Source organism: Citrobacter sp. RHBSTW-00524 (assembly GCF_013747755.1).
Lineage (GTDB): Bacteria > Pseudomonadota > Gammaproteobacteria > Enterobacterales > Enterobacteriaceae > Citrobacter > Citrobacter braakii.
The window spans coordinates 3,967,546-4,024,514 of sequence record NZ_CP056421.1 but is presented as its reverse complement, the minus strand read 5'-3'; the positions used below and the strand labels follow the sequence as shown (position 1 = coordinate 4,024,514).

Annotated in this window: 56 protein-coding genes (2 of these 56 only partly in view); 30 read left to right on the top strand and 26 right to left on the bottom strand. The window is 53.3% G+C overall.

Annotated elements, in window-relative coordinates; all coding sequences use genetic code 11:
* Positions 1 to 308, top strand: partial view of a bifunctional 2-methylcitrate dehydratase/aconitate hydratase gene (locus tag HV229_RS19425; protein WP_181546176.1) — the 3' end only. It extends 1,144 nt beyond the left edge of the window; only the last 308 of its 1,452 coding nucleotides appear in the window; its start codon lies beyond the left edge, outside the window; the stop codon is at positions 306 to 308.
* A 39-nt stretch (positions 309 to 347) separates the two neighbouring features.
* Positions 348 to 2,234: a propionate--CoA ligase gene (gene prpE, locus HV229_RS19420; RefSeq protein WP_065554251.1), complete on the top strand. Its 1,887-nt coding sequence runs from the start codon at positions 348 to 350 to the stop codon at positions 2,232 to 2,234.
* Positions 2,235 to 2,278: 44 nt separating this feature from the next.
* Here prpE and HV229_RS19415 read toward each other — a convergent pair whose 3' ends face one another.
* The 4 genes from HV229_RS19415 to HV229_RS19400 all read right to left on the bottom strand — a co-directional run bounded on the left by HV229_RS19415 (position 2,279) and on the right by HV229_RS19400 (position 8,300).
* Positions 2,279 to 2,551 carry a YceK/YidQ family lipoprotein gene (locus tag HV229_RS19415; protein ID WP_131347827.1) on the bottom strand — a complete coding sequence of 91 codons (273 nt, stop codon included), beginning with the start codon at positions 2,549 to 2,551 and terminating at the stop codon, positions 2,279 to 2,281.
* A gap of 155 nt (positions 2,552 to 2,706) precedes the next feature.
* Positions 2,707 to 3,960 carry an MFS transporter gene (locus HV229_RS19410; RefSeq protein WP_181546174.1) on the bottom strand — a complete coding sequence of 418 codons (1,254 nt, stop codon included), beginning with the start codon at positions 3,958 to 3,960 and terminating at the stop codon, positions 2,707 to 2,709.
* Between the two features lie 52 nt (positions 3,961 to 4,012).
* Positions 4,013 to 7,096: a beta-galactosidase gene (locus tag HV229_RS19405; RefSeq protein ID WP_181546172.1), complete on the bottom strand. Its 3,084-nt coding sequence runs from the start codon at positions 7,094 to 7,096 to the stop codon at positions 4,013 to 4,015.
* Positions 7,097 to 7,217: 121 nt separating this feature from the next.
* Positions 7,218 to 8,300, bottom strand: coding sequence for a LacI family DNA-binding transcriptional regulator (locus HV229_RS19400; RefSeq protein ID WP_016151953.1), 1,083 nt, complete (start codon positions 8,298 to 8,300; stop codon positions 7,218 to 7,220).
* Between the two features lie 164 nt (positions 8,301 to 8,464).
* Between HV229_RS19400 and HV229_RS19395 the strand changes: the two genes are divergently transcribed.
* Complete coding sequence (locus tag HV229_RS19395) at positions 8,465 to 9,073, top strand: class I SAM-dependent methyltransferase (protein ID WP_049269868.1); 609 nt, start codon at positions 8,465 to 8,467, stop codon at positions 9,071 to 9,073.
* Here HV229_RS19395 and HV229_RS19390 read toward each other — a convergent pair.
* Positions 9,070 to 10,020: a helix-turn-helix domain-containing protein gene (locus HV229_RS19390; protein ID WP_181546170.1), complete on the bottom strand. Its 951-nt coding sequence runs from the start codon at positions 10,018 to 10,020 to the stop codon at positions 9,070 to 9,072. The two genes, HV229_RS19395 and HV229_RS19390, sit on opposite strands and share 4 nt — an antisense overlap.
* 18 nt (positions 10,021 to 10,038) lie before the next feature.
* Entirely contained in the window at positions 10,039 to 10,815 is a 777-nt protein-coding gene (locus HV229_RS19385; RefSeq protein ID WP_080860317.1) for an MBL fold metallo-hydrolase, read from the bottom strand.
* Positions 10,816 to 11,193: 378 nt separating this feature from the next.
* Between HV229_RS19385 and HV229_RS19380 the strand changes: the two genes are divergently transcribed.
* From HV229_RS19380 to HV229_RS19370, 3 genes are all read left to right on the top strand, one after another.
* Positions 11,194 to 11,439, top strand: a complete 246-nt coding sequence (locus HV229_RS19380) for a DUF2543 family protein (protein ID WP_019076120.1) — start codon at positions 11,194 to 11,196, stop codon at positions 11,437 to 11,439.
* Between the two features lie 86 nt (positions 11,440 to 11,525).
* Entirely contained in the window at positions 11,526 to 12,002 is a 477-nt protein-coding gene (locus tag HV229_RS19375) for a cold shock domain-containing protein (RefSeq protein ID WP_016151966.1), read from the top strand.
* Between the two features lie 295 nt (positions 12,003 to 12,297).
* Entirely contained in the window at positions 12,298 to 12,672 is a 375-nt protein-coding gene (locus HV229_RS19370) for a hypothetical protein (RefSeq protein ID WP_202633421.1), read from the top strand.
* A 146-nt stretch (positions 12,673 to 12,818) separates the two neighbouring features.
* Here HV229_RS19370 and HV229_RS26365 read toward each other — a convergent pair whose 3' ends face one another.
* The 4 genes from HV229_RS26365 to HV229_RS19355 all read right to left on the bottom strand — a co-directional run bounded on the left by HV229_RS26365 (position 12,819) and on the right by HV229_RS19355 (position 14,612).
* Positions 12,819 to 13,154 (bottom strand): hypothetical protein, encoded by a 336-nt coding sequence (locus HV229_RS26365; RefSeq protein WP_249417769.1) that lies wholly within the window; start codon positions 13,152 to 13,154, stop codon positions 12,819 to 12,821.
* Positions 13,151 to 13,339, bottom strand: coding sequence for a hypothetical protein (locus HV229_RS26360; RefSeq protein ID WP_249417768.1), 189 nt, complete (start codon positions 13,337 to 13,339; stop codon positions 13,151 to 13,153). The genes HV229_RS26365 and HV229_RS26360 overlap by 4 nt, the downstream gene beginning before the upstream one ends.
* Positions 13,340 to 13,358: 19 nt before the next feature.
* Positions 13,359 to 13,664 (bottom strand): putative quinol monooxygenase, encoded by a 306-nt coding sequence (locus HV229_RS19360; RefSeq protein WP_101700596.1) that lies wholly within the window; start codon positions 13,662 to 13,664, stop codon positions 13,359 to 13,361.
* A gap of 135 nt (positions 13,665 to 13,799) precedes the next feature.
* Positions 13,800 to 14,612 (bottom strand): DNA-binding transcriptional regulator, encoded by an 813-nt coding sequence (locus tag HV229_RS19355; protein WP_080860313.1) that lies wholly within the window; start codon positions 14,610 to 14,612, stop codon positions 13,800 to 13,802.
* A 192-nt stretch (positions 14,613 to 14,804) separates the two neighbouring features.
* Here HV229_RS19355 and HV229_RS19350 point away from each other — a divergent pair, with 192 nt between their 5' ends.
* From HV229_RS19350 to mmuM, 9 genes are all read left to right on the top strand, one after another.
* On the top strand, positions 14,805 to 16,469 hold the full coding sequence (locus HV229_RS19350; protein ID WP_181546168.1) for a bifunctional 3-(3-hydroxy-phenyl)propionate/3-hydroxycinnamic acid hydroxylase: 1,665 nt from the start codon (positions 14,805 to 14,807) through the stop codon (positions 16,467 to 16,469).
* 1 nt (position 16,470) lies between these two features.
* Positions 16,471 to 17,415, top strand: a complete 945-nt coding sequence (mhpB, locus tag HV229_RS19345) for a 2,3-dihydroxyphenylpropionate/2,3-dihydroxicinnamic acid 1,2-dioxygenase (RefSeq protein WP_046275617.1) — start codon at positions 16,471 to 16,473, stop codon at positions 17,413 to 17,415.
* Positions 17,416 to 17,443: 28 nt separating this feature from the next.
* Positions 17,444 to 18,310 (top strand): 2-hydroxy-6-oxonona-2,4-dienedioate hydrolase, encoded by an 867-nt coding sequence (gene mhpC, locus HV229_RS19340; protein ID WP_016151973.1) that lies wholly within the window; start codon positions 17,444 to 17,446, stop codon positions 18,308 to 18,310.
* Positions 18,311 to 18,319: 9 nt separating this feature from the next.
* Positions 18,320 to 19,129, top strand: coding sequence for a 2-keto-4-pentenoate hydratase (gene mhpD, locus HV229_RS19335; protein WP_016151974.1), 810 nt, complete (start codon positions 18,320 to 18,322; stop codon positions 19,127 to 19,129).
* Positions 19,126 to 20,076, top strand: coding sequence for an acetaldehyde dehydrogenase (mhpF, locus tag HV229_RS19330; RefSeq protein ID WP_046275615.1), 951 nt, complete (start codon positions 19,126 to 19,128; stop codon positions 20,074 to 20,076). Before mhpD ends, mhpF begins: the two co-directional genes overlap by 4 nt.
* Positions 20,073 to 21,086: a 4-hydroxy-2-oxovalerate aldolase gene (mhpE, locus tag HV229_RS19325; RefSeq protein ID WP_016151976.1), complete on the top strand. Its 1,014-nt coding sequence runs from the start codon at positions 20,073 to 20,075 to the stop codon at positions 21,084 to 21,086. Before mhpF ends, mhpE begins: the two co-directional genes overlap by 4 nt.
* A gap of 68 nt (positions 21,087 to 21,154) precedes the next feature.
* A complete protein-coding gene (mhpT, locus tag HV229_RS19320; RefSeq protein ID WP_016155816.1) occupies positions 21,155 to 22,366 on the top strand; it encodes a 3-(3-hydroxy-phenyl)propionate transporter MhpT in 1,212 nt (403 codons plus the stop codon).
* Between the two features lie 274 nt (positions 22,367 to 22,640).
* A complete protein-coding gene (gene mmuP, locus HV229_RS19315) occupies positions 22,641 to 24,044 on the top strand; it encodes an S-methylmethionine permease (RefSeq protein WP_032946968.1) in 1,404 nt (467 codons plus the stop codon).
* Entirely contained in the window at positions 24,031 to 24,972 is a 942-nt protein-coding gene (gene mmuM, locus HV229_RS19310) for a homocysteine S-methyltransferase (RefSeq protein WP_094761417.1), read from the top strand. The genes mmuP and mmuM overlap by 14 nt, the downstream gene beginning before the upstream one ends.
* A 70-nt stretch (positions 24,973 to 25,042) precedes the next feature.
* Here mmuM and fbpC read toward each other — a convergent pair whose 3' ends face one another.
* The 11 genes from fbpC to hemB form a co-directional block, all read right to left on the bottom strand.
* Positions 25,043 to 26,089 (bottom strand): ferric ABC transporter ATP-binding protein, encoded by a 1,047-nt coding sequence (fbpC, locus tag HV229_RS19305; protein WP_049270222.1) that lies wholly within the window; start codon positions 26,087 to 26,089, stop codon positions 25,043 to 25,045.
* Positions 26,090 to 26,100: 11 nt separating this feature from the next.
* Complete coding sequence (locus HV229_RS19300; protein ID WP_047357661.1) at positions 26,101 to 28,179, bottom strand: iron ABC transporter permease; 2,079 nt, start codon at positions 28,177 to 28,179, stop codon at positions 26,101 to 26,103.
* 69 nt (positions 28,180 to 28,248) lie between these two features.
* Entirely contained in the window at positions 28,249 to 29,280 is a 1,032-nt protein-coding gene (locus tag HV229_RS19295) for an ABC transporter substrate-binding protein (protein ID WP_049042253.1), read from the bottom strand.
* A complete protein-coding gene (gene uhpC / locus HV229_RS19290) occupies positions 29,277 to 30,581 on the bottom strand; it encodes an MFS transporter family glucose-6-phosphate receptor UhpC (RefSeq protein WP_095715148.1) in 1,305 nt (434 codons plus the stop codon). The genes HV229_RS19295 and uhpC overlap by 4 nt, the downstream gene beginning before the upstream one ends.
* A gap of 85 nt (positions 30,582 to 30,666) precedes the next feature.
* Positions 30,667 to 32,208 (bottom strand): MASE1 domain-containing protein, encoded by a 1,542-nt coding sequence (locus HV229_RS19285; protein ID WP_046275611.1) that lies wholly within the window; start codon positions 32,206 to 32,208, stop codon positions 30,667 to 30,669.
* A complete protein-coding gene (locus HV229_RS19280; RefSeq protein WP_029139427.1) occupies positions 32,208 to 32,837 on the bottom strand; it encodes a response regulator transcription factor in 630 nt (209 codons plus the stop codon). Before HV229_RS19280 ends, HV229_RS19285 begins: the two co-directional genes overlap by 1 nt.
* Before the next feature lie 229 nt (positions 32,838 to 33,066).
* Entirely contained in the window at positions 33,067 to 33,849 is a 783-nt protein-coding gene (locus HV229_RS19275; RefSeq protein ID WP_242672447.1) for a YaiO family outer membrane beta-barrel protein, read from the bottom strand.
* The gene (locus HV229_RS19270) at positions 33,846 to 34,475 is read right to left on the bottom strand and encodes an acetyltransferase (protein ID WP_047357665.1); all 630 of its coding nucleotides are present in this window, start codon (positions 34,473 to 34,475) and stop codon (positions 33,846 to 33,848) included. Before HV229_RS19270 ends, HV229_RS19275 begins: the two co-directional genes overlap by 4 nt.
* The gene (locus tag HV229_RS19265; RefSeq protein WP_151222906.1) at positions 34,414 to 35,610 is read right to left on the bottom strand and encodes a glycosyltransferase family 2 protein; all 1,197 of its coding nucleotides are present in this window, start codon (positions 35,608 to 35,610) and stop codon (positions 34,414 to 34,416) included. Before HV229_RS19265 ends, HV229_RS19270 begins: the two co-directional genes overlap by 62 nt.
* 4 nt (positions 35,611 to 35,614) lie before the next feature.
* Positions 35,615 to 36,256: a PIG-L deacetylase family protein gene (locus HV229_RS19260; protein ID WP_047357667.1), complete on the bottom strand. Its 642-nt coding sequence runs from the start codon at positions 36,254 to 36,256 to the stop codon at positions 35,615 to 35,617.
* 638 nt (positions 36,257 to 36,894) lie between these two features.
* Positions 36,895 to 37,869, bottom strand: a complete 975-nt coding sequence (gene hemB / locus HV229_RS19255; RefSeq protein ID WP_016151991.1) for a porphobilinogen synthase — start codon at positions 37,867 to 37,869, stop codon at positions 36,895 to 36,897.
* A 511-nt stretch (positions 37,870 to 38,380) separates the two neighbouring features.
* Between hemB and ehaB the strand changes: the two genes are divergently transcribed.
* On the top strand, positions 38,381 to 41,305 hold the full coding sequence (gene ehaB / locus HV229_RS19250) for an autotransporter adhesin EhaB (protein ID WP_047357669.1): 2,925 nt from the start codon (positions 38,381 to 38,383) through the stop codon (positions 41,303 to 41,305).
* Between the two features lie 90 nt (positions 41,306 to 41,395).
* A complete protein-coding gene (iprA, locus tag HV229_RS19245; protein WP_142417645.1) occupies positions 41,396 to 42,019 on the top strand; it encodes a hydrogen peroxide resistance inhibitor IprA in 624 nt (207 codons plus the stop codon).
* Position 42,020: 1 nt separating this feature from the next.
* Here the strand turns inward: iprA and ampH are convergent, their stop codons facing one another.
* Positions 42,021 to 43,178 carry a D-alanyl-D-alanine-carboxypeptidase/endopeptidase AmpH gene (gene ampH, locus HV229_RS19240; RefSeq protein ID WP_115190907.1) on the bottom strand — a complete coding sequence of 386 codons (1,158 nt, stop codon included), beginning with the start codon at positions 43,176 to 43,178 and terminating at the stop codon, positions 42,021 to 42,023.
* Between the two features lie 383 nt (positions 43,179 to 43,561).
* On the opposite strand from ampH, the gene sbmA reads away from it, so the two are divergent.
* Positions 43,562 to 44,782, top strand: coding sequence for a peptide antibiotic transporter SbmA (gene sbmA, locus HV229_RS19235; protein WP_016155831.1), 1,221 nt, complete (start codon positions 43,562 to 43,564; stop codon positions 44,780 to 44,782).
* 16 nt (positions 44,783 to 44,798) lie between these two features.
* Positions 44,799 to 45,902, top strand: a complete 1,104-nt coding sequence (locus HV229_RS19230; RefSeq protein ID WP_019076139.1) for a DUF1615 domain-containing protein — start codon at positions 44,799 to 44,801, stop codon at positions 45,900 to 45,902.
* Here the strand turns inward: HV229_RS19230 and HV229_RS19225 are convergent.
* Positions 45,887 to 46,210 (bottom strand): DUF2755 family protein, encoded by a 324-nt coding sequence (locus tag HV229_RS19225; RefSeq protein WP_016151998.1) that lies wholly within the window; start codon positions 46,208 to 46,210, stop codon positions 45,887 to 45,889. The two genes, HV229_RS19230 and HV229_RS19225, sit on opposite strands and share 16 nt — an antisense overlap.
* Positions 46,211 to 46,474: 264 nt before the next feature.
* Between HV229_RS19225 and HV229_RS19220 the strand changes: the two genes are divergently transcribed.
* Positions 46,475 to 46,696: a DUF2754 domain-containing protein gene (locus HV229_RS19220; protein ID WP_019076140.1), complete on the top strand. Its 222-nt coding sequence runs from the start codon at positions 46,475 to 46,477 to the stop codon at positions 46,694 to 46,696.
* Positions 46,697 to 46,721: 25 nt separating this feature from the next.
* On the opposite strand, the gene ddlA is transcribed toward HV229_RS19220, so the two are convergent.
* A complete protein-coding gene (ddlA, locus tag HV229_RS19215; protein ID WP_101700605.1) occupies positions 46,722 to 47,816 on the bottom strand; it encodes a D-alanine--D-alanine ligase in 1,095 nt (364 codons plus the stop codon).
* A 301-nt stretch (positions 47,817 to 48,117) separates the two neighbouring features.
* On the opposite strand from ddlA, the gene HV229_RS19210 reads away from it, so the two are divergent.
* The 5 genes from HV229_RS19210 to adrA all read left to right on the top strand — a co-directional run bounded on the left by HV229_RS19210 (position 48,118) and on the right by adrA (position 52,951).
* Entirely contained in the window at positions 48,118 to 49,314 is a 1,197-nt protein-coding gene (locus HV229_RS19210; protein WP_047416930.1) for a multidrug efflux MFS transporter, read from the top strand.
* 249 nt (positions 49,315 to 49,563) lie between these two features.
* Positions 49,564 to 49,806: a sigma-S stabilization anti-adapter protein IraP gene (locus HV229_RS19205; RefSeq protein WP_249417767.1), complete on the top strand. Its 243-nt coding sequence runs from the start codon at positions 49,564 to 49,566 to the stop codon at positions 49,804 to 49,806.
* Between the two features lie 104 nt (positions 49,807 to 49,910).
* The gene (phoA, locus tag HV229_RS19200; protein WP_019076143.1) at positions 49,911 to 51,326 is read left to right on the top strand and encodes an alkaline phosphatase; all 1,416 of its coding nucleotides are present in this window, start codon (positions 49,911 to 49,913) and stop codon (positions 51,324 to 51,326) included.
* 97 nt (positions 51,327 to 51,423) lie between these two features.
* The gene (gene psiF / locus HV229_RS19195) at positions 51,424 to 51,744 is read left to right on the top strand and encodes a phosphate starvation-inducible protein PsiF (RefSeq protein ID WP_003830956.1); all 321 of its coding nucleotides are present in this window, start codon (positions 51,424 to 51,426) and stop codon (positions 51,742 to 51,744) included.
* Between the two features lie 91 nt (positions 51,745 to 51,835).
* Positions 51,836 to 52,951 carry a diguanylate cyclase AdrA gene (gene adrA, locus HV229_RS19190; RefSeq protein ID WP_088583121.1) on the top strand — a complete coding sequence of 372 codons (1,116 nt, stop codon included), beginning with the start codon at positions 51,836 to 51,838 and terminating at the stop codon, positions 52,949 to 52,951.
* A gap of 17 nt (positions 52,952 to 52,968) precedes the next feature.
* Here adrA and proC read toward each other — a convergent pair whose 3' ends face one another.
* Entirely contained in the window at positions 52,969 to 53,778 is an 810-nt protein-coding gene (proC, locus tag HV229_RS19185) for a pyrroline-5-carboxylate reductase (protein ID WP_016152005.1), read from the bottom strand.
* Positions 53,779 to 53,926: 148 nt separating this feature from the next.
* Between proC and HV229_RS19180 the strand changes: the two genes are divergently transcribed.
* The 5 genes from HV229_RS19180 (at position 53,927) to ppnP (ending at position 56,612) form a co-directional block, all read left to right on the top strand.
* Positions 53,927 to 54,382 (top strand): YaiI/YqxD family protein, encoded by a 456-nt coding sequence (locus HV229_RS19180; RefSeq protein ID WP_016155837.1) that lies wholly within the window; start codon positions 53,927 to 53,929, stop codon positions 54,380 to 54,382.
* 185 nt (positions 54,383 to 54,567) lie between these two features.
* On the top strand, positions 54,568 to 55,113 hold the full coding sequence (aroL, locus tag HV229_RS19175) for a shikimate kinase AroL (RefSeq protein ID WP_049270204.1): 546 nt from the start codon (positions 54,568 to 54,570) through the stop codon (positions 55,111 to 55,113).
* A gap of 26 nt (positions 55,114 to 55,139) precedes the next feature.
* Positions 55,140 to 55,331 carry a protein YaiA gene (yaiA, locus tag HV229_RS19170; protein ID WP_016155839.1) on the top strand — a complete coding sequence of 64 codons (192 nt, stop codon included), beginning with the start codon at positions 55,140 to 55,142 and terminating at the stop codon, positions 55,329 to 55,331.
* A 247-nt stretch (positions 55,332 to 55,578) separates the two neighbouring features.
* On the top strand, positions 55,579 to 56,256 hold the full coding sequence (locus HV229_RS19165) for an AroM family protein (protein WP_016155840.1): 678 nt from the start codon (positions 55,579 to 55,581) through the stop codon (positions 56,254 to 56,256).
* Positions 56,257 to 56,327: 71 nt separating this feature from the next.
* Positions 56,328 to 56,612, top strand: a complete 285-nt coding sequence (ppnP, locus tag HV229_RS19160; protein ID WP_016152010.1) for a pyrimidine/purine nucleoside phosphorylase — start codon at positions 56,328 to 56,330, stop codon at positions 56,610 to 56,612.
* Between the two features lie 50 nt (positions 56,613 to 56,662).
* Here the strand turns inward: ppnP and rdgC are convergent, their stop codons facing one another.
* Positions 56,663 to 56,969: the 3' portion of a recombination-associated protein RdgC gene (gene rdgC / locus HV229_RS19155; RefSeq protein ID WP_003021479.1), read on the bottom strand. It continues 605 nt past the right edge of the window; only the last 307 of its 912 coding nucleotides appear in the window; its start codon lies off the right edge, out of view — the gene reads right to left on this strand; its stop codon occupies positions 56,663 to 56,665.

Below are 56,969 nucleotides of genomic sequence, written 5' to 3'. Positions count from 1 at the left end.
AGATCAACTGCTTTGAAGATCCGGCTTTTACAGCCGATTACCACGATCCTGAAAAACGCGCCATCGCGAATGCCATCACCCTGGAATTCACCGATGGCTCACGTTTTGAAGAAGTGGTGGTGGAGTACCCAATCGGCCACGCGCGCCGTCGTAACGACGGGATGCCGAAGCTGGTCGAGAAGTTCAAAATCAACCTGGCGCGTCAGTTCCCGACCCGTCAGCAGCAGCGCATTCTGGATGTCTCCCTGGACAGAACTCGCCTGGAGCAGATGCCGGTCAATGAGTATATGGATTTGTTTGTTATCTGAAACCCGACTCATCAGGCGTAAGTTCAACAGGAGAGCATTATGTCTTATAGCGAGTTTTATCAACGTTCTATTACGCAGCCGGAGTCGTTCTGGGCCGAGCAGGCCCAGCGTATTGACTGGCAGCAGCCGTATACGCAGATACTGGACCACAGCAATCCGCCGTTTGCCCGCTGGTTTTGCGGCGGGACGACCAATCTGTGCCATAACGCCATCGACCGCTGGCTGGAGAAACAGCCCGAGGCGCTGGCGCTGATTGCTGTGTCATCAGAAACTGAAGAAGAACGCACGTTTACCTTTCGTCAGTTGTATGACGAAGTGAATATTGTGGCAGCGATGCTGTTGTCGCTCGGCGTACAGCGCGGGGATCGGGTACTGGTTTATATGCCGATGATCGCCGAAGCGCACATTACGCTGCTGGCCTGCGCGCGCATTGGGGCGATCCATTCGGTGGTGTTCGGTGGTTTTGCTTCGCACAGCGTGGCGGCGCGCATCGATGACGCCCGACCGGTGGTTATCGTTTCGGCGGATGCCGGGGCGCGCGGCGGCAAGATCCTGCCCTATAAAAAGCTACTCGATGATGCGATCGATCAGGCTCAGCATCAGCCGCGTCATGTGGTGCTGGTCGACCGCGGTCTGGCGAAAATGGCGCGGGTGGAGGGGCGTGACCTCGACTTTGCCGCGCTACGCCAACAGCATCTCGGCGCACGGGTGCCGGTTGTCTGGCTGGAATCGAATGAAACGTCCTGCATTCTCTACACCTCCGGGACAACCGGTAAACCGAAAGGCGTTCAGCGCGACGTTGGTGGTTACGCGGTCGCGCTGGCGACCTCGATGGACACCATTTTCGGCGGCAAAGCGGGCGGCGTGTTCTTCTGCGCGTCGGATATCGGCTGGGTGGTTGGGCATTCCTATATCGTGTATGCCCCGCTGCTGGCGGGGATGGCGACGGTGGTTTACGAAGGGCTGCCAACGTATCCGGACTGCGGCGTATGGTGGAAAATTGTTGAGAAGTATCAGGTCAGCCGGATGTTCTCGGCCCCGACCGCCATCCGCGTGCTGAAAAAATTCCCAACCGCGCAAATCCGCAATCACGATCTCTCCTCGCTGGAGGTGCTGTATCTGGCGGGTGAGCCGCTGGACGAACCGACCGCCAGTTGGGTAACGGAAACGCTGGGCGTCCCGGTTATCGACAACTACTGGCAGACTGAATCCGGCTGGCCGATTATGGCTATCGCCCGCGGGCTGGACGACCGACCGTCGCGGCTGGGCAGTCCTGGCGTGCCGATGTACGGCTATAACGTGCAGTTGCTCAATGAGGTGACCGGTGAACCTTGTGCGGCGAACGAGAAGGGGATGCTGGTGATTGAAGGGCCGCTGCCGCCGGGCTGTATTCAGACTATCTGGGGGGATGACGCGCGGTTTGTGAATACCTACTGGTCGCTGTTTTCCCGCCAGGTGTACGCCACCTTTGACTGGGGCATTCGCGATGCCGATGGCTATTACTTCATTCTGGGCCGTACGGATGACGTGATCAACGTGGCCGGACACCGGCTGGGGACGCGCGAGATAGAGGAGAGTATTTCCAGCTATCCAAACGTCGCCGAAGTGGCGGTGGTCGGTGTGAAGGATGCGCTGAAAGGGCAGGTGGCGGTCGCGTTCGTTATTCCAAAACAGAGCGACAGTCTGGAAGACAGCGACATTGCCCATTCGGAAGAGAAGGCGATTATGGCGCTGGTGGACAGTCAAATTGGTAATTTTGGTCGTCCGGCTCACGTCTGGTTTGTGTCGCAGCTGCCGAAAACACGCTCCGGCAAAATGCTCAGACGGACGATTCAGGCGATCTGCGAAGGCCGTGATCCTGGCGATCTGACGACCATTGACGATCCCGCATCGTTGCAGCAAATCCGTCAGGCGATCGAGGAGTAACGTCGTGTGATGCCCGGTGGCGCAATGCTTACCGGGCCTACGTTCTAATCAACTTTCTTATACGGCCCGTGATAGTAATCAAACGGCGCATAAACCGTATCGGCCACGAACGATAACGGCACATCAACAAATAACAGCGCTAAATCGAAATAGTTATAATCGTAAGCGCCCGGGTTTTTTAGTTTATCAATATCATGGCGCATACCCACGTAATACGTATCTGAATCCTCGCCTGCCGTGCGCGCATCAATGCTGCCACATCCTGTAAGTAATACGCTGATAAAGAGCGTTGTTACCGCAACCGCCTTTTTGCTCATGCTATGACCTGGCTTCTCGCCCCGTTTTATCATAACGATAAAAAAGCGGCGTGTTGTCCTCGGAACTTAAACCACCAGGTCAGGACTCATCGTGTGAGGATGGCACATCGTAGGCCGGATAAACCACGTGAGTGGTGTATCCGGCAAAGAGGCTTTTACAGCGTGACGCTTTCGCGACGACGCAGCAGAGAAAACGGCCCCGGTCCACTTAGGGTAAATACGGAAATCAACGTGAAGCTTAGCGCAATTATCCCCAGCACCAGATACGCCCCCTGGAAACCAATACTCTCATACATTTTTCCGGCCAGAACTGACATGAAGATCATTGCTAACTGTTTGAAGAAACAGAAGCACACCAGGTAAATTGTGGCCGAGAAGCGCACTTCAAACTGACTGGTGATGTATTTGAAGCAACCGACGATCAGGAACGGTATTTCAAACATATGCAGCGTTTTGAGAATGACGACCTCCAGCGCAGAGGTGGCGAAGGAGGAGCCGATGATCCGCACCGACATTATCGTACCGGCCAGCAGTAGGGCGTTCTTTCCGCCAATGCGGTTCACAATCAGCGGCGCAAAGAACATGATAGAGGCATTGAGTAATTCCCCCATGGTCGTGACGTAGCCAAACACACGGGTACCCTGATCGCCGGTGGCAAAGAACGAGGTAAAGAAGTTGGCGAACTGCTGGTCAAACACTTCATACGTACAGGAAACGCCGACCACGTACAGGGAGAGGAACCAGAGTTTCGGTTGTTTAAATAACTCCAGCGCTAGCTTCAGACTGAATGCTGAGTTGTTGGCGCCTACCGCATCCGCAACTTTTGCAGAAGAGGGGACATCTGTTTTTGAAAAGAGCAGCAGCAATGCCAGAATGACCGCACAGCCGGAACCTAACCAGAAGACAAACTGGTTATTGATGGTGAACATAATCCCGGCAATCGAGGCGCACAGCGCCCAGCCTACGCAGCCAAACATGCGCGCGCGACCAAATTCAAAATTGCTTCGGCGGCTGGCTTTTTCAATATAGGCTTCAATCGCCGGAGCGCCGGCATTGTAGATAAAGCCAAGGTAAATCCCGCCGACAATCGAACCCAGTAAAATATTAACCTGTAATAACGGGCCAAAGACGTAAATAAAGAACGGGGCAAACATTACCAGCATTCCGGTAATTACCCACAGCAGGTGTTTACGCAGGCCAAGCTTATCGGAAAGCAGTCCGAAAACAGGCTGGAATAATAACGAAAATAGTGAAATACAGGCGAAAATGATCCCGGTGTCACCTTTACTGATATGGTTTACATCGTGTAACCAGATAGGGAAGAAGGGGAAATAGGCACCCATAATGAAAAAGTAAAAGAAAAAGAAGAAGCCGAACATCCAAAAGTTAGTGTTTTTCAAATAATACATAATGGACTTCCTTACGATGAATGCGGGCAGGGGGGAACCTGCCCGATTATTATTATTTTTGACCCCAGACCAGCTGGTAGTGGTAGCGTCCGGCACTCAGCAGGAACTCTGGTGAAACGGAAGGACTCCAGGAGTCGTCACCGCCCACGCCCATATGGAAGCCATCAATATTGACCCAGGTACCAGCCTCCGGTTGCAGCAGATGGCGGTGGCTGGTTTCCATCAGTTGCTTCTGGCTAAAGCGGCTGATGTTGAACAGGAAGTCCCCTCGCCATTGATGCGCGCCGTAGCGTAGCTCACGCGTGTTGCAGCGCAGACCGTTTTCGCCAGGGAAAACATATGGGGTGTACATCTCATCAAGCGACAAATCCCAACGATCAAAACAGGCGGCGCTCAAGCGATCCGGGTAGTTCTCATGTGGGCCGAGACCTAACCAGTTCACGCGCTCAGCGATCTGCGCCAGTTGGCAGCTCAGGCCGATGCGGGCCGGATGTGGCGTGCCGCTGGCGACGTCGACATCCACCGTTATCTGCATTTCACCATTGCCGTCAATACGGTAGCTTTTTCGGCTGACGAACAGCGTTTCGCCCTGATACTGCCACGCATGTTCGGTGGCGATCAGTACCGCATGGCTTAGCGTGTCGGCAGCACAGTGCAGTAACGTTGCTTCGACCAGATAATGACCGGCGGCTTTCCAGCGTTCGACCCAGGCGTTAGGGTCGATGCGGGTTGACTCGCTCACGCCGATGTCGTTGTCCAGCGGCGCGCGGGTGAACTGGTCAGTAAGCGGGGTTAACAGCTGAGCTGCGTCGCCAATCCAGTACTGTGTCAGCAGGCCAGACTGACGGTCGAATTGCCAGCGCTTGTCGTTGATCTCAACAGTAAAGGTGTTTTCGCTCACGTTCAGCTGTGGTGCGGTACGGGCAGTTGGCCGTGGCGCCAGGCTGAGTTTCTCTTCCAGCTTCCATTGCTGCCAGGCGCTAATGTGCCCGGCGTCTGACCATGCGGTGGCCTGAGGTTGCTCTACGCGTACCGTTAGCCATAACTGGCCGGCGGTTTCCGGTAGCGGGACATCTGGCAGGGTAATCACCTGGCGACTCTGTGGGGCGATATCCAACACGATTTCTCCGGCGGCCAGCGGGTTGCCATCCTGGGCAATCGACCAGTGCAGAACCTCGTTATCGCTGTGGCGGAACAGATATTCGCTGGTTACTTCAATCTGGCGTTTGGGTCCCGGCAGCAGCGTAAACTGGAAAAACTGCTGCACATGTTTGGCCTCGTATAATGCCGGATGCGGGGTGCGATCGGCGAACACCAGGCCGTTCATGCAAAACTGACGATCGTTAGGCGTGTCGCCAAAATCACCACCGTAGGCAGACCATGCCTTGCCGTTCTCATCATATTTAATCAGCGACTGATCTACCCAGTCCCAGACAAACCCGCCCTGTAGGCGCGGAAATTGACGGAACGCTTGCCAGTATTTGGCGAAGCCGCCAAAACTGTTGCCCATGGCGTGGGCGTATTCGCAGAGGATCAGCGGACGCTGCTCGCCGGGCATCGACAGCCACTTTTTAATCGACCATTTGGGTACCGCGGGGAAGGGCTGATCCTGATCGACGCGGGCGTACATCGGGCAAATAATGTCGGTCGCCGTGGTATTTGCGCCGCCGCCTTCATACTGTACCGGGCGGGACGGATCTTCTGATTTTATCCAGCGGTAGAGCGCGTCATGGTTGGCGCCATGCCCGGATTCATTGCCCAGTGACCAGATGATGATGCTCGGGTGGTTGCGATCGCGTTGCACCATGCGCGTGACGCGCTGGCTCATGGCTGGCAGCCATGCGGGATCGTCGGTGAGGCGATTCATCGGCACCATGCCATGGGTTTCAATGTTGGCTTCGTCGACCACATACAGGCCGTAGCGATCGCACAGGGTGTACCACAATGGATGGTTCGGGTAATGGGAGCAGCGCACGGCGTTAAAGTTGTTCTGCTTCATCAGCAGAATATCCTGCACCATCGTCGCCTCGTCCATCACCTGACCGTTGACCGGATGGTGCTCATGACGGTTGGTGCCGCGAATCAACAGCGGCTTACCGTTGAGTAACAGCAGGCCGTTTTCAATACGAACCTGACGAAAGCCGACATCACAGGCTTCCGCTTCAATCAGCACTCCGTCAGCGGTACGTAACTGGACCACAGTGCGGTACAGATTAGGCGTTTCGGCACTCCACAGCGCCGGGTTTTCGACGTTCAGACGCAGGGTAACCCGATCATGATAAGCGCCGCGTTCATCAATAATTTCGCTGCCGAGCGGGGAAGTCGTTTCGTGAGTGAGCGTTTCACCGTCCCACAATTGCAGGGTGACGCGTAAATCTTCGCTCTCGTTGTCCGCCACTCTGACTTCTGTTTCCAGCGTGGCGCGGCTGAAATCGTCGTTAAAATGGGTGTTAATGCGCAGGTCGCGGATTTGCGTAGCGGGCTTATGCAGCAAAGATACATCGCGAAAGATCCCGCTCATGCGCCACATGTCCTGGTCTTCCAGATAACTGCCGTCGCTCCAGCGCAGCACCATCACTGCCAGGCGGTTTTCGCCTTGCAGCAGATAATCGCTAAGATCGAATTCAGACGGCAGGCGGCTGTCCTGACCGTAGCCAACCCAGCGACCATTGCACCACAAATGAAACGCGGAATTCACCCCGTCAAAAATAATGCGCGTCTGACCTTCATCTAACCACGCGTCTTCGATACTGAATGTGAGCGAGTAACATCCTGTCGGATTCTGCGCTGGAACGTACGGGGGGTTAACCGGGATCGGGTAGGTGACGTTGGTATAAATTGGCGCGTCGTAACCATCCATCTGCCAGTTAGAGGGGACGTTGACAGTATCAGCCTGTGGCAGATCGCTCGTCAGCCAGCTTTCCGGCACGGCCTCAGGCGCGGAAAACCAGGCGAACTGCCACTTGCCATTTAGCGAGCGTAACTGAGTTGATCGCTGATTGGTGCGCGCATCATCCGCTGAGCGCCAGCTACAAAACGGCGGGTGCGCCTCCAGGCGGTTGAGCTGCGTGACGCCGGGATTTTCCCAGTCACGGCGGGCCAGTACAGCGGAGAGTGAATCTGTGTTCAGGTTCATAACGGTATCCTGTTTGAATTTGTTATTCGCTCACAATTTCAATCAAAATACGAATAAGCGATCCCCACTGTAAAGGATGGGGCGCTCAATGAGTGAACTGACTCACACAATTGTTATGCGTTCACAATTTGGGTGTGAGCTGCGAAACTTGCCGCGCTAGCTGGATCAGTGAGTCGGCCAGCACCTGGGGTGAGAGGGTTTGCGTATCGGGAGGCAGAACCGTATTGCGCTTAACCAGGGTTACGGGCAGCAGTTGGTTGCCCACGCTTGAGGTCCCACGGGGAAGTTGCAGCAGTCTGTCGACGCTGGTTTCACCCAGTAACGGAAAATCCTGCCTGATGGTGGTCAGTGGTGGGATGTAGCAGGCGCTGTCTTCGGTGTCATCGTAGCCGATCACCGAGATATCAACCGCCACCCGCAGACCGAACTCGCTGATTGCCCGCATCGCGCCCAGCGCCATTTGATCGTTAGCGACCAGCATGGCCGTGGGGAGATTACCACCATTAAGCATATGCAGCGTTTGCTGAAAACCTGACATCGCGCTCCAGTCGCCTTCCAGCTCCGCGGTGGGTTGCAGCTGGTAGTGCGCCAGATATTTATGCCACCCCGCATGGCGAAGCCTTGCCGAAACCGAAGTGTGTGGCCCGCTCAGCAGGGCGATACGCTGATGCCCATGCTGCACCAGATGTTCAACGCCGAGACGTGCGCCGTCGTCATGGGAGAAAATCACGCTGTTAATTGGCGTCTGATCAGAGACATCAAGAAACAGTACCGGCACCGTACCGCAGGCGGTAGCCACGGCAATGGCGTCTTCTTCATCCAGCGGGTAGTTGATGATAAGCCCGGTTACGCGTTGAGAAAGCAGGTTGTGGACTGCGGCTTTACATGCCTCAACGCCGCTACGTTCGACCATGGCGATCACCACGCTGGCCCCGGACTGGTCGGCGCGGGATTTTATGGCGGCAACGATTTGCGAGGGGGCGTGCAGGGCAAGGTTCGCCGTCACGACGCCAATCAGCGGCGTCTGTTTGCCCGCCAGCTGCTGTGCGACACGGTTGGGGATGTAATTGAGCTCCGCCATCGCGGCCTCAACTTTCTGTCGGGTTTTTGCGGAAACGTGGCTGGCCTGATTCACGACGCGCGAGACGGTCTGGTAAGAGACTCCTGCATGGTCTGCCACATCGTATAGCGTTACCGGTTTCACGTTTATCACCCCTGTCATGACGTTATCTGCGCGCTATGATGCCACAGCGGGACGGTTTTGGGGTATTTGCGCATTGGTTCTGCGAGGCGCATTCCAGGGTTGCAAATCGTGTCCTGGAGGATTTATCGTCGTGATGCTTAACAGAATAAAAAAGTGAGGACATCGTGAGCGACTCTGCGGCAAACAACATTCTGTCCATCTACCAACGTCATGCGGAGGCCTTTGCCAGCCAGCGTTCACGCGCACTGTTCGAGAAAAGCTGGCTGGATAAGTTCATCACCGTGATGGGCGGGCAGGGCAGCATTGTGGATATTGGCTGCGGCAACGGTCAGCCGATTGCTGGTTATTTTATTCAGCAAGGCTTTCCGCTTACGGGAATTGATGGTTCTGCGGCGATGCTGGCGCGGGCCCGGCACACTTTTCCCGCACAGCGCTGGCTGGAGCAGGATATGCGCGAGCTGGGACTTAACGAGACTTTCGATGGTCTGATCGCCTGGGACAGCTTTTTCCATTTAACTCAGCAGGATCAGCAAAAGATGTTCCCGATTTTTGACCGACTCAGCCGTCCCGGCAGCGCGCTGATGTTTACCAGCGGGACGGAAAACGGTATCGCGATGGGGCAATTTGAGGGCGAACCGCTGTTTCACGCCAGCCTCGCGCCGGATGAATACCGCGCATTGCTGTCAGCGCACGGTTTTGTGGTGGTAGAGATGGTGATGGAAGATCCGCACTGCGCCGGGCATACCATCTGGCTGGCGCAAAAACGTGGCTAATCGCCGCGAAAGGTTTTACGCCATTCAGCCGGGCTAACGCCAAAGTGGGATTTAAAATGCTGCCGCCAGGTGATGGGCGACTGGAAACCAACCTGTTCGGCGATGCGTTCAACGGGTAACTGGCTGGACTCCAGCAGTATCTGACTACGGCGCAGACGCTCGGCAATCAACCATTCGGCCACGCTTGACCCGGTGGCCTTCATAAAATGACGGGTTAAAGTGCGACGGCTCATCATCACCCGCTGCGCCAGCTCGTCGAGATTATGCGGTTCGTGGAGATGCTGGCGCAAATAGTCGAGCAGGACGTTGATGCGCTGATCCTGGGTGTTTTTCGCCACGGGTTGCTCGATAAACTGTGACTGGCCGCCCTCACGATGCGGCGGCACAATCATCCGTCGGGCAATCTGATTCGCCGCCGTGCTGCCAAAACGCTGACGGATGACGTACAGACAGCAATCCAGCGCGGCGGCGGTGCCTGCCGAGGTAATTATGCCGTCGTCATCCACGTACAGCGCGTTAATATCCAGACGGGCTGCCGGAAAGCGCGCCTGAAAATCTTGCTCGAACTCCCAATGCGTAGCCGCCCGTTTGCCATCGAGCAGACCGGCATAGCCGAGGACAAATGCCCCCAGACATAGCCCGACAATCTGTGCGCCGTTTTGTCGCGCATGGTTGAGCGCATCAAGCAGGCTTTGTGGTGGACGATGTGCCGTGGTGCCCCAGTAGGGGAGCACCACGATGTCGGCGGCCTCCACCGCTTCATAGCCGTGAGCTGCGGTAATGGAAAAGCCATCCTGCGAGGAAACGATACCTGGCTGTTCGGCGCAAAGTTGCACCTCGAAGCGTTTCTTCGCCGCTACTTTGTCACTGAAAATGATGCACGGCACCGAGAAGTGAAACGGGCTGAAATCTTCCACGGCAACAATGGCGACGTTAAGCGGTTGCATACGATTCCTTTGTGGATATTAAAACGTCAGGGTTTCGCCATCTTCCGGTACGTTAACAAATTGCGCAATCTGGTTATCGTGGGCGTACTCTTTTAGAGCCGCGCGAGTCAGAAGACAGTGGTTAATTGCCTCCATGTGGGTCGCCACAATTTGTGCTTCGGGCAGCGTGAAGTGGGTTTTTAGCACATCTTCTGCGCCCATGATGATTGGGCCAAACCCGATAACGTGGGCAAAACCTGCGTTCAAAATAACCACGCCAGGCAGGAACGTCCGCATGTTGGTTTCCACCTCGTCGCGCCAGAGAGTGTCCCCGATCAGATACAGCGTTTTTTCCGCCGGATGCTGGAAGATAACCCCGCAGGCATCACCCAGACGCTCCGCCATTTGCGGGATGGCGTAAGCGCGATCCGAACCGTGCTGGCCGCCGGTTTTACGCAGGGTGATGTCGCCGAGCGTGGTGCTGTGTGCCAGTACGGTCAGTTGCGTGAAACCCTGCTTTCGCAGCACCTGCTTATCCTGCTCATTTTGTACATAGATCGGTTTGTCTTTCGGTACGATACGAGCAGCAGCCTCATCCCAATGATCTTCATGCAGATGGGTCACGATCAGCGCATCGACGTTGAGCAGGGTGTCGACATCAACGGGCAGTTCCACAGTCGGGTTGCGGATCTCGGCGCGTGCCGTTCCGGTAAAGCCCGGATAAGTCCCTTTTGCCGCCAGCATTGGATCGATCAGAAAGGTTTTACCGCCAAAGGTGATGCGCTGTGTGGCGTTACGGATTTGCGTGATGTTCATGGTGTTTGCTCCACATGTTGGGTCAGTGGTGTCATCGTAGAGTGTTGCCCAGAAGATGAATGTGGGCAAATGGGCGACTAGCGATGAGATTGGGCCAATAGCAGATGGCAGAGATCGATAATGTAATTAGAATTAAAGTAATTGAATATTCCCTTTGCGACTCTTTATTTAATTCGCAGCCATTATTTCGTACTGAAAAAAACGTCATTTAAATAAGAGTAGATTTATTAAATACGAAGCGGCTCCAGAAAATAGTGTTGATATATGCAACGTATTACAGCCAATAAAACAGATCGCGAACCATGAAATAAGAATGCTATCATTCACACCAGACGCGGCAGGCAACTGCTGGCACACGCATTTACCCCGGAGCACCCGATGAACAACGACATTCCGCTAAAATTTTATGATATCGCCGACGAATACGCGACTGAAGCTGCAAAGCCGGTGAGCGATACAGAACGCGACGCACTGGCACTCTACTTCCAGCAGTTGATCACTCGTTTGATGAACAATGAAGAGATCAGCGAAGAAGCGCAGCAGGAGATGGCAACCGAGGCTGGAGTCGACGCACAGCGTATCGATGATATCGCGGAGTTCCTCAATCGTTGGGGTAACGAGTAGCCAAAGACATGGCCTGTGTTTTACACTGCGCGCAAATTGAGTAGGTATACTCTACAAGTAATAGGTTTAATCAGGCGGAAACAGCAATGAACGGAACAATCACAACGTGGTTTAAAGATAAAGGCTTTGGATTTATCAAAGATGAAAACGGCGACAACCGCTATTTTCATGTGATTAAGGTTGCTAATCCTGAGCTGATCAAGAAAGACGCGGCGGTGACCTTTGAGCCTACCACCAACAACAAAGGCTTATCTGCCTACGCGGTAAAAGTCATACCCGACAGCAAATACATCTATATCGCGGGCGAGCGTCTGAAGCTCACGGCGATCAAGTCTTACCTGGTCTACAGCGAAGAAGTCCCTGCTGAGACTCGTATCGACAAAGAAAATGCGGTGCTGTCCGTTGGTGTGCTGATGAACAGCATCCGACCGAAATCAGACGTGAAGCCTGGTGAAATGCGCACGCTGAAAAAGCTGGCCATCACCACCTTCCAGGGCACGACGCTGATCTTCTCGGAAGATGAAATCGACATCGACGAGACGGTGAAACTGCTTAAGGTCTGAAGCCCTTCAGAGTGAATGAAAACCGAAATCCTGCTCTTTTCAGAAGCGGGGTTTCGGTTTAGTACTGTGTGAATGGGGTGAATTGAGAATAGCTTTCTTTGACAACTCGAATCCCACTTGCAGCAGTATAAGAATTCTTTTGATTATATTGAATTGTTTTGTAAGTATTCCAGATGATACAGTTATCCCTACAGTGACAAAGCCGAGGTCTGATGCTTACCTCATTATGAGGACATAAATAACTGTCGGAGTTGGTCACTTCGTAATTAGTTTATATGAATTTTTCGGGCGAAAGATGAAAATATATAAAATAGCGATCATTGTAGCAGGTTTGTTTATTTTGCAGGGTTGTGATAGTCAGGAAACGAAAGTTAAAAAGTTACTAAAGTGTGGTTTGGCAGTTAATGAGGTAGGTAATTCCCTGGCACAAGAAAATTACAAAAAAAACGGTGTCACTGCTATATTTGGACGCTCACCACCACATATTAGCTCTTATGACATGATGAGAATAGGTCAGGATGCCAGAGATGAGTTATGGATGAATGGCCGAAACCGTAGAGGAGAGGCCCAAAAAATAATTGAAGAGTATGAAGAGAGCTACTGTGTTGACATACACCAGGTTCCGGATGATGAAAATATTAAAAAATTAAAATTGATGTTGCGCATATGAAAAGAAGAAGGAGCGACTGTTGACGCTCCTCTTTATTGATATGACTCTGGCTTCGTAATTAGGGATAAGAACTCTTGTTCGCTGACCATAGTTCTATTATTGAGAATATCCTGGCCTCTTTACAAGAGACCAGGGTCAGCATCTGGCTACTTAAGCTTGCCTCTCAATCCTTCATAGACATCAAGTGCTTTCTGTACATTTGCCTCATTCATCGATATCTCAGAGAAGTCGATAAACCAGGTACCGGAGCTGTGTTTGTTAATGACAAAGATTTTTTTGCCCTGAACAAAACGATACTCAACGTCGTATTCCTTGTTAAACGTTGAGCCAGCATCTGGGATGGTGAACGTTGTTGTTACACTCGAATTTTGTGGATCCCATTTTAAGAAGTTTGAATAAAGTGCAATCCAGTTATCAAGATTGCTTTTCGTGACATAGCCGAACTGATTAACAACATTCCCGCCGTTATAGATAACTATCATCGCATAATCGCCATCGTCGTCGAGGCGTAAAGTCCCATGGAAAGCATCATTATATTAGGGGCTTTCGGCAACTGGATATCGATGCCCGTTTTGTACTGCGTCCAGGGGTAGTAAAAGGCTGGTTTGCCTGGTGTGGAGCATCCTGTTAAAAACATAATTAATAGTAATCCAAGTACTTTCTTCATTATCTATCCTGTTTCTTAATTATGATGAGACCGTCGGATTTACCACGTCATCCATCAGTATGTAACGTGCTTCCTGGCGCGTGTATTGATCGATTAACGGCACAAGTCGCCGGAAATGCTCACTGGCACAATGTTCATCGAGAGCCGCGTGGTTTGGCCATTCTTCGATAAAAATAAAATGCCCCGGATCTTTTTCATCAATATAGAGGTCATAAGCAATGCATTGCGGCTCTTTCTTCGTCGCCGATATTAGCTCACGGTACCAAGGGAGAACGGTTTCAATATACTCAGGTTTGATGAAATCTTCGGCAATGACCTTTAACATGCAGCCTCCTGGCAGAAAACGAATGCACACTATGTGATGAAGATATATTTAGGGCAAGACGCCACTGTGTTATATCGGTCGGTGAGTGAGTTATCTCAGCTATTAATCCGATGATCCGCTTAACTGTGATCCATCTCACCTCCCGGCAACCAAAATCTCCTGCGACTCAACGCCGTCCTCTATCTGTTTCGCCACCTTTTGTAAGGCCGGAAGATGTTTTTCCGCGGCCTGTTCGATGGTCATGGCGCTGGCCATATACACCAGATTCAGGCAGCCGATCACCCGCTGTTCACTGCGAATGGGGACGGCGATGGAGGCGATTTTCTCCTCCTGATCCCAACCGCGAAAGTTCTGGCCAAAACCGTCTTTTCGCGCACGGCTCAAAATGGCGTCGAGCTTCAGCGGTTCGCGCGCCAACTGGAACTCATCTCCCGGTCGTGAAGCCAGCATTTCAATCAGTTCCTGACGTTCATTCTCCGGGCTAAATGCCAGCCAAGTCAGGCCGGATGCGGTTTTCAGCAGCGGCAAACGACGCCCGACCATCGCCCGATGAAACGACAGGCGGCTGAAGCGATGGGTGGTTTCACGCACCACCATCGCGTCCACATCCAGCGTGGAAACGTCGGTCGGCCAGATGACCTCGCGCAGCAAATCCCCCAACAGCGGGGCGGCGAGCGCAGAAATCCACTGCTCGTCACGAAATCCCTCACTGAGCTGACGGACCTTAATGGTTAAGCGAAAGCTGTCATCGGACAGACTGCGCCGGACGTAACCCTCATCCTGCAGGGTTTCCAGTAGTCGCCTGACCGTGGTGCGGTGCAGGCCGCTCAGCTCTGCCAGCAGGCCAACGCTGGCCCCGCCGTCGAGACGATTTAACATATTTAATAACATTAGTCCGCGCGTTAACCCGCGCACGGTTTTGTATTCGGTACTGTCGTCACTTTTCATATTTATTGACAAATCTACAGTTAAAACAACGTTGTGCACTTAGTGCACATCCAGGCATATTTTGATTGTAGCGCAAAAACTCACTTCTATACTGACCGCACAATAAAAAATTATTCACATTCTTTTAACAAAAAACAATTGCGCCTCACCAGGGTCTGCAATTGCATTTTGTCCGAGTAGTGAGGTTCTGAAATGACAACAATAAATCCAGATATCCAACCCGCTGTGCAGCACACCGTGCAGGTAGCGATTGCCGGAGCCGGTCCGGTAGGGCTGATGATGGCGAACTATCTTGGCCAGATGGGCATTGAGGTGTTGGTGGTGGAGAAGCTCGATACCCTTATCGACTATCCTCGCGCCATCGGCATTGACGATGAAGCGCTGCGCACCATGCAGTCCGTCGGTCTGGTCGAAAATGTTCTGCCGCACACCACGCCGTGGCATGCGATGCGCTTTCTCACCCCGAAAGGGCGCTGTTTTGCTGATATCCAGCCGATGACCGACGAATTTGGCTGGTCGCGCCGCAACGCGTTTATTCAGCCGCAGGTAGACGCGGTGATGCTGGAAGGGCTGTCGCGTTTTCCCAACGTGCGCTGCCTGTTCTCCCGCGAACTGGAAGCCTTCAGCCAGCAAAATGGTGAAGTGACGTTGAACCTGAAAGCGCCGGATGGCCAGCGTGAAACGGTGAAAGCTCAGTGGCTGGTGGCCTGCGACGGTGGGGCCAGCAACGTCAGACGTTCGCTGAATGTGCCATTTGAAGGCAAAACCGCGCCGAATCAGTGGATTGTGGTGGATATCGCTAACGATCCGCTCAGCACGCCGCATGTGTATCTGTGCTGCGATCCGGTGCGCCCGTATGTCTCCGCCGCGCTGCCGCACGCGGTGCGCCGCTTTGAATTTATGGTAATGCCAGGGGAAACCGAAGCGCAGCTCAGCGAACCGCAGAATATGCGCCAGCTTTTGAGCAAAGTGCTGCCGAACCCGGACAACGTCGAGCTGATCCGCCAGCGCGTATATACCCATAACGCACGTCTGGCCGAACGTTTTCGCATTGACCGCGTGCTGCTGGCGGGCGATGCGGCGCACATTATGCCGGTCTGGCAGGGGCAGGGGTACAACAGCGGCATGCGCGATGCCTTCAATCTGGCGTGGAAACTGGCGCTGGTGATTGAGGGCAAAGCCGGTGATGCGCTGTTGGATACCTACCAGCAGGAGCGCCGTGACCACGCCAAAGCGATGATCGATCTCTCGGTGACCGCAGGCAACGTACTTGCGCCGCCGAAACGCTGGCACGGCGCGGTGCGCGACGGGGTTTCCTGGCTGCTGAACTACATTCCGCCGGTCAAACGCTACTTCCTTGAAATGCGCTTTAAGCCGATGCCGCAGTACCACGCCGGGGCGCTGGTGCGTGAAGGCGACGCGAAAACCTCCCCCGTTGGCAAGATGTTTATCCAGCCGAAGGTAACGCTGGAATCAGGTGAAGTGACGCTGCTCGACAACGTCATCGGACCGAATTTCGCGGTGATCGGTTGGGGCTGTAACCCGCTGTGGGGCATGAGCGAGGCGCAGATCCAACAGTGGCAGGCGCTGGGGACGCAGTTTATCCAGGTGGTGCCGGATACACAGATACAAACCGATCAGGATAACCACGACGGCGTTACCCGCATTGGCGATACGCAAAACCGCCTGCGCACGTGGTTTGCCCAGCACAACGCCGCGCTGGTGGTGATACGCCCGGACCGCTTTGTCGCTGCCATCGCCATTCCGCAAACCCTGGGCAGTACCCTGAATAAACTGGCGTCGGTGATGACGCTCACCCGCGTTAATGCCCACATTCCCGCTGAAAAGGTGGCCTGATATGCACGCTTATCTTCACTGTCTTTCCCACTCGCCGCTGGTGGGTTACGTCGACCCGGCGCAGGCCGTGCTCGACGAGGTTAACGGTGTGATCGCCAGCGCCCGGGCACGTATTGCGGCGTTCGACCCTGAATTGGTGGTGCTGTTTGCCCCCGATCACTACAACGGATTTTTCTACGACGTGATGCCGCCGTTCTGTTTAGGCGTAGGCGCTACGGCGATCGGCGATTTCGGTAGCGCGGCGGGGGAACTGCCGGTGCCGACAGATCTCGCTGAAGCCTGCGCCCACGCGGTAATGAAAAGCGGCATCGATCTCGCCGTGTCCTACAACATGCAGGTCGATCACGGCTTCGCGCAGCCGCTGGAGTTTTTGCTCGGCGGTCTGGATAACGTGCCGGTGCTGCCAGTGTTTATTAACGGCGTCGCCACGCCGCTGCCGGGCTTTCAGCGTACCCGCATGCTCGGTGAAGCGATTGGCCGATTCGCCAGCTCGCTGAATCAGCGTGTGCTGTTTTTAGGCTCCGGCGGCCTGTCGCATCAGCCGCCGGTCCCGGAGCTGGCGAAGGCTGATGCCCATATGCGCGACCGCCTGCTCGGCAGCGGCAAACAACTGCCTGAAAACGAGCGCGAGCTGCGCCAGCAGCGGGTGATCAGCGCCGCCGAGAAGTTTGTGGCCGATCAACACACGCTGCATCCGCTTAATCCTGTCTGGGATAACCGCTTTATGACACTGCTTGAACAGGGGCGTTTGCAGGAGCTGGACGCGGTCAGTAACGAAGAACTGTCCGCGATGGCGGGCAAATCAACGCACGAAGTTAAAACCTGGGTTGCTGCCTTCGCCGCTATTTCTGCCTTTGGCAACTGGCGCAGCGAAGGCCGTTATTACCGCCCGATCCCAGAGTGGATCGCTGGATTCGGCTCCCTGAGCGCCACCACACAGAACTGAAACAGAACAGAATATGCAGGAGAACATCATGACTTACCAACCGCAAACCGAAGCCGCAACCAGTCGTTTTCTGCAGGTGCAGGAAGCAGGCGAAACGCTGCGCGTGCATTTCAATGACTGTGGGCAGGGCGAAGAGACTGTCGTGCTGTTGCATGGATCTGGTCCGGGTGCGACGGGCTGGGCGAACTTCAGCCGCAATATCGATCCGCTGGTGGAGGCTGGATACCGGGTGATCCTGCTGGATTGTCCTGGCTGGGGCAAAAGCGATGGCATCGTTAACCGCGGTTCGCGATCCGATCTTAATGCTCGCATCCTGAAAAGCGTGGTCGATCAGTTGGATATTCAGAAAATCCACCTGCTGGGCAACTCGATGGGGGGCCACAGTGCCGTGGCGTTCACCCTGAGCTGGCCGGAGCGTGTGGGCAAGCTGGTGCTGATGGGCGGCGGGACGGGGGGTATGAGCCTGTTTACCCCGATGCCGACCGAAGGCATCAAGCGCCTGAATCAGCTGTACCGCGAACCGACCATCGAGAACCTGAAGCTGATGATGGAGATCTTTGTCTTCGACACCAGCGACCTGACCGAGGCGCTGTTTGAGGCTCGTCTGAATAACATGCTGTCGCGTCGCGATCACCTGGAAAACTTTGTCCACAGCCTTGAAGCCAACCCGAAACAGTTTCCGGATTTCAGCCCGCGCCTGGGGGAAATCAAAGCCCAGACCCTGATTGTCTGGGGACGCAACGACCGCTTCGTGCCGATGGACGCCGGCCTGCGCCTGCTCTCCGGGATTGCCGGGTCTGAGCTGCACATCTACCGCGACTGCGGGCACTGGGCACAGTGGGAACATGCGGATGCTTTTAACCAGCTGGTGCTGAACTTCCTCGCACGCCCTTAAGGAACGGACATGACGAATCTTAATCTTGAGCAGTTAGCCGCCGATTTACGTCAGGCTGAGGAAAAAGGGGACGCTATCGCCCCGCTGCGTGAACTGATCGGCGTGGATAACGCCGAAGCGGCCTACGCCATTCAGCGTATCAATGTGCAGTATGACGTGGCGCGAGGGCGTCGCGTCGTCGGGCGCAAAGTGGGGCTGACACATCCGAAAGTGCAACAGCAGCTGGGCGTCGATCAGCCGGACTTCGGCACGCTGTTCGCCGACATGTGCTACGGCGACAACGACACCATTGCGTTTGCCCGCGTGCTACAACCGCGTATTGAAGCGGAGATTGCGCTGGTGCTGAACCGCGATCTGCCCAATGCCGATACCACCTTTGACGAGCTGTACAACGCCATCGAGTGGGTGCTACCCGCGCTGGAAGTGGTCGGCAGCCGTATTCGCGACTGGTCGATCAAGTTTGTTGATACCGTGGCGGATAACGCCTCCTGTGGCGTGTATGTGGTCGGCGGCCCGGCACAACGTCCGGCAGGATTAGATCTGAAAAACTGCGCGATGAAAATGACGCGCAATAACGAAGAGGTTTCCAGCGGGCGCGGTAGCGAATGTCTGGGACATCCGATCAACGCCGCCGTGTGGCTGGCGCGCAAAATGGCCAGCCTCGGCGAGCCGCTGCGTGCCGGGGACATTATTCTCACCGGGGCGTTAGGCCCGATGGTGGCGGTGAATGCGGGCGATCGTTTTGAAGCCCATATCGACGGTATTGGTTCAGTTGCCGCCACCTTTTCAGCGGCGGTTACAAAAGGAAGTCAGTCATGAGTAAGCGTAAAGTCGCCATTATCGGCTCTGGCAACATCGGCACCGATTTGATGATTAAAATTCTGCGTCACGGCGTACGTCTGGAGATGGCGGTGATGGTGGGGATTGATCCGCAATCCGACGGTCTGGCACGCGCCCGGCGTATGGGCGTTGCCACCACCCATGAAGGGGTGACGGGGCTTCTTGCGATGCCAGAATTCGCTGACATTGACATCGTGTTTGATGCCACCAGCGCGGGCGCGCACGTGAAAAATGACGCCGCGCTGCGCGCCGTAAAACCGGGGATCCGTCTGATCGACCTGACGCCCGCAGCGATCGGCCCGTACTGCGTCCCGGTGGTGAATCTGGAGGCCAACGTTAACCAGCAGAACGTCAATATGGTGACCTGCGGCGGGCAGGCGACCATCCCGATGGTGGCGGCGGTTTCTCGCGTGGCAAAAGTCCATTACGCCGAAATTATCGCCTCGATCGCCAGTAAATCTGCGGGACCGGGCACCCGCGCCAATATCGACGAGTTTACCGAAACCACCTCGAAGGCGATTGAAGTGGTGGGGGGCGCGGCTAAAGGCAAAGCCATTATCGTACTTAACCCGGCTGAGCCGCCGCTGATGATGCGCGACACGGTGTATGTGTTGAGCGAAGCGGCCTCCCAGCTTGAAGTTGAAGCGTCGATTAATGACATGGCGGCGGCGGTGCAGGCGTATGTGCCGGGCTATCGCCTGAAACAGCGCGTCCAGTTTGAAGTCATCCCGCAGGATAAACCGGTGAATCTGCCGGGTATTGGTCAGTTTTCCGGGCTGAAAACCGCGGTGTATCTGGAAGTGGAAGGTGCGGCGCACTATTTACCCGCCTATGCGGGCAACCTCGACATTATGACCTCCAGCGCGCTGGCGACCGCTGAGCAGATGGCGCAGTCACTCACCCGTCAGGCAGGAGAAGCAGCATGAACGGTAAAAAACTCTATATCTCTGACGTGACCCTGCGCGACGGTATGCATGCGATTCGTCACCAGTATTCGCTGGAAAACGTACGCCAGATTGCCAAAGCGCTGGACGACGCGCGGGTTGATTCCATTGAGGTGGCCCACGGCGACGGTTTACAAGGTTCCAGCTTTAACTACGGCTTTGGCGCGCACAGCGATCTCGAGTGGATTGAAGCGGCAGCAGACGTGGTCAAACACGCAAAGATCGCCACGCTGTTGCTGCCGGGCATCGGCACTCTTCATGACCTGAAAAACGCGTATCAGGCCGGCGCGCGAGTGGTGCGCGTGGCGACCCACTGCACCGAAGCGGACGTGTCGGCCCAGCATATTCAGTACGCGCGTGAGCTTGGCATGGATACCGTCGGCTTTCTGATGATGAGCCATATGACCACGCCGGAGAATCTGGCGCAGCAGGCGAAGCTGATGGAAAACTACGGCGCGACGTGTATCTACGTGGTCGATTCCGGCGGGGCAATGAATATGAGCGATATTCGCGCCCGCTTCCGCGCCCTGAAAGCGGTGCTGAAGCCGGAGACAGAAACCGGAATGCATGCGCATCACAACCTGAGTCTCGGCGTGGCGAACTCGATTGCCGCGGTGGAAGAGGGCTGCGACCGTATCGACGCCAGCCTGGCGGGTATGGGCGCTGGCGCGGGCAACGCGCCGCTGGAAGTGTTTATCGCCGCTGCGGATAAGCTCGGCTGGCAGCACGGCACCGATCTGTATGCGCTGATGGACGCCGCCGACGATCTGGTGCGTCCACTGCAGGACCGTCCGGTGCGGGTGGATCGCGAAACGCTGGCACTGGGCTATGCCGGGGTGTACTCCAGCTTCTTGCGTCACTGCGAAGTGGCGGCGGCGCGTTATGGCCTGAGCGCGGTCGATATTCTGGTTGAATTGGGCAAACGCCGAATGGTGGGCGGCCAGGAAGATATGATCGTCGACGTGGCGCTGGATCTGCGCAATAGCAAATAAAAATGATTACGCGGCTGGCAACGTATCAGCCGCGACTCACCTGCATCGTGACCTCAGAGGTACATCTTATGACTACCCGTACCCCCACATCTTACCGCCTGACGTTAACCGTCGGGCTTTGCTTTTTAGTTGCCCTGATGGAAGGGCTGGATCTACAGGCCGCCGGGATCGCTGCCGTCGGTATCGCCCAGGCGTTTGCGCTGGATAAAATGCAGATGGGCTGGATCTTCAGTGCGGGCATTCTCGGACTGCTGCCCGGCGCGCTGGTGGGCGGCATGCTGGCCGATCGCTATGGCCGCAAGCGTATTCTTATTGCCTCCGTGGCGCTGTTCGGCCTGTTCTCGCTGGCGACGGCGATTTCCTGGGATTTCTCGTCGCTGGTGTTTGCCCGTCTGATGACCGGCGTCGGGTTGGGCGCGGCGTTGCCGAATCTGATCGCGCTGACCTCCGAAGCGGCGGGCCCGCGTTTTCGCGGTACGGCGGTGAGTCTGATGTACTGCGGCGTGCCGATTGGCGCGGCGTTAGCGGCGGCGCTCGGGTTTAGCGGTCTGGCCGCCGCCTGGCAAACGGTGTTCTGGGTTGGCGGAGTGATCCCGCTGCTGCTGGTGCCGTTGTTGATGCGCTGGCTGCCAGAATCACAGGTTTATGCCCAGCAAACACAGGTGGCCGCCGCGCCGTTGCGCGCCCTGTTCGCACCTGCTACCGCCACAGCCACGCTGCTGCTGTGGTTGTGCTATTTCTTCACCCTGCTGGTGGTGTATATGCTGATCAACTGGCTGCCGATGCTGCTGGTGGAGCAGGGCTTTCAGCCCTCGCAGGCGGCAGGCGTGATGTTTGCTCTGCAAATCGGCGCGGCCAGCGGCACGTTAATTCTCGGGGCGTTAATGGACAAACTGCGCCCGGTGGTCATGTCGCTTCTGATCTATACCGGGATGTTGGCTTCGTTGCTGGCGCTGGGGACGGTGTCGTCATTGAGCGGTATGCTGATGGCCGGATTTGTGGCGGGGATGTTTGCCACTGGAGGACAAAGCGTGCTGTATGCGCTGGCTCCGCTGTTTTACAGTACGCAGATCCGCGCGACAGGCGTGGGCACCGCCGTCGCCGTTGGGCGTCTGGGGGCGATGAGCGGCCCGCTGCTGGCAGGAAAAATGTTAGCGCTCGGCACTGGAACGGTAGGCGTGATGGCAGCTTCTGCGCCGGGCATTTTACTGGCAGGGCTGGCGGTATTTTTCCTGATGAGCCGTAAATCGCAGATGCCGATCCCGACCAGTGGCTCATAAGCAATCGTTCGGTTGTATGAGTGGGGAGATACGGTTCCCACTTCCGTGTGAACGCCAGCCGGCGATGACGTTGCCAGAGTTTATGTAAAGCCTGGCAACGGAGGCGTTATGAGCTGGCGGCCCTTTTTATATTTGATAATTAACCCCCACCCGGTATTAAGCGCCCGGCGCGGTCATCTGCGTCTGGTGCAGGGTTGATTTTGCATTGTGTTAACAAACGCGGTATAACACACCTTCTTTGGATGTTTAGATGTCCATACGTTTGGAAGGTTATATGCAAACAACACAACAAAATGCGCCACTGAAGCGCACGATGAAAACGCGTCACCTGATTATGCTCTCCTTAGGCGGCGTGATTGGCACAGGGTTATTCTTCAATACCGGCTACATCATCTCCACTACCGGGGCCGCGGGAACGCTGCTGGCCTATCTGATTGGCGCGCTGGTGGTCTGGCTGGTTATGCAGTGTCTGGGCGAGCTGTCGGTCGCGATGCCGGAGACCGGGGCGTTTCACGTCTATGCCGCGCGCTATCTCGGCCCGGCGACGGGGTATACCGTGGCCTGGCTCTACTGGCTGACCTGGACCGTGGCGCTTGGTTCGAGTTTTACCGCTGCCGGATTCTGTATGCAGTACTGGTTTCCGTTGGTGCCAGTATGGGTCTGGTGCGTGGTGTTCTGTGTGATTATTTTTGGCCTGAATGTTATCTCCACGCGCTTTTTTGCCGAAGGGGAGTTCTGGTTCTCGTTGGTGAAAGTGGTCACTATCATCGCCTTTATTATCCTCGGCGGGGCGGCGATTTTTGGCTTTATCCCGATGCAGGATGGCTCGCCCGCGCCGGGGCTGAGTAATATCACGGCGGAAGGTTGGTTCCCGCATGGCGGCTTACCGATCCTGATGACTATGGTGGCGGTGAACTTTGCTTTTTCGGGAACCGAGCTTATCGGTATTGCCGCCGGTGAAACGGAAAATCCGCGCAAGGTGATCCCGGTGGCGATTCGTACCACCATCGCGCGACTGATTATTTTCTTTATCGGCACCGTGTTTGTGCTGGCGGCGCTGATCCCGATGCAGCAGGCGGGCGTGGAGAAAAGCCCGTTTGTGCTGGTGTTTGAGAAGGTAGGGATTCCGTACGCCGCCGATATTTTTAACTTCGTGATCCTGACTGCCATTCTTTCTGCGGCGAACTCCGGACTGTATGCCTCCGGGCGCATGCTCTGGTCGCTGTCGAATGAACGTACGCTGCCAGCCTGTTTTGCGCGAGTAACGAAAAACGGCGTGCCGCTGACGGCGCTGTCGGTCAGTATGCTCGGCGGCGTACTGGCGTTGTTTTCCAGCGTGGTGGCCCCGGACACGGTATTTGTCGCGCTGTCGGCAATCTCCGGATTTGCGGTGGTGGCGGTGTGGCTGAGCATCTGCGCCTCGCACTTTGTTTTTCGCCGCCGTCATCTGCAACAGGGTAAGGCATTGAGTGCATTACATTATCGTGCGCCGTGGTATCCGCTGGTGCCGGTATTAGGATTTGTGTTGTGCCTGGTGGCCTGTGTGGGGCTGGCATTCGATCCAGCGCAGAGAATTGCGTTGTGGTGCGGGTTACCGTTTGTTGCGTTGTGCTATGGTGCATATTTCCTTACTCAACCCCGTAACGCAAAACAGGAGCCAGAACATGTCGCAGAATAATCCGTTACGCGCTCTCCTTGAGAAACAGGATGTCCTGTTACTGGATGGCGCGATGGCGACGGAGCTGGAAGCGCGAGGGTGTAACTTAGCCGACAGCCTGTGGTCAGCCAAAGTGCTGGTAGAAAACCCGGAGCTTATCCGCGAAGTGCATCTTGATTATTACCGGGCGGGGGCGCAATGCGCGATCACCGCCAGCTATCAGGCGACACCGGCGGGCTTTGCCGCGCGTGGTTTGGATGAAGCGCAGTCGAAAGCGCTGATTGGCAAAAGCGTGGAGCTGGCGCGTAAAGCGCGTGAAGCGTATCTGGCAGAGAACCCGCAAGCGGGCACGCTGTTGGTGGCGGGATCTGTCGGACCTTACGGCGCGTATCTGGCGGACGGCTCTGAATACCGTGGCGATTACCAGCGCAGCGCCGAGGCGTTCCAGGCGTTTCATCGCCCGCGCGTGGAAGCATTGCTGGATGCCGGGGCCGATCTGCTGGCCTGCGAAACCCTGCCGAATTTTGTCGAGATTGGCGCACTGGCTGAGCTGTTGACCGCGTACCCGCGTGCGCGTGCCTGGTTCTCATTTACTCTGCGTGACAGCGAGCACCTGAGCGACGGTACGCCGCTGCGTGACGTGGTCGCGTTGCTGGCGGATTATCCGCAGGTGGTGGCGTTAGGTATTAACTGCATTGCGCTGGAAAACACCACCGCTGCGTTGCAGCATTTACACGGCTTAACGGCGCTGCCGCTGGTGGTGTATCCGAATTCGGGCGAGCAGTACGATGCCGCGAGCAAAACCTGGCATCATCACGGTGAGTCTTGTGCGCAACTGGCGGATTATCTGCCACAGTGGCAGGCCGCTGGCGCACGATTGATTGGCGGGTGCTGTCGCACCACGCCCGCGGATATTGCCGCGTTAAAGGTTCAAGTTCAGGCCCGATAAGACGTAAGCCGCCATCGAGCATTTTTTGCCAGATGGCGATACGGTATGAACCGGAAACATGGGTAACACTTTATGCCGCATCCGCCAGCACAAACATGCCGTACGGATGGATTTCGAGATAATACTGCTCGCCGACGTCCGGCTGCAGACGCGTAGCGTTGACCTGCAATAAAATCTCCTGTCCGTGCCACTCCACCGTGACCTCATATTGGGGGCCCATATACGCGACGTGGCTGATCACGCAGCGTTGGCTCTCTTCGCCGCGGTCGCTGAGGGTGATCGCTTCCGGGCGCACGCCTACCATGCCCTCGCCTTGATCGCTAAAGTGCAGTGGGCGCGGCAGATGATAGCCGTAGATATCAACGTATCTGTCGCTGAAAGTGGCCGGGAACAGGTTGGCATCGCCCATAAAGCTCGCCATAAAGCGGGAGGCGGGCTGGCGATAGAGATCCTGCGGCGAGCCGATCTGCATGATGTGTCCCTTGTTCATCACCAGTACGGTATCGGAAACCGCAAAGGCTTCGCTTTGATCGTGGGTGACGTACAGCGAGGTGATATCAAACTGCTTTTGCAGCTCGCGGATCTTGTCGCGCATGCTGCGACGCAGGTTGGCGTCCAGGTTACTTAACGGTTCATCAAACAGAAGCACTTTCGGTTTGAGGATCAACGCACGGGCCAGCGCCACGCGCTGCTGCTGACCGCCGGAGATCTGATCGACAAAGCGGTCTTCAAATCCTTCCAGATCCACCATCGCCAGCGCCTCTTTGACGCGGGTTTTCACCTCCGCGCGCGACACGCCGAGCATCTTCAGGCCATAACCGACGTTCTCCCCTAACGACATATGCGGGAACAGGGCATATGACTGAAATACCATACAGATATCGCGCTGCTGAATAGAACGATGGGTAACGTCTTCGCCATCAATGAAAATTTGTCCTTCGCTCGGTTTTTCCAGCCCGGCAACCAGACGCAAGATGGTGGTTTTACCGCAGCCGGACGGGCCGAGCAGCGTTACCATTTGCCCCTGCGGAATGGTGAGATTGATATTGTCGATAACCGTGTTGCTGCCAAATCGTTTAGTGACGTTGCGCAGTTCAACGAAATTTTTCTGAGTCATAGTGCGCTCCATTACGCCTGGTTTTTGGCTTTTGAACGGGAGGTACGTGATTCACCGATCAGCCAGTCAAAGATGAAAATAATCGCCAGCATCACCACGATTAAAATGGAACCGTAGGCAATCGCCACGCCGTATTCGCCGTCTTCTACGCGGTTCAGGATGTAGGCCGTGGCCACGCGGGTATCCGGCGTGACGAGGAACACAATGGCGCTGACGGTGGTAATGGCGCGCACAAAGCTGTAGATCAGCGCTGAGAGGATCGCCGGGCGCAGCAGCGGCAACAGGATATGCGTAATGGTGCGCAGGGAACCGGCGCGCAGACTGAGCGAGGCTTCATCCAGCGATTTATCGATTTGGCCTAAGCCCGCAATGCCCGCCCGGATACCGACCGGGACGTTACGCATCACCATTGAGATAATCACGATGGCGGCGGTGCCGGTGAGGTATACCGGGGCGCTGTTAAAGGCCAGAATGTACGACACGCCCGCTACGGTGCCCGGAACGGCAAAGCACAGCATAGTGGTGAACTCGATGGTCTTTTTGCCTTTAAACTGCTGACGCACCACAACCCATGCGATCAGCAGGCCGAAGATGGCGGTGATCGGCGCGGCAATCCCGGCGTAGAGCAGGGTGTCGAGCAGTGAAGGCCACGCGCCGTCGCTCATTCCCTGACCGAACAGTTTGGTAAAGTTCGCCAGCGTCAGGGTGTAGTCCACGCCCCAGTTTACGGTGAAACTGCCGTAGAAAATGCTGCCGTAGAGCAGGGCGTTAAAGGCAATCCACACCGCCAGCAGCGCGACCACGCTCCATACCAGCGTTACCGGCAGCGGCTGCACGTCGCCCCGATAGGATTTACCAGAAACGGTGACGTACGAGCGTTTACCAATCCACATGTACTGCACGCAGAACACCAGCAGCGAGAACAGCAACAGGAAGGCACCCAGCGTACTGGCGGCCTGGTAGTCGAGCTGGGAACCGGTGATGTAGAAGTAGATTTGCGTTGCCAGCACATCGAAGTTACCGCCAAGCACCAGCGGGTTACTGAAGTCGGCCAGCGACTGCACCACCACAATTAAAAAGGCGTTTGCCAGTGCCGGTTTTAGCAACGGGACAAACACGCCGTTAAAGGTTTGCCAGCGGCTGGCGCGCAGGGTGTATGACGCCTCCTCCAGCGACGGATGAATGGTTTTGATCGCCCCGTCGAGGATCATAAACGCCATCGGAGTGAAGGCCAGCACCTGCGCCAGCCAGATGCCGGTAAAACCGTACAGCCAGTTGGTGTTGGTCAAACCAAACCATTCGACCATAAATTCGGTGATGTAACCGGAGCGTCCCATCATCAGCGTTACACCTAAACCCACAACAAACGGCGGGGTGACGATCGGCAGAATCGAGAAAATACGTCCGATAATGGCGCTGCGTTTCGCAATACGGGTGGTGTAGATAGCCAGCACCAGGCCAAAGAAAGTACAGCCGACACCGACGGCAATCGACAGCATAATCGAGTTGAGGATCACCTGAATGATATGCGCCTGCGACAGCACATTCATAAACGCCAGCGGAGCAAATTCTCCGGCGTCGTTGGTGAACATCGGAATGAAAATAGCGATACTTGGCCAGACGATAAAAATACCGATCAGCGCGACAATCGCGGTGAGCGAGCCGATGACGAAACGGTCGCCGCCCAGCCATTCCAGACGGGTGAGCGCCAGGGTCATGATCGCGCCAAGTGCCACAAACAGCACGATGGTGGCATAGCCTAAGCCGCGCCCCTCAAGAGTCGCGCTGGCGACGATAAAGGCCATACAGAAAAACGCCCAGCCCGCGTCAAAATAATGGCGGCTGCGCTGTTCGCGTCTGGCTTCATGGAACGGGCGCACCAGCAGCAGGCTTGGCAGCAGATACCAGAGCCAACTGATATTGAACTGTGACCAGCCGTAGGCGGCGAGAATTTCTTCACGCGTCGATTCCAGCAGACCGTAGTCCAGGCTCCAGCTCGGCAGCAGGGCAAACGCCAGCCAGCCGAGTAAAATCCAAAGAAATATCGCATCCCGTTTTTTCACGGGATGGAGTGCAAGTGTGTGTGACATAGCGGTTCCGGTATTTCAGGCCGGATATGGCGTTGAGGCCGTATCCGGCAAATGAACGCAAATCTGGGGTTATTTACCCATCTTCACTTCGCTGACCCACTTATTGATCAGGGCTTTACGCACGTCGGTCGAGCCGTACTTATCCATGTCGTAATTGATAAGCTTCAGGTCGTCGAGCTTCAGCGAGTTAGGGGACGTCTCGGCGGTGGTGTTGGTCAGGATCTGATAGGATTTACCTTTCTTCCACGCCAGCTCCTGCGCGTCTTTCGACAGTACCCAGTCAACGAACAGTTTGGCGTTATCGAGGTTACGCGCGCCTTTCAGGATGCTGACACCGCCGATTTCATAACCGGTACCTTCGCACGGTGAGACAAGTTCCAGCGGTGCGCCCTGTTCTTTTTCCAGCGAGTAGTCGTGCAAGAAACCGATGCCGATAGCCGTTTCGCCACGGGCGGCGTTACGCGCCGGGGCAATGCCGGATTTGGTGTACTGGGAGACGTTGGCGTTGAGCTGTTTCAGGTAGTCAAAGGCCTGATCTTCCCCCCACAGTTGGGCAAAGGTCGCCAGTGCGGTATAGGCGGTACCGGAGCTTTGCGGATCAGCAATCTGGATTTCGCCTTTGTATTCCGGTTTGGTCAGATCCTTCCAGCATTTTGGCACCGGTAGGTTTTTCTCTTTCAGGCGCTGGGTATTGACGCCAAAGCCCAGAATGCCGACATAAACCGCCGAGGAGAGGTTGCCTTTCACTTTTGCCGGATCGCGAAACTTCTCCATGATTTGTTCGAGGTTTGGTGATTTATACGGCTGCAGCAAGCCCATTTCACCGGCCTGGGACTGTGGATCCAGCGTACCGCCGTACCAGACATCCGCTTGCGGGTTTTTCTTCTCGGCATCCACTTTCGCCAGCGTACTGCCTGAGCCGTTGCGAATGAATGAAGTCTTCACATCATATTTTTCACCGAAGGCTTTGGTTTCGGTTTCGCACATTTCGTTGGTGGCGCTGCAATACACCACCAGACGACCCTGCGCCTGAGCTACACTGCTGAAGGCTGCCAGCGTCAGAGCGGAGGCAATTAGGGTAGATGTAAGCGTCAGTTTCATTGTTTTATCCTTTGACTGAGAGAAGGGGGAATGCCCGCAATGAGCAATGGCATCAGCAATAAACCCATAAAGACAGCGGCAACCGAGAGCAAACTGAACATTCCCGACCAGCCGTAGTGTTCTATGACCAGCGACAGCGGCCAACCCGCCAGCGCGGCCCCCAGATAGGCGAACAGCCCGAGAAAACCAGTAATTGAACCTGCCGCCGCCTTATGTCCGCATTCCACGGCCGCGAGGCCAATTAGCATCTGTGGGCCAAACACAAAAAAGCCCACGGTAAAGAAACACACTGCCAGTAGCGCGTAGTGGTGCACCGGCGCCAGCCACAGCGCGGCGACGGAGACCATCAGCCCCAGTGTGAACAGCAAAATCATTGGCGCACGCTGACCGCTGAACAGCAGATCCGATCCCCATCCGGCAAACAGCGCCCCCAGCAAGCCGCCGACTTCAAACAGCATTACCGTGGCATTGGCGCTGAGCAGGTTCACACCGTGGCTTTCCGTCAGCCAGATGTTGCCCCAGTCGTTGAGCGCAATGCGGATCAAATAGACCAACACATATGACACGCCGAGTAGCCAGATCATCGGGTTCTTCAGCATGGTGGTGCGTAACATTTGCCACAGCCCCATCGGCGGGCTTTGCTGCTCCTGACGCAACTCCAGCGGGTCTTGCCGCCATTCCCCAACCGTGGGTAAGCCTTCTTCCCGGGGCGTGCCTTTCAGTTGCAGGGTGAGCCAGACTCCTAACGCCATGCTGATTATTCCTGGAGCCAGCATGGCTGCCTGCCAACCCCACCAGTGGGCGGCAAAGGCGCTAATCAGCGGAATGATGGCCCCACCGATGTTGATCGACATATTCCAGCAGCCCCACCAGAAGCCGCGTTCGTTGCGCGAGTACCAGTGGGTCAATAGTCGGGCGCAGGGCGGCCAGCCCCAGCCCTGAAAAAATCCGTTCAGCGTCCAGACCACCAGGAGCAGCGTCAGCGATTCACCAAAGGCGAACAGCACGTTTAAAACGCCGGTGGCAAACAGGCCAATGCCCATAAACGCGCGCTGTCCGTGGCTGTCGTGCCATAGCCCGGCGGTGAATTTCGACAGGCCATAGGTCAGATAAAACAGCGATCCCAGCAGGCCGATATCGCCTTTATCCAGACCCAGATCCGTTTGCAGCGCCGGGAGGACGTAGTTAACGCTTTTGCGCGTCAGATAAAACGCGGCGTACCCAATCACCATACACATCAGCAGCCGGGGGCGTAGCACCCGGTATTGTTGGTCTGTTTCGCGTGATGCACGTGCATGCATGGCAGCCTCCGTTTGTGCTGACTATAGGAAAGTGAAAGCAAAATGGGATGAGATAAAGTCCGCAGTGACTAAGACTTTTTCCTGGTTAACGGCTGATTTGTTGCAAATTTGTGGGCAGGTTAACAATTACCCGCGTGCCGTTGTTCGATTCGAGCGTCAGTTCGCCGCCAAGGGCGCTGACCCGCTCACGCATCCCCTGGATACCGAACCCGGGGATTTTCTCTGCGAGAATACCTACACCGTTGTCAGCGACGTGCAGAAACACGCGGTGTTCCTGCTGGCGCAGCGTAATCGATACTTCGCTGGCATCGGCATGTTTACAGACGTTATTGAGCAACTCCTGCAGCAGGCGATACAGTGTGAAACGCACCGTTTCATTTTCTGGCGTATTTTCAAGCTGATAGTCAAACCAACAGCGAATGCCGCGTTCGGCAAAGGCAAATTCATTCACCAGATGATGCAGTGCATCTTTAAAGGCCAGTTCATCGAGCGCGGGCGGTCGCAGCTGGCGCAACAGTTGGCGGGTGGAGTGGTGAATGCGCCGGGCAAGGTCGTTGATCTGATTTGCCGCTTCAAGCGTTTGCTCGCGACCCGGCGCGCGCTTGACCAGTTGCGACTGAATTTGAATGGCGGTGATGTTCTGACCAATTTCGTCGTGTAGCTCCCGCGCCAGGCTTTTGCGCGTATTTTCCTCGGTGCGGATCAGTTGTTCGGTCAGCGCGCGTCGCGCTGCCAGTTCGGCTTCCAGACGCTGGCGATAATGGTGCAGGTTTTGCGCCAGATGCTGCTGGCGGCTGATAGCGATCCCGAGCCCTATGCCCAGCAGCGCCTGGGTGGCGAGGAAAATCTCCAACTCCAGTAAATTGCTGAACCCGACGCCGATTTGCCGGGCGATGGTGATCATCATACTGCCGAGCAGTCCGGACAACACGCCGCCCTGCCAGCCAAATTTCCACGCCATCACCACGTTTGGTAAGAACACTACGATTAGCAGCAGGCGCTCGATCTCTGGTGACAGCACCATCTGGGTACCTATGCCAATAATGAAGAACAGACTGCACCAGATGATAAGCGAGGTACGCAGGGGGGGATTGGTGGTATCCAGTCCGAGCAAATGATAACGGTGCTGCTGGCGCAGAAATTCATAGATCAGATAGACAAACGGCGTCAGCAGCACGCCGCCGGTAAACGATGCCAGGCCAATTAACGTTGCCGGGCTTTGGATAAACGGTGAAAGCAGGAGGGTATTGAGCAATGACGTGATCGTCACCGCGGCCAGCAGCAGCGTTAAGCGCTGCCAGTAAAGGGGGAAGCGGTGCCAGTATGACTGGCCGATACTCGCCGGGATCAGGCTAATCAACGGCGCAACCAGCAGGATATAGCCATTCACTAATTGCTCGCTGTGCAACCAGAACAGCATCAGCACCGGCGGCAGTACCAGCGCGGGCCAGTAACGGCGAGAAAGCAGGATTAGCAGGGCGAGATAGACGCCGTGCGGCAGGAATAGCGCTGCCTGCTGGCCGTTGTGGGTTAGGTAAAACCCCAGCGTCCACAGCATCAGCCAGCCCGATCCCCAGGCCAGCAGAATAAACAGAGAAATAACCCAATGACGAAGGCTGCGTGACATTAATGCCCCGTCAGCAACTGGTGGTCGAGTGCAAAATGCACCAGATCGATGGTGCTGTGGCATTGCAGTTTGCCCAGCACGTTCGCACGATGAACGTGCACCGTTTTATGGCTGAGGTCGAGCTTGAAAGCGATCTCTTTTACGCTGTCGCCTTTGACCAGAAGATCAAACACTTCGCGCTCGCGCGGGGTCAGTACCTCCAGTACCTGCGCGGGCTGTTCGCCGCCGCGTAGCGCCCGCAGCGCGTCGGCGCACAGGTAATGCCCGCCCATACCAACCGATCGTACCGCCTGCACCAGTTCCTCTGGCCCGCAGCGTTTGGTCAGATAACCGCTGGCACCGGCATCCAGTGCGCTTTGCACAAACGTGGGTGAGTCATAGATGCTGAGAATAATGGCGCGAAAACCGGGCTTCTGCGCCCGCAGTCGTTTTAACAGGCTCAGGCCATTTTCATCTGGCATGGCGATATCCATCACCGCAACGTTGACGTCATCATGCAGTAATGCAGGCCACGCCTGGGCCGCGCTGCTGTACTGGCCAGCAACGTTGAGATCGTCTTCGAGACTGAGTAATTGCGCAAAGCCGGAACGCACCACCACATGGTCATCCACCAGCACAACATGAATCATGATCTTGCTCTCTTGCCTGACAATGGCATCTATGATGCCTGCCAGCGCCGCGCTGGCAATCCCCGTGGCGCTGATATGTAACGAATGTAACAAAATCGCAATAATTTGCCGGGTGTTGTAGGACGGATAAGCGTTGCGTATCCGGCATTGATTAATGGATGGCGGCGTGAGGGCTGAGAGAATGGCTATTTCATTGGTGGTTGATTCTCCCCTATCGAGGGGGAGAGATTTAAAACTGCCAGGTGAGATCGGCGAGAATTTGCTGGCTGTGATAGCTCTCAACCGGCGTGTCATACCATTGTTTGCCGAGGGCAAGACCGAGAGTTAATTGATCGGTCAGCGGCTGATTGCGACGCAGGCTGATGCTTTTTAACGTTCCTTTTTTGGTGTCCGGTGACCAGTCATAGGTATAGGCTCCCGTTCCGCGGCTTACCCAGAGCTGCGTATTGCCTTTACCGTTCAGGTCGTTCAGGCGCAGTGAAACGATGTGGCTATAGCTTCCCCCAGCATCTTCAGTATCGTAATGCGTATAACGCCATGAGGTGATAAACGGTCCGGTATACAGAGATATTCCGCCTGAAAAAGCATTGACGTCCGTATCGTCAAAGTAGTTGGCATAGCGATAACCAAAGGTAAATACGGTTTTAGGCAGAACTTTTACGCTGATATCCTGCTGAGCATCGCGTCTGGCAAAAACGGGGGTGTTTTCGGCAATTGCCAGACCCGTTTTTGTTGATAACCACTGATTCCAGTTATACCAAACGGTCGCGCGGCCACGTAACGCGTTCCATGATTCACCGTTGTCGTAATCGCGTCTGCCTTCGGAAATATTGAAAACCGCGGTACCATCGTCAATCTGCGTCTTTAATTCGCTGAACATGACGTTACGGGTGCCATGCCTTGCCGAATAATCAGTAAAGTCGTATCCGGCAGTCAGCTTCAGGTCGGTTGCTTCAGCCGGGAGAGAAGCCGTGCTGAGTATCAACGATACAAATAAAGTCCTTTTCATTATTCTTCACCTACGAGACAGGAGATCTCTTGTTTGAGGATATATTTACCTTTTGGCAGGTTTTGCTCGATGGTTATCCGTGGGCCAATTGTGCTTTCAGCTGCGATATATCGGCCTGGTAAAATAATGACCTGAACACCAAGCCGCGCACCGGGACCGATATAACACCCTAATTTTTCGCAGCCTGTATCAATGTCTTCATCGTCCAGCCTGACATGCACGGTTTTACCATCAAGGCGATGATTGCTGGTTCTTACCTGCGCGCCCAGGTAAGCGCCTTTGCCAATAACCGAGTCAGAAATAAAGCATTGGGGACCGATGGTGGTCGTCGATTCCAATACTGCGTTTTTGATTTCGGTGCCATAGCCAATACGTACTTGATTGCCAATTAAGCAACCCGGTCGAATAAAGGCGTAATTACCAATAATGCAATCGGCCCCAATTACGACAGGCCCCTGAATAACTGCACCATGACAAATTTTACTGCCAGCACCGATCGTCACCGCTCCCGCGCTTTCATCAATAACAACGCCAGGTGCAATGGATACTGACTTATTATTCTGTTCGCTAAGCTTTAGATAGTTCTTCACCACCGCGGGTAGCTGGGGGGGCGTTATTGTTTGGCGCATCCACCACCGCGGTATAGCGTGTGGGTTTGTCACGTAGGGGTTCTCGTCCAGTAAAAAAGGCAATAAGTCCATATACAATCCAAATTAAATAAGCCAGAAGTACGTAAAAAACAGAAAAAGGCGCAAGGAAAATAAGTTTCCAGCATCGGTGATACCAGGCACTAAATGCTCCAATTGAGCAAACCACTCCAACCCAAATAATGGGAAACAAGGAAAGCACAATCGCATGTGGGCCGATAGTGAGCGTGATGTGTTGCCATGTAATGAGATAGATTGCTACGCCATACAACACGACCAGCACCATTGGGAGTATGCTGAAAATGCCGAATCTGCTGAGGATGAGTGATTTATGCAGACGCATGCAAACGGCATAGCCCACGATCCATCGCCGCCATCGTTTCCATTCATCGCCCAAGGTATTGCACTCCTGAGGATAAACAATGCAGCGGTTTGCCTGACGGATACAATAACCATTCGCGACCAGGGTCCAGGTTAAATCGAGATCCTCCACCTTGGTACGATCGGAAAAACCAAATTTGCGTAGCACATCAGTACGAAACATGCCGCAGGCTCCGCTAATAATAAAAGGCGCACCGCCGAGCAACTGCTGTAATGTCCGCTTCATTACGATCATCGGAAGTTTTACCGTTGCACGGATATGTGGCAGCAATCCAGCACCAGGCAGATGTGTTGAGGGGATTCCACCAACGGCATCGGCGCCATTTTCTATTTCTGCTAACATGAATCCCATACCGTCACCATCAGGAGGGACATAGGTGTCAGCATCGCTTAAAAAAACCTGCTCACAGGTAGCATAGTTTAATCCATTCATTAAGGCGCCACCTTTCCCGGTATTCTTTTGCGTCACGGTAATCAGGCGTTCTCCCCATTTTTCTTTCACCTTATGCATAATGATTTCGGTATCATCAGTGGAACCATCGTTTACACATATGACTCGATGAAAATAGGGATTTAATAACAAGTTTTCCAGCGATTGTGCCAGGCAAGGACCTTCGTTATAGGCCGGAATAATGGCGTCAATGCTGTCGTTACGTAAACTAGGTTTTCGTTTTAAGGTTGTGAGGAACCAAAGTAATATACATAGGCTCATCATAATAAAAAATATTGTTTTCATATAATTAGAGAATCATTTTGTGAACAACAAAACCTTCAGATAATTCACATCCGGCCTGTTGCCCTCGGAATTGAGCTACGGTACGCAGACGTTCTGTACGCATATAATCACGTTGCTGCTGGCTTTGGTGAAATGAAAGCGCACGAAGTTTTTGAATGAAACAGTTTTCACTGACCTTTTCAAAGACTTGGGGAACAAACGTCAGCCAGGTACTGGGGGTTTCATAACCGAGAACCTGGGGAATATTTCGGCAGGCAACGATAGAAGCCTTATGTACCGCGCGATGATCCTGATGCCGGTCAGAATCATGCATAGTATAAGTTCGCACGATGTTGATTTGTGCGGGAATGTGATTTGTGATGACGTCTTCAAGTGATTTGATCATCGTATCAACAAAGTACGGTGTGCGTGTGTCCTCAAAATGAAAATGAAAAATCTGATGGCAGCCTAATGATGTTAATGCCGATTGAGATTCTGCGTGTCGGTCGGCTTTTAAAACGCACCCTTCAGCCCCTGCGGTCATGACGACGGCAGTAACGTGATAGCCTTCTTTTATTAAGCGGGATAACGAGGCACCACATCCGAGTTCAATATCGTCCGGATGGGCACCGATTGCTAATATCCCTTTTTGGTATGATGTAACCATGAGCAAATCCTTCACTTTTCTATGAGAGTGTTATTTGGGTGTTCAATGAATATAAACACAATATCTGTTTTGGGTAATGCTGTCAACCTGTTGATGACTATTTTAATCTGTAGTCATTCAATCCTTGTAACATCAGGATGATCCTGGTGTCAGTGAAAATACGAAATCAACACGTTGGTATCATTACCTCTGTTTTGCAGATATTTAAAGCTCTTGTTGGAAAGACGGGATGGATTAGTGTTTGTCGTAATAAAGATATTACAATGTGTAATTTGATTAGTCAAAAAATAATATTTATTGAAAGTTAGGATGTCTTTTCTTAATCAATAAGAAAAATGAATGCATTAATTTTTTTTTACTGGTTTTATTTTTCTGAGTGATTGGTTTTTTATAATTAGATGATGAAGTTATTAGATTGTACTGTAACTATACCTTCAAATAGAAGAATGGAATACATATGTCATTTTAGTATTCATTTACGAATAATTGATATTGATTGTAATGATGAATTTCAGAGGGGATATTACTTTCAGAATGAATCATAAACAGCAAGAAGCTGAGCGCTGGTACTCGTTAGAATCTTTAGGCTGGCGATAACAGGCCGGATGGTTTACGCCACCCGGCATGGCACAATAAAGTTAGCGCAGGATTTTTTTCTCAGCCAGATCCAGTGCGAAGTAGCTGAAGATCAGATCCGCGCCAGCGCGTTTGATCGAGCCTAAGCTTTCCAGCACCACTTTCTCTTCATCTATGGCACCCGCGAGGGCTGCAAACTTGATCATCGCGTATTCACCGCTGACCTGATAAGCGCCAATCGGCAGCTCGGTGCGCTCGCGGATATCGCGCAGAATATCGAGGTATGCGCCAGCCGGTTTGACCATGAGGCAGTCTGCGCCCTGGGCTTCATCCAGCAGCGATTCGCGGATCGCTTCCCGACGGTTCATCGGGTTCATCTGATAGGTTTTACGATCGCCCTTCAGCGCGGTACCTGCGGCTTCACGGAATGGGCCATAGAAAGAAGAGGCAAATTTGGTGGAGTAGGACATGATCGCGGTATCGGTAAAGCCCGCGGCATCCAGCGCCTGGCGAATCGCCTGCACCTGGCCGTCCATTGCGGCGGAAGGGGCGATGAAATCTGCGCCCGCAGCGGCGGCAACGACCGCCTGTTTGCCGAGATTGGCAAGGGTTAAATCGTTATCAACGCCGTGCTCACATAATACGCCGCAGTGACCGTGCGAGGTGTATTCACAGAAGCAGGTGTCGGACATGACGATCATCTCCGGTACGGTCTGCTTACAGATACGCGACATGCGCGCCACCAGACCGTCTTCTTTCCAGGCATCGCTGCCAGTGTCATCGGTGTGATGGGAAATGCCGAAGGTCATAACCGAGCGGATGCCTGCATTAGCAATGCGTTCAATTTCGCGCGCCAGATGCTTCTCTGGAATGCGCATCACGCCGGGCATGGCCTCGATAGCTTTGTAATCGTCGAGTTCTTCTTCAACAAAGATCGGCAACACCAGGTCATTTAAGCTGAGTGTTGTCTCTTCAAACATAGCGCGCAGCGCAGGTGATTTGCGCAGGCGGCGAGGGCGTTGGATTAGGTCTGTCATGGTATGCCTGATGTTTGTGGAATCGAAGGCCGTAGTATACCCGAACCTGAGGGTGGGTGGTTTACGAAAGTTGGCGTTATATCTGGATTTTCCATCGTGGAAGGCTGAATCATTAGAGCAATTTATTCACATTTATGGCAAGTTATTTATATTCATTGTTTTGCTTGTTTCTATTTTTATTATTTTAAATATCGATATGTTTATTTGTGTAGGGCTGGTGATAATTCCTCTTTATTTATTGTTTATTTGTTTTGGTGTGTGGTGAGTTATTTGTTAATTATATGATTCAGAGATGTGTTGTACGGTATTTCATTGAAAGAATGAGTTTTTTTTGTTTTTTGTGTCAGAGGTGAGGATATTCGTAGTGTTGTCCGGTTTCGGACGACTAGCAAAGAATAATTGAACCTTTACTTTGTGAAACCGCATAATCGTCTCCGCGAAACATAAGATGTTTTCTTTGCATTGATAATTGATGGATCAACTATATTACGTCCCTGAGGAGGGATGACAAATGCACACTTGGAAAAAGAAACTAGTAGTCTCACAATTAGCATTAGCCTGTACTTTGGCAATCACTTCTCAGGCGAATGCTTCTACTGATATTTCTGGAACTACGTACACAACGTTCACCCATTATAATGACGCATCACATGTTGATGACGTTTACTTCGATGGCTATGTCGGTTGGAACAATTACGGCACTGATAGCATTTATAACGGTGATATTTATCCGGTAATCAATAACGCTACTGTCAACGGCGTTATTTCTACTTATTATCTGGATGATGGACTGTCAACTAACGGCAATTATAACAGCCTGACGATTAAAAACAGTACCATTCACGGAATGGTGACATCCGAATGTATGACCACGGATTGTACTAACCGTACGGGTACCGACTATTACTACGACCGTCTGGCGATGAATGTCATCAACTCCACTATCGATGACAACTACGAACATTATACCTACAACGGTACCTATAATGACGTGGCTGATACGCACGTTGTCGACGTTTATAACCTGGGTACGGCTATCACTCTGGATCAAGAAGTTGATCTGTCTATCTCCAACAACTCTCACGTCGCGGGTATTACCCTGACTCAAGGTTATGAGTGGGATGATATTGACGATAATACCGTCATCACCGGCGTAAACAGCGGCGAAGTGTTTAACAACACTATCGCTGTTACCGACTCTACCCTGACCTCTGGTTCCTGGTCTGATGAAGGAAGATCCGGCTGGTTTGGTAACACCAGCAATGCGAGCGACTACAACGGTAACGGTTGGAACGCGAATGATATCGCATTGGCGGTTATTGCTAATCCCAATGCAGATAACGCGATGCAGACCACTGCCACGTTTGATAACGCTACGCTGATGGGCGATGTGCTGTTCTCCAGCAACTTTGATGAGAACTTCTTCCCGAACGGTGCTGATACTTACCGTGATACCGATGCCGATCTGGATACCAACGGCTGGGATGGTACTGACCGTCTGGATCTGACCCTGAACCACGGCAGCAAGTGGGTTGGTGCGGCAATGTCCGTCCATCAGGTTGACGTTGATGGTGATGGCGTTTACGAAAGCTATGCTGAGGGCACTGAAGCCACTCCTACGCTGATTGATATCGCTGCCAACAGCCTGTGGCCTTCTTCAACCTACGGTATCGATAGCAACACATCCTCTTATGACGAAAATGGTCATGTGGTTGGCAATACCGTTTATCAGAGCGGTCTGTTCAACGTGACGCTGAACGGCGCTTCCCAGTGGGATACCACCAAAACTTCTCTGATTGACACCCTGAGCATCAACAGCGGTTCCGTTGTCAACGTGGGCGATTCTGCGCTGGTTTCTGACTCCATCTCTCTGACCGGTGCTTCCGCACTGAACATCAATGAAGATGGTCGTGTTGCGACTAATACGCTGTCTATTGACAACAGTACCGTAACGATTGCTGATGATGTCTCTGCTGGCTGGAATGTGCTTAATGCCGCGCTGTATGCCAATACCATTAACGTCACCAACAACGGCGTTCTGGATGTGGGCAACAGCACCGGTAACGCACTGCAGGTTGATACCCTGAATCTGACCAGCTACACCGACGCTTACAACCATGTTAATGCGGGTGTTTTCGACATCAACAGCGCTAACTATGTGTTGAATGCTGACCTGACCAACGATCGTACTAACGATACGCGCCAAGCTAACTACGGTTATGGCGTGATCGCGATGAACTCTGATGGTCATCTGACTATCAACGGTAACGGTGATTCCGACACCTCAGGCGATCAGTCTGAAGTTGATAACTACGGTGATCACGTAGCAGCGGCAACCGGTAACTATAAAGTTCGCATCGATAACGCCACTGGCGCAGGTTCTGTTACCGATTACAAGGGTAACGAGCTGATCTACGTTAACGACAAGAACAGCACCGCAACCTTCTCTGCAGCCAACAAAGCAGACCTGGGTGCTTACACCTATCAGGCTCAGCAGCAGGGTAACACCGTTGTTCTGCAGCAGATGGAGCTGACCGACTACGCGAACATGGCGCTGAGTATTCCGTCTGCCAACACCAATATCTGGAACCTGGAGCAAGACACCGTTGGTACTCGTCTGACTAACGCGCGTCATGGTCTGGTAGATAACGGTGGTGCATGGGTGAGCTACTTCGGCGGCAGCTTCGATGCGGATAACGGCAACATTAACTATGATCAGGATGTTAACGGCATCATGGTCGGTGTTGATTCCAAAATCGATGGTAACAACGCTAAGTGGATTGTCGGTGCTGCGGCAGGCTTCGCGAAAGGTGACATGAGTGATCGTACCGGTCAGGTAGATCAGGATAGCCAGACTGCCTATTTCTACTCTTCTGCTCGTTTTGCGAACAACATCTTTGTTGACAGTAATTTAAGCTACTCCCACTTCAACAACGATCTGTCTGCCAGCATGAGCAACGGTCAGTATGTTGATGGCAGCACCTCTTCTGATGCCTGGGGCTTCGGCTTGAAACTGGGTTATGACCTGAAGCTGGGTGAAGCAGGTTACGTAACCCCTTACGGTAGCGTATCCGGTCTGTTCCAGTCTGGTGATGACTATAAGCTGAGCAACGACATGAAAGTTGACGGTCAGTCTTATGACAGCATGCGTTATGAACTTGGTGTAGATGCGGGTTATACCTTCGCCTACAGCGATGACCAGGCGCTGACCCCGTACTTCAAACTGGCCTACGTTTACGACGACTCTAACAACGATTCTGATGTAAACGGTGATTCTATCGACAACGGCGTAGAAGGTTCTGCGGTACGCGTTGGGCTGGGTACTCAGTTCAGCTTCACCAAGAACTTCAGCGCGTACACCGATGCTAATTACCTCGGTGGCGGTGATGTCGATCAAGACTGGTCTGCAAACGTTGGTGTTAAATATACCTGGTAACAACTTTCTTGCAGAGAAATAAAAGGTAATTTTATTTAGAAATAATGCCCGTCACGCATTTGACGGGCATTTCTTGCAAGGAATTCGCACATGCTATCTTCAAATAAACCTCTTCTTGAGTTTGGTAAGCTTGATAAATGTTTAGCGAAATATGGTAAGCACTTTGAGTGTGATAACGACAAAGAAATAATTTTTTCCAGCGATATTAATAGTGACGAAACTTTTGTTATTTTAAGTGGTGTTGTTTCCTTACGTAGAGGGGAAAGCGTGCTGGTCGGGATTGCACAGGCGCCTTTTATTATGGGCCTTTCTGATGGCGTGATGAAAACAGATGTACAATACAAATTAATAACCGAAAGTAATTGTACGGGATACCACCTGCCTGCTTCGCAAACGATAAATATAATTGAACAATGCCAGCTTTGGCGTGAAGCCTTTTGCTGGTTGGCATGGCAAAATTCCATGTTTGAGTTGCGCGATCTGCAGCTGATCGGCAATAACTCCTACGATCAGATCCGCGCGACGCTGATATCCATGATGAAATGGGACGACGTACTGCGTTCGCGTATCGGCGTCATGAACTATATTCACCAACGCACGCGAATTTCACGCTCAGTTGTCGCTGAGGTTCTCGCGGCATTGCGTAAAGGTGGTTACATTGAAATGAATAAAGGCAAACTGGTGAGCATTAACCGTTTGCCTTTTGAGTATTAAGTCAGGATGCAGGAATAACCTGCGGTTTGTTCCCGCTCAACTCTGCAACCAGATCGTTGATACCGTCGCTCATATTGGTAAATCGGGTTAGCGGAGAACGGGTCACCACGATAAATGCCCCGACGTTTTGCTGTGGGATCATCGCCATATAGGTAATGAAGCCGCCGCCGCCACCGGTTTTTTGAATAATTCCTGGTCGCCCATTCTTCGGTGCCATATAGACCCAGCCCAAACCCAGCGCATCGGCTCTACCTGGAACATCCATCCCTATCACTTTGGTTAACTGCGTACGCTGATAAATCAGCGTCTGCATACGGTCGGCCTGCTGGCTACGATGGTAAAAATCAGATGAGAGATACTGCTGCATCCAGCGCATCATATCGCCGGGCGTTGAATAAACACCACCGCTGCCCATCGCCGCCAGGGTATTGTTGCAAGGACTGGCACCTTTTTCCGCGACCATCAGGCGTCTGCATTGATCGGGGGATGGGGTAAAGGTGGTATCTTTCATTCCCAGCGGACGGGTAATTTTTTCTTCAAACAGTTGCGGATAAGGCTTTCCGGATGCGATTCCCAGCGCATCGGCCAGCAGGTCAAACGCCAGGTTGGAATAAGAAGCCTGCGAACCCGGTGCGGCTTTAAGCGTGGCGGTTGATAGATAGCTCCAGCGCTGTTCACGGGTTGGCCAGACAAACACCGGGCGCTTCGCCGCACCGCCAGGCTGTTCGCGCGGCAGCGCGCTGGTATGCGTCGCCAGATTCACCAGCGTAATCGGCGTACCCTGATAAGTTGGCACGCGCGCGCCAGGCGGCGCATATTTGCTCAATGGATCGTTGAGTTTAACCGTACCCTGATCGAGTAATTTCACCAGCATTTCGCTGGTCATTAATTTAGTAATAGAGGCAATTCGAATAACGGAATCCAGCTGCGGATGAACGTTATTGCCAGGGCGTGTTTCGCCGAAGCTGCGAAATACGCGCTGGTTACCATCAATCACCACGAGCGCCATCCCCGTAGCACCGCTGCCGTAAAATATATGGTCGGCATAACGATCGACGATATCAGAGGCGAAGACCGGATCGGTTATAGGCTGTGCCGCCTGGACAGATGTCAATGACGCCGCACACAGCGCGGCAGAAAAAAGCAGACTACGTTTCAACGGTGGTGTCCATGAGTTAGAGAAAGTGAAAAAGGATGTCGTGCGTATGCGTATTTATACTACTCATCGGCGTATTGCAAAGCGCTTATCAGCCAATGATAGTGTGAAAAACGTAACGATGAGTAAACGCGAGCGTTTCCCGGATTACGGATGTTCGCTTTTGTGATCTCACGCTGTGATAATCTGCACTTGCTGGAACGTTGTCGAGTGTGAAAATCACAGAAACAATTCTTCATACCCGGGTGCGAACTAAGTGCCGCGGTTTTGGTCACACTTGTCGGTTTCAGCTTGTGTTTTTGGGCGTAAGCCGTCTGGCCGCCGCACTCCACGGTGGCAAATACACAGCAGTCGTCATAACGATAAGAAGTTAGCAGGAGAGCACTATGTTTAAGTCTTTTTTCCCAAAGCCGGGGCCGTTCTTTATTTCGGCATTTATTTGGGCACTGGTCGCCGTTGTATTCTGGCAAGGAGGTGGGGGAGCCTGGGTTGCGCATATTACCGGCGCATCGGGAGACGTACCGATTAGCGCGGCCCGATTCTGGTCGCTGGATTACCTGATTTTTTATGCGTATTACATCCTTTGTGTTGGTGTGTTCGCGCTGTTCTGGTTTATCTACAGTCCGCACCGCTGGCAGTACTGGTCCATACTGGGCACGTCGCTGATTATTTTCGTGACCTGGTTTCTGGTTGAAGTTGGCGTCGCCGTCAACGCCTGGTATGCGCCATTCTATGATCTGATTCAATCCGCGTTGAGTGCGCCGCATAAGGTGAAGATTGAGCAGTTCTATCATGAAGTAGGCATCTTTCTTGGCATTGCGCTGATTGCCGTGGTCATTGGGGTGATGAACAACTTCTTCGTCAGCCACTATGTATTCCGCTGGCGTACCGCAATGAACGAACACTATATGGCGCACTGGCAGCATCTGCGTCATATCGAAGGCGCGGCGCAGCGTGTGCAGGAAGATACCATGCGTTTTGCCTCCACGCTTGAAGATATGGGGGTCAGCTTTATCAATGCGATTATGACGCTGATTGCCTTCTTACCTGTACTGGTCACACTCTCAGCCCATGTGCCGGACCTGCCAATTGTTGGACATGTTCCTTATGGCCTGGTGATTGCCGCGATTGTCTGGTCGTTGATGGGAACCGGCTTGCTGGCGGTAGTCGGCATCAAACTTCCGGGGCTGGAGTTTAAAAACCAGCGCGTGGAAGCGGCCTACCGTAAAGAACTGGTTTACGGTGAAGATGACGCTAATCGTGCGACCCCGCCGACGGTGCGTGAACTGTTCCATGCGGTGCGCCAGAACTACTTCCGCCTCTATTTTCACTATATGTACTTCAATATCGCCCGTATTCTATACCTGCAGGTTGATAACGTTTTCGGCTTGTTCCTGCTGTTTCCGTCGATTGTTGCCGGTACGATTACGCTCGGCCTGATGACGCAAATCACCAACGTGTTTGGCCAGGTGCGCGGCTCGTTCCAGTATTTGATTAACTCCTGGACAACGTTAGTCGAACTGATGTCTATTTATAAGCGTCTGCGCAGCTTTGAACGTGAGCTTGATGGCCAGGATATTCAGGAAGTTACCCATACGCTTAGTTAATAAAAAAGGAGATGTTATGTCGACGGTTTCCCGTCTTTACCCCTTGTCCGGTCTGGCCGCTCTGGTGCTGGTGGGATGTAGTAGCCAACCCGCGCAGCCGCTAAAAAAAGGGGAGAAAGCCGTCGATGTGGCGAGCGTGGTGCGCCAGAAAATGCCCGCCAGCGTGAAAGACCGGGACGCATGGGCGCAGGATTTAGCGAAGACGTTTGAAAGCCAGAAGCTGGCGCCGACGGTTGAAAATATCTGTTCGGTGCTGGCGGTCGCGCAACAGGAGTCAAACTATCAGGCGGATCCGGCCGTTCCAAACTTAAGTAAAATCGCCTGGAAAGAGATCGACCGGCGCGCCGAGCGTATGCATATCCCGCAGTTTGTGGTGCATACCGCACTGAAGATTAACTCGCCAACGGGGAAAAGCTACAGCGAGCGTCTGGATACGGTGAAAACGGAAAAACAGCTTAGCGCCATTTTTGATGATTTTATCAATATGGTACCGATGGGGCAGACGCTGTTTGGTTCGCTTAATCCGGTACATACCGGTGGGCCAATGCAGGTCAGTATCGCGTTTGCCGAGCAGCACGCCGACGGGTATCCGTGGAAAATGGCGGGAACAGTTCGTCAGGAAGTGTTCAGCCGCCGCGGTGGGTTGTGGTTCGGTACGTATCATCTGCTTAACTACCCGGCGAATTACAGCGCGCCAATCTTCCGTTTCGCCGATTTCAATGCGGGATGGTATGCCAGCCGCAATGCGGCTTTCCAGAATGCGGTCAGTAAAGCCAGCGGAGTGAAGCTGGCGATGGATGGTGACTTGATTCTCTACGGCAGCAGCGAGCCGGGCAAAACCGAGCTGGCGGTACGTAAACTGGCCGGCAAGCTGGGGATGAGCGAGAGTGAGATCCACCGCCAACTGCAAAAAGGTGACAGTCTGGCTTTTGAAGATACCGCGCTGTACGAGAAGGTCTATAAGCTGGCGGAAGCGAAGACTGGGAAAGCGCTACCCCGTGAAATGCTGCCAGGCATTCAGCTGGAAAGCCCGAAGATTACACGTAATCTGACTACCGCGTGGTTTGCGAAACGGGTGGACGATCGTCGGGCGAAATGTATGGGTCAGTCATCATTATGATGACGGCGGCGCCAGCGCACGAATGCCGCGATGGCGCCAAGAATCAGACTTCCGGCAAGGAAAGGGACCAGCCCAAAAAGGGTACCGACGCCTAAGCCAATTTCAACTCGTGGGCGTCCTGTCTCTTGCATTTGCAACTGCATCAGCTGTTCATAGATGCCGGGAGCGTGGGCCAACAGATTTAAAACCTGCGCGCCTGCCCAAAAGCAAAACAGCACAAATACGGCATACGCAATGTTGCCGGGCAGGGAGGAGGTATCCCGATGCTTGCCCTTAAACAGGGATTTTGAGAGCGTAAAATCAGCCATAAAGACCTCCGGAAATAACCTGCTTTTTTTGACGTGATGCCTGGAACTGACAGTGAGTCTGACAGGTGATCGGCAATGTCAATATCAGAATGATGGTAATTTCAGGTAGAGATTATTCCTGGATCTCGGTTTTTTGCTGGTTGTCACAATTACGTAACCTTAAGTGAAATTAAGTTACATTTCAGAAATTCCGCACAGGCCACAGACGTCTATGAGGAAATGTGCGAGGATACGCTTTCACGTTGTATTTCCACCGGAGCCGTTATGAACCTGCCTGTTAAAATCCGCCGAGACTGGCACTACTATGCCTTCGCTATTGGGCTTATCTTTATTCTGAACGGTGTGGTCGGTTTACTGGGTTTTGAAGCGCAGGGATGGCAGACCTATGCGGTGGGGTTGGTGACGTGGGTGATTAGCTTTTGGCTGGCTGGATTAATTATCCGTCGCCGCGTGGAAGATGAAGAAGAAGCAAAGGATGCCCAATAGCTATCGATCAGGCATCCAGGCGGGTTTACATACTGGTTTTCAACGCGCTATCCGCCGCATGACGTTCCAGTGCCAGTTCGATCAGGCGAGTGATCAAATCGGTATAGCCTAAGCCGCTCGCCTGCCACAGTTTTGGATACATGCTGATGTTGGTAAAGCCCGGCAGCGTGTTGATCTCATTGATCACAACATCGTTCTCTGCGGTTAAGAAAACGTCCACGCGCGCCATACCGGCGCAGCCCAGCGTCTGATAAGCCTGAATAGCAATGTCGCGGATCTTATCGTTAACTTCCGGTGCGATCGCTGCCGGAACAACCACTTTGGCACCGTTATCGTCAATGTATTTGGTGTCGTAAGCGTAAAAATCACTGTTCAGCACGATCTCGCCACAGGTACTGGCCTGCGGTTGATCGTTGCCCAGCACCGCGCATTCGATCTCGCGGCCCTTGATCCCTTGTTCCACCACGACTTTATGGTCGAATTCAAATGCCAGCGCGACGGCCTGATTGTATTGCGCCTCGCTGGTCACTTTACTGACGCCAACGGACGAGCCCTGGTTGGCTGGTTTCACAAACAGCGGCAGGCCAAGGCGGGATTCCACCTCGGCAAAGCTGATGCGGTTGCGATTGGCACGGGTGAGCGTAATAAATGGCGCGATGTTTAATCCGGCATCGCGCAGTAGACGTTTGGTCACGTCTTTATCCATACAGGCCGCAGAACCCAGGACATCAGAACCGACGAACGGCAGATTCGCCACGCGCAGCATACCCTGCAGAGAGCCATCTTCACCCAACGTGCCGTGTACGATCGGGAAAATAACATCGACCGTTGGCAGTGGCTGACCGTTTTGCGCATCGATCAACTGGTGCTCTTGTTTACCCGGGACCTGAGCCAGGCTGGTCGCGGAAGGACGCAGCGCAATATGCGCTGGATCATCTGAATTGAGCAGATAGTTACTGGCATCGCTAATGTGCCATTGCCCTTGCTTATCAATACCTAACAGCACAACGTCAAAGCGAGTCTTGTCGATGGCATCGACAATATTTTTTGCCGATTGCAATGACACTTCATGTTCCGCTGATTTACCACCAAATACGATTCCTACCCGCAACTTTGCCATCTTAAAAACCCATTCCATGAATGCAAAGCACATACATTACCACGACAAAACGCAGGTTTCCTCGGCTTCTGGCAGATTGTTTTGGTGGGCAACAGAGGAACAGATAAGCGCAAACGCGCAGAACGGACGCGGAGCATAAACCCCTGCTGATATTGTGGGGTTGATGTGAGGTATATCACAAATATGATGAGCGGGAAGATAAAATCCTAAACTGTGATATATCGCACCTGTGGACCCTTATTTGGCTAAGTAATTTGTTAAGCTGCTCGCAGTTTTCAGCTACTTATCGTTATGAGTCCCTATGGAATCCTGGAGAGTCAACCTCATTTCCGTATGGTTCGGTTGCTTTTTCACCGGCCTGGCAATCAGCCAAATCCTGCCTTTTTTACCGCTCTATATCTCCCAACTGGGGGTAAGCTCCCATGAAGCACTCTCAATGTGGTCTGGCTTAACGTTTAGCGTCACCTTCCTGATTTCAGCCATCGTCTCTCCGATGTGGGGGAGTTTAGCCGACCGTAAAGGACGCAAGCTGATGCTGCTGCGGGCCTCTTTGGGTATGGCGATTGCGATTTTACTGCAGGCCTTTGCCACTAACGTCTGGCAGCTTTTTCTGCTGCGTGGGGTCATGGGGTTAACGTCTGGCTATATTCCCAATGCGATGGCGCTGGTAGCCTCACAGGTTCCGCGCGAACGCAGCGGGTGGGCGCTGAGTACGCTCTCGACGGCGCAAATTAGCGGCGTTATTGGCGGACCACTGATGGGGGGCTTTATTGCCGACCACGTTGGCTTACGGGCGGTATTCTGTATTACCGCGGCTTTGCTGGTAGTGAGTTTTCTGGTCACGCTGTTCTTAATTAAAGAAGGTGTGCGCCCGACAATCAAAAAAAGCGAACGCCTGAGCGGGAAGGCCGTCTTTGCCTCGCTGCCTTATCCGACGCTGGTGATCAGCCTGTTTTTTACTACGATGGTGATCCAGTTGTGTAACGGCTCAATTGGGCCGATTCTGGCGCTGTTTATTAAATCAATGGTCCCAGACAGTTCTAATATTGCCTTTCTCAGCGGGCTGATTGCTTCGGTTCCGGGCATCTCGGCGCTGATTTCTGCGCCCCGGCTAGGTAAATTAGGCGATCGTATTGGGACCGAGCGGATTTTAATGGCAACGTTAATCTTCGCCGTCGTGTTGTTTTTCGCCATGTCATGGGTCACTACGCCGTTGCAGTTGGGGATCTTACGTTTTCTGCTCGGCTTTGCCGACGGCGCGATGTTGCCCGCGGTGCAGACGCTGCTGGTAAAATACTCCAGCGACCAGATAACCGGGCGCATTTTTGGTTATAACCAGTCATTTATGTACCTCGGCAACGTAGCCGGGCCATTAATGGGGGCAACAGTTTCGGCAATGGCGGGCTTTCGCTGGGTGTTTATTGCCACGGCGAGCATTGTGCTTATCAACATCTGGCAACTGGCTATCGCGTTGCGACGTCGGCGCTGCGCACGCTGAGTACCTGATTAACAACGCTGCCAGTCAGCGTTGTTAATCCATCATTATGCATTTATATATCCAGGTGATTATTAATCACCTTACCCTTTTATATGGAATAATTCTGCGCTAAGACTCCTTCTCCCTTATTTTGTGTTGTGATTGTTTTCGCAAAACGTTTTATTTCTTATGAAAATACAACTTTCATCCACTAGGCAGTTGTGAGTCTTAATGATAACGTGGCCTATATTTGGTTAAGGGAATACGTAAATGAAAAATCTCGTTACTGAGTTGTTACTTAAGCTCGCCCAAAAAGAAGAAGAGTCGCAAGAACTGACGGCGCAGGTTGAAACGCTGGAGCAGGTAATCATCGAAATGCTGCGCAATATGACGTGTAACGATCGGCAAATATTTATTCGCCAAATTGAGGGGGCTTTGGCTGGAGAAGGCCGTATGCCTGCGTTTCTGACCAACGTTCATAACACTGGCGAGAGTGTGCCAAAAGCGTTTTGAGTAATCCGTGGTGCGTCATCCACAAATTATCATAAAAGTGTCACATCAAATACTTATAGTCGCTTTGTTTTAATTTTACCGTATTTATACATGGAGAAAATAAAGTGAAACAAAGCGCACTCGCTATTGCCCTGTTACCTTTGCTGTTTACCCCGGTTATTAATGCAGAAACCTCTGCCATAGCGGTTATGGATAATCGTGCCGCTCAGGGTGATATCACCACGCCGGGCGGCGCCCGCCGATTGTCTGCCGATCAAACGGCGGCTCTGCGCGAATCTCTGAGCGATAAACCTGCCAAAAATATTATTTTATTGATTGGCGATGGGATGGGTGACTCAGAAATAACGGCCGCGCGAAATTATGCCGAAGGCGCAGGCGGCTTTTTTAAAGGAATTGATGCTTTACCGTTGACCGGACAATACACGCACTATGCGTTGGATAAGAAAACGGGTAAACCCGATTATGTGACGGATTCTGCGGCATCCGCGACGGCGTGGACCACCGGTGTGAAAACCTATAATGGCGCGCTGGGCGTTGATATTCATGAAAAAGATCACGCCACAATTCTTGAAATGGCAAAAGCGGCGGGGCTGGCGACGGGCAACGTTTCTACCGCTGAATTGCAGGATGCTACTCCGGCGGCGCTGGTTGCCCATGTGACTTCGCGTAAGTGCTATGGCCCAGGCGTGACACGTGAAAAATGCCCAACCAATGCGCTGGAAAAAGGCGGTAAAGGGTCAATCACCGAACAATTACTGAATGCCCGGGCTGACGTTACGCTGGGCGGCGGGGCCAAAACGTTTGCGGAAACCGCTGCGGCGGGCGAGTGGCAGGGTAAAACGTTGCGTGAACAAGCCCTGGCCCGTGGTTATCAGATGGTGAGTGATACCGCGACGCTGGCGGCGATTACCGAAGCTAATCAGGATAAACCGCTGCTGGGCCTGTTCTCTGACGGCAATATGCCCGTGCGCTGGGAAGGTCCGAAAGCGTCTTATCATGGCAATCTGGATAAGCCGGTTGTGACCTGTACGCCAAATCCAAAGCGTGACGACAGCGTGCCAACGCTGGCGCAGATGACGGATAAAGCGATTGAGCTGTTAAGCAAAAATGAGAAAGGTTTCTTCCTGCAAGTGGAAGGGGCGTCAATCGATAAACAGGACCACGCCGCCAACCCGTGCGGACAGATTGGCGAAACGGTCGATCTGGACGAAGCGGTACAGCGCGCGCTTGCCTTTGCGAAGAAAGATGGCAACACCCTGGTGGTGGTAACCGCTGACCACGCACATGCCAGCCAGATTGTCGCGCCGGATACCAAAGCACCAGGCCTGACCCAGGCGCTGAACACCAAAGATGGCGCGGTCATGGTCATCAGCTACGGCAACTCTGAAGAGGAATCTCAGGAGCACACCGGCAGCCAGCTGCGAATTGCAGCCTATGGCCCGCACGCGGCGAATGTGGTCGGCCTGACCGATCAAACCGACCTGTTTTACACCATGAAAGCGGCGTTAGGACTGAAATAACCCGACGCCCGGCGGCAATACTTTTGCCGCCGGGTGGTATTTTTATCGTTAGCAGCCAAACTTACCTGTGTGTTGTCGTTCAGAAAAGAAGGATGCTATGAAAATTACATTATTAATGACGCTGCTTTTTGGTCTGATTTTTTTAACTACCGTCGGTGCTGCCGAGAAGACTTTAACCCCGCAACAACAGCGTATGACCACCTGCAATCAGCAGGCAACGGCGCAGACCTTAAAAGGGGATGCGCGTAAGACATATATGAGTGATTGCCTGAAAAACAGTAAATCTGCGCCGGAGGAAAAGAGCCTGACGCCGCAGCAGCAAAAAATGCGTGAATGTAACGTTAAGGCGACGGAGCAGTCTCTGAAAGGTGATGATCGTAATAAATTTATGAGCGCTTGCCTGAAGAAATCTGCGTAGCACTTACGGGTGAGCAGGTAAAATCGCTCACCCGAAATATCATACTTCCGCCACCAGACCCCTTCCTATAATTTGGGAAATTTGTTTCAGAATATTCCCAAATACAATGAATGATGAAAACTTTTATCAAAAGAAGGTCGTCCCGAATGAAGCATTTTTATCGCTTCATCAAAATGACCACCAACGTTCCGGTCTGCGATTCGCCCGACGAATCAGGCTGCCGCGAGCGGTGGGATTGGGGGGAATGTTTTTCCCTATCGCGTCGGTATTAGTTGCTCAGCCCATTACCGGTGGCTGGTGGCTATTACTGGTGGGATGGGCGTTTGTCTGGCCGCATTTGGCCTGGCAGTTGGCCAGCAAAGCCGACGATCCTCTGCATAGCGAATTTACCAACTTAAAAGCCGATGCCATTCTTGCCGGTATGTGGATAGGGATTATGGGCGTAAACCTGTTGCCATCCACGGCGCTGCTGATGATTATCTGCATCAACCTGATGGGCGCAGGCGGGATGCGAATATTCATCGCAGGCGCCGTTTTGATGATGGTTTCATGCCTGGTGACGTTACAGTTAACCGATATCTCCGTCGCTTTTAGCAGTACTCAACTTAGCGTGCTATTGACGCTGCCGGTGCTGGTGATTTATCCGCTGCTGTTTGCCTGGGTCAGCTACCAGACGGTCATCAAGCTGGCGGAACATAAACGCCGTTTACAGGTGATGAGTACGCGAGATGGCATGACTGGGGTGTACAACCGCCGCCATTGGGAACTGTTACTGCGTAATGAATTTGATAATTGCCGCCGCTACCAGCGTGACGCCACGTTACTGATTATCGATATCGACCATTTTAAGAGCATTAATGATACCTGGGGTCATGACGTTGGGGATCAGGCGATTGTCGCGCTGACCCGCCAGTTGCAGATGACCTTACGCGGTAGCGACGTGATCGGGCGCTTTGGCGGTGATGAGTTTGCGGTGATTATGTGCGGCACGCCGGCAACCAGCGCGATTGCGGCGATGTCTCGCGTTCACGAACGACTTGGCCAACTGCGTTTATCCTGCGCGCCGCAGGTTGCTCTGCGGATCAGCGTGGGCGTTGCGCCGCTGACCGCAGAAACCGAGCATTATCGAGAATGGTTAAAGTCGGCGGATATGGCGCTCTACAAAGCAAAGAATTCCGGACGTAACCGCACTGAGGCGGCGGCCTGACGTCCGGCGGTGTTAACTCAGGAGCGGCTGAGTTTTTCCGACTGCTCCATGCACTTAATCATCGCTTCAATCACTGATGAACGAAAACCTCGTTCTTCCAGGACGCGTACCGCTTCAATGGTGGTTCCACCAGGCGAGCACACCATATCCTTCAGTTCTCCGGGATGTTTACCCGTATCCAGCACCATCTTCGCCGAACCCATTACTGCCTGCGCCGCGAATTTATAAGCTTGCGCGCGAGGCATGCCACCCTGCACGGCGGCGTCCGCCATCGCTTCAATAAACATAAACACATAAGCCGGGGCTGAACCACTGACGCCAACGACCGGATGAATCATTGCCTCCGCAATGACTTCCGCTTCGCCAAAGCAGCGGAAGATATTCAGCACGTCGGCGGTGTCTTCTGGCGTGACTAAGGCGTTCGGTGTGACGGAAGTCATTCCGGCATTCACCAGTGACGGCGTGTTTGGCATCGCGCGAATGATTTTACGGTCATGGCCTAGCGCGCGGGCGAGCTGATCGAGGGTGACGCCAGCGGCAATCGAGACGACCAGGGAGTCTTTGTTCAGGCTGGAGGTAATTTCGCTCAGCACTTTAATCATGATGCCTGGTTTTACGGCCCCAAAAACAATGTCAGCGATTTGCGCGACCTCTTGCGCAGACTGCGCCGCATTAATACCGTACTGGTCGTGCAATGCAGCGACTTTATCGGGGGAAGGGGTGTAGACCCAGATTTGTCCGGGGAGAACCTGGCCGCTGGCGATCATGCCGCCAAGTATCGCTTTGCCCATATTACCGCAGCCGATAAAACCGATTTTCTTGTCCATTTTGTCACTCCCTATGCGTGATATTCATTGTTTTACCTGGGAAAGCTAAGCTTAGCGCGGATTGAATACGTGCAGAAGGATAAACAGCACTTTGCCTGCAAGTAAAAGCACGCGACAATGTGCAACTGCACATCAGTGGGGAGAAATTATGACAATATGGGTGGATGCCGATGCGTGTCCGAATGTGATTAAAGATATTTTGTACCGCGCTTCTGAACGCATGCAGATGCCGCTTATTTTGGTAGCCAACCAAAGTTTGCGCGTCCCGTCTTCGCGGTTTATCCGCACATTACGTGTTCCCGCCGGGTTTGACGTGGCGGATAACGAGATTGTACGTCAGTGTAGTGCCGGTGATTTAGTGATAACGGCGGATATCCCGCTGGCGGCAGAAGTCATTGAAAAAGGTGCGGCGGCGCTTAATCCGCGCGGTGAACGTTATACCGAAGCCACGATCCGTGAGCGTCTGATGATGCGTGATTTTATGGATACGCTACGCGCCAGCGGTATTCAGACCGGCGGGCCGGACAGTCTTTCACCACGAGACAGGCAGCATTTTGCTGCTGAGCTTGATAAGTGGTGGCTGGAAGTACAGCGCAGAAAATAAAGAATGTAATTTATTATTTACACTTTATTCATGGTGAATTCTTGTTATAGTAGGGATTAATAGGTACTGCTACCCTATATGTAATTTTTTCTTTACGTTTTGGCGATGTACTAGTTTGGTGATATGATTATATCTTTAACCGCATCAGATCCCGCTCGCTCGCGGCTCCCTGGGGAATTTCTGTAATGACGCAACCTCTTTATCTTGTCGGCCCCCGGGGGTGTGGTAAGACAACTACCGGTATGGCGCTGGCGAAGGCTATCGATTTCCAGTTTGTCGATACCGATCGCTGGTTGCAATCGCACGTGCAGATGACCGTGGCGGAGATCGTCGAAAGGGAAGGATGGGAAGGGTTTCGTGCCCAGGAGACGAGCGCTCTGCAGGCCGTCACAGCCCCGGCAACGGTTGTTGCGACCGGCGGCGGCATCATTCTTACCGAATTTAATCGTCATTACATGCGCAGCCACGGCGTGGTTATCTATTTAAGCGCACCGGTATCAGTACTGGTTGATCGTCTGGAGGCCACGCCTGAAGAGGCATTGCGCCCAACCTTAACCGGTAAGCCGTTGACTGAAGAGGTGCAGGAAGTGCTCGCCCAGCGCGATGTTCTGTACCGTGAAGCTGCGCACTACATCGTTGATGCCACCCATAAACCTGCGCAGGTGGTGGAAGACATTCTTGAGATACTGGCGCAGGCAGCGCCACGGTTACAGGGCGGTGTCTATACTTAATGTTCATCCAGTGAAAAGGAAGAACTATGCCGACAAAACCACCTTACCCACGTCAAGCGAACATTGTTACGGTTGAAAAGGGGACGCCAGGCCAGACGGTAACCTGGTATCAACTTCGAGCCGATCACCCTAAACCGAATACGTTGATCAGTGAGCATCCTTCTGCGCAGGAAGCCATGGATGCCAAAAAACGCTACGAAGACCCCGATAAAACCTGATATTAAGCACCGTCCTGGCACGAGTCTGAAAAGTGCCAGGACGGGCGTTCATCACATTTTCTTAAATTTCGCCGTATACCGTTAAAATTGAAAATTAAGCAATAACAATCCAGTACCGGAATGATTTGGAATCTTTACACAATACACCGCCGATCAGCTGCTACGCTTTTGAGCATTTGTAGCGCAGGTCAGCGCCCGGCACTTGCCCGGGATTTCACAGCAAAGTAAGAAGACGGTGGAGCAACAAATGAGTGCGTCGTTGGCTATCCTCACGATTGGCGTGGTGCCGATGTGTGAGGTGTTACCGCTCCTGACGGAATATATCGATGAACAGCACATTACTCACCACAGTCTGCTTGGACAGATGCGGCGAGAAGATGTGATGGCTGAGTATGGCGTTTCGCCCGGTGACGAGCCTTTATTAACGCTGCTCAGCGACCACCAACTTGCGCATGTCTCACGCCAGAAGGTAGAGCGCTCGCTGCAAAGTATCGTGGAGGTGCTGGATAACCAGGGCTTTGACGTGATCCTGCTGATGAGTACCGCCTCAATCGCTCGCCTGACCGCCCGCAATAGTATTCTGCTGGAGCCGTTACGTATTATCCCCCCGCTGGTGGCCTCGATTGTCGATGGGCATCAGGTCGGGGTTATTGTCCCCGTCACCGAATTGCTCAAAGCCCAGACGCAAAAATGGCAGGTGTTACAAACTCCACCAGTGTATGCCGTGGCGAATCCGATCGAAGGTACCGAACAACAATTAATTGATGCCGGGAAAGAACTACTGGAGCAAGGCGCGGATGTGATCATGCTGGATTGTCTGGGGTTCAATCAACGCCATCGTGATTTACTGCAAAAATCGCTGGATGTCCCGGTTCTTCTGTCTAATGTGTTGATTGCCCGACTGGCTTCGGAGCTGTTGGCGTAATTTTACGTGACAGGTGGAACGTCAGCCCCCTATATTGGTTCTCAACTTAATCACGAGATAGGGCCAGTTGTATGCTTCAAAGTAATGAATACTTTTCCGGCAAAGTAAAATCGATCGGTTTTACCAGCAGCAGTACTGGCCGCGCCAGTGTTGGCGTGATGGCTGAAGGCGAATATACCTTTAGTACTGCGGCGCCTGAAGAGATGACTGTCGTTAGCGGCGCACTGAACGTGCTGCTGCCGGGGGAAACCGAGTGGAAGGTGTATGCCGCAGGGGACGTGTTCAACGTACCGGGCAACAGCGAGTTTCATCTGCAGGTGGCAGAGCCAACATCCTATCTTTGCCGCTATCTGTAAGCATAGAAATGACGAATGGCGACATTATGCCGCCATTCGGTAAGTACGGCTTAACGTTGCGCTTCGCCGCCTAATCCTTCCACCAGACTTTTAATCAGCGCCGCCAGTTCACCCGTCATCAGGATGAAATCGGCATCAAAACGCTGAGCATAATCTTCGCGGTCAATATCTTCGTTCTGATCGCGCAGCTCGTCGCTAAACTTCAAACGCTTAATCGAGCCGTCGTCACACATCACGAACTGAATGCGCTGCTGCCAGTCGAGGGCCAGTTTGGTGACCAGTTTGCCCGCTTCGATATGCACGGCGATTTCGTCGCAGACCAGATCCTGCTTTTTCGCGCGGATCACGCCGCCGTCT

What these genes read in the sequence shown, in the direction of transcription:
- prpE (WP_065554251.1), top strand. Translation starts at nt 348, where the DNA reads ATGTCTTATAGCGAGTTTTATCAACGTTCTATTACGCAGCCGGAGTCG.
- HV229_RS19415 (WP_131347827.1), bottom strand. Translation starts at nt 2,551, where the DNA reads ATGAGCAAAAAGGCGGTTGCGGTAACAACGCTCTTTATCAGCGTATTA.
- HV229_RS19410 (WP_181546174.1), bottom strand. Translation starts at nt 3,960, where the DNA reads ATGTATTATTTGAAAAACACTAACTTTTGGATGTTCGGCTTCTTCTTT.
- HV229_RS19405 (WP_181546172.1), bottom strand. Translation starts at nt 7,096, where the DNA reads ATGAACCTGAACACAGATTCACTCTCCGCTGTACTGGCCCGCCGTGAC.
- HV229_RS19390 (WP_181546170.1), bottom strand. Translation starts at nt 10,020, where the DNA reads ATGCAACCGCTTAACGTCGCCATTGTTGCCGTGGAAGATTTCAGCCCG.
- HV229_RS19385 (WP_080860317.1), bottom strand. Translation starts at nt 10,815, where the DNA reads ATGAACATCACGCAAATCCGTAACGCCACACAGCGCATCACCTTTGGC.
- HV229_RS19380 (WP_019076120.1), top strand. Translation starts at nt 11,194, where the DNA reads ATGAACAACGACATTCCGCTAAAATTTTATGATATCGCCGACGAATAC.
- HV229_RS19375 (WP_016151966.1), top strand. Translation starts at nt 11,526, where the DNA reads ATGAACGGAACAATCACAACGTGGTTTAAAGATAAAGGCTTTGGATTT.
- HV229_RS19370 (WP_202633421.1), top strand. Translation starts at nt 12,298, where the DNA reads ATGAAAATATATAAAATAGCGATCATTGTAGCAGGTTTGTTTATTTTG.
- HV229_RS26365 (WP_249417769.1), bottom strand. Translation starts at nt 13,154, where the DNA reads ATGATAGTTATCTATAACGGCGGGAATGTTGTTAATCAGTTCGGCTAT.
- HV229_RS26360 (WP_249417768.1), bottom strand. Translation starts at nt 13,339, where the DNA reads ATGAAGAAAGTACTTGGATTACTATTAATTATGTTTTTAACAGGATGC.
- HV229_RS19360 (WP_101700596.1), bottom strand. Translation starts at nt 13,664, where the DNA reads ATGTTAAAGGTCATTGCCGAAGATTTCATCAAACCTGAGTATATTGAA.
- HV229_RS19355 (WP_080860313.1), bottom strand. Translation starts at nt 14,612, where the DNA reads ATGAAAAGTGACGACAGTACCGAATACAAAACCGTGCGCGGGTTAACG.
- HV229_RS19350 (WP_181546168.1), top strand. Translation starts at nt 14,805, where the DNA reads ATGACAACAATAAATCCAGATATCCAACCCGCTGTGCAGCACACCGTG.
- mhpB (WP_046275617.1), top strand. Translation starts at nt 16,471, where the DNA reads ATGCACGCTTATCTTCACTGTCTTTCCCACTCGCCGCTGGTGGGTTAC.
- mhpC (WP_016151973.1), top strand. Translation starts at nt 17,444, where the DNA reads ATGACTTACCAACCGCAAACCGAAGCCGCAACCAGTCGTTTTCTGCAG.
- mhpD (WP_016151974.1), top strand. Translation starts at nt 18,320, where the DNA reads ATGACGAATCTTAATCTTGAGCAGTTAGCCGCCGATTTACGTCAGGCT.
- mhpF (WP_046275615.1), top strand. Translation starts at nt 19,126, where the DNA reads ATGAGTAAGCGTAAAGTCGCCATTATCGGCTCTGGCAACATCGGCACC.
- mhpE (WP_016151976.1), top strand. Translation starts at nt 20,073, where the DNA reads ATGAACGGTAAAAAACTCTATATCTCTGACGTGACCCTGCGCGACGGT.
- mhpT (WP_016155816.1), top strand. Translation starts at nt 21,155, where the DNA reads ATGACTACCCGTACCCCCACATCTTACCGCCTGACGTTAACCGTCGGG.
- mmuP (WP_032946968.1), top strand. Translation starts at nt 22,641, where the DNA reads ATGCAAACAACACAACAAAATGCGCCACTGAAGCGCACGATGAAAACG.
- mmuM (WP_094761417.1), top strand. Translation starts at nt 24,031, where the DNA reads ATGTCGCAGAATAATCCGTTACGCGCTCTCCTTGAGAAACAGGATGTC.
- fbpC (WP_049270222.1), bottom strand. Translation starts at nt 26,089, where the DNA reads ATGACTCAGAAAAATTTCGTTGAACTGCGCAACGTCACTAAACGATTT.
- HV229_RS19300 (WP_047357661.1), bottom strand. Translation starts at nt 28,179, where the DNA reads ATGTCACACACACTTGCACTCCATCCCGTGAAAAAACGGGATGCGATA.
- HV229_RS19295 (WP_049042253.1), bottom strand. Translation starts at nt 29,280, where the DNA reads ATGAAACTGACGCTTACATCTACCCTAATTGCCTCCGCTCTGACGCTG.
- uhpC (WP_095715148.1), bottom strand. Translation starts at nt 30,581, where the DNA reads ATGCATGCACGTGCATCACGCGAAACAGACCAACAATACCGGGTGCTA.
- HV229_RS19285 (WP_046275611.1), bottom strand. Translation starts at nt 32,208, where the DNA reads ATGTCACGCAGCCTTCGTCATTGGGTTATTTCTCTGTTTATTCTGCTG.
- HV229_RS19280 (WP_029139427.1), bottom strand. Translation starts at nt 32,837, where the DNA reads ATGATTCATGTTGTGCTGGTGGATGACCATGTGGTGGTGCGTTCCGGC.
- HV229_RS19270 (WP_047357665.1), bottom strand. Translation starts at nt 34,475, where the DNA reads ATGCGCCAAACAATAACGCCCCCCCAGCTACCCGCGGTGGTGAAGAAC.
- HV229_RS19265 (WP_151222906.1), bottom strand. Translation starts at nt 35,610, where the DNA reads ATGAAAACAATATTTTTTATTATGATGAGCCTATGTATATTACTTTGG.
- HV229_RS19260 (WP_047357667.1), bottom strand. Translation starts at nt 36,256, where the DNA reads ATGGTTACATCATACCAAAAAGGGATATTAGCAATCGGTGCCCATCCG.
- hemB (WP_016151991.1), bottom strand. Translation starts at nt 37,869, where the DNA reads ATGACAGACCTAATCCAACGCCCTCGCCGCCTGCGCAAATCACCTGCG.
- ehaB (WP_047357669.1), top strand. Translation starts at nt 38,381, where the DNA reads ATGCACACTTGGAAAAAGAAACTAGTAGTCTCACAATTAGCATTAGCC.
- iprA (WP_142417645.1), top strand. Translation starts at nt 41,396, where the DNA reads ATGCTATCTTCAAATAAACCTCTTCTTGAGTTTGGTAAGCTTGATAAA.
- sbmA (WP_016155831.1), top strand. Translation starts at nt 43,562, where the DNA reads ATGTTTAAGTCTTTTTTCCCAAAGCCGGGGCCGTTCTTTATTTCGGCA.
- HV229_RS19230 (WP_019076139.1), top strand. Translation starts at nt 44,799, where the DNA reads ATGTCGACGGTTTCCCGTCTTTACCCCTTGTCCGGTCTGGCCGCTCTG.
- HV229_RS19225 (WP_016151998.1), bottom strand. Translation starts at nt 46,210, where the DNA reads ATGGCTGATTTTACGCTCTCAAAATCCCTGTTTAAGGGCAAGCATCGG.
- HV229_RS19220 (WP_019076140.1), top strand. Translation starts at nt 46,475, where the DNA reads ATGAACCTGCCTGTTAAAATCCGCCGAGACTGGCACTACTATGCCTTC.
- ddlA (WP_101700605.1), bottom strand. Translation starts at nt 47,816, where the DNA reads ATGGCAAAGTTGCGGGTAGGAATCGTATTTGGTGGTAAATCAGCGGAA.
- HV229_RS19210 (WP_047416930.1), top strand. Translation starts at nt 48,118, where the DNA reads ATGGAATCCTGGAGAGTCAACCTCATTTCCGTATGGTTCGGTTGCTTT.
- HV229_RS19205 (WP_249417767.1), top strand. Translation starts at nt 49,564, where the DNA reads ATGAAAAATCTCGTTACTGAGTTGTTACTTAAGCTCGCCCAAAAAGAA.
- psiF (WP_003830956.1), top strand. Translation starts at nt 51,424, where the DNA reads ATGAAAATTACATTATTAATGACGCTGCTTTTTGGTCTGATTTTTTTA.
- proC (WP_016152005.1), bottom strand. Translation starts at nt 53,778, where the DNA reads ATGGACAAGAAAATCGGTTTTATCGGCTGCGGTAATATGGGCAAAGCG.
- HV229_RS19180 (WP_016155837.1), top strand. Translation starts at nt 53,927, where the DNA reads ATGACAATATGGGTGGATGCCGATGCGTGTCCGAATGTGATTAAAGAT.
- aroL (WP_049270204.1), top strand. Translation starts at nt 54,568, where the DNA reads ATGACGCAACCTCTTTATCTTGTCGGCCCCCGGGGGTGTGGTAAGACA.
- yaiA (WP_016155839.1), top strand. Translation starts at nt 55,140, where the DNA reads ATGCCGACAAAACCACCTTACCCACGTCAAGCGAACATTGTTACGGTT.
- HV229_RS19165 (WP_016155840.1), top strand. Translation starts at nt 55,579, where the DNA reads ATGAGTGCGTCGTTGGCTATCCTCACGATTGGCGTGGTGCCGATGTGT.
- ppnP (WP_016152010.1), top strand. Translation starts at nt 56,328, where the DNA reads ATGCTTCAAAGTAATGAATACTTTTCCGGCAAAGTAAAATCGATCGGT.